Below are 54,020 nucleotides of genomic sequence, written 5' to 3'. Positions count from 1 at the left end.
CGTGGCCCGCGCCAAAGCCTCCCTCGACCAACTCGACATCGCCGAAGGCCTGGCCGAGCTCGAAGGCTCCGCCGCCCGCGTTGCGGTCGACGAAAAACGCATGATCAACTGCCGCGCCGACCTCAACCAGCTCGTACCCTTCAAGTACGACTGGGCCTGGCAGAAGTACCTGGACGGCTGCGCCAACCACTGGATGCCGCAAGAAGTAAACATGAACGCGGACATCGCGTTGTGGAAAACCCCGGACGGCCTGACCGACGACGAGCGCCGCATCGTCAAGCGCAACCTCGGCTTCTTCTCCACTGCCGACAGCCTGGTCGCCAACAACCTGGCCCTGGCCGTGTACCGCCTGATCACCAACCCGGAGTGCCGCCAGTACATCCTGCGCCAGACCTTCGAAGAGGCGATCCACACCCACGCCTACCAGTACTGCATCGAATCCCTGGGCATGGATGAAGGCGAGATCTTCAACATGTACCACGAGATCCCGAGCGTCGCGAAAAAAGCCAGCTGGGGCCTCAAGTACACCCGCTCGATCTCCGACCCGACCTTCAACACCGGCACGGTCGAGACCGACAAAGAACTGCTGCGCAACCTGATCGCCTACTACTGCGTACTGGAAGGCGTGTTCTTCTACTGCGGCTTCACCCAGATCCTCTCCATGGGCCGCCGCAACAAGATGACCGGCGTGGCCGAGCAGTTCCAGTACATCCTGCGTGACGAGTCCATGCACCTGAACTTCGGCATCGACGTGATCAACCAGATCAAGATCGAAAACCCACACCTGTGGGATGCCAGCATGAAAGAAGAAGCCACCCAGATGATCCTCCAGGGCACCCAACTGGAAATCGAATACGCCCGCGACACCATGCCCCGCGGCGTACTGGGCATGAACGCGGCGATGATGGAGGACTACCTCAAATTTATCGCCAACCGTCGTTTGACGCAGATTGGCCTGAAAGAGGAATATCCGGGTACGTCGAACCCCTTCCCATGGATGTCGGAAATCATGGACCTGAAGAAGGAGAAGAACTTCTTCGAGACGCGGGTTATTGAGTATCAGACTGGTGGGGCGTTGAGCTGGGATTGATTCCCAGCTTACTCACTGAAGAGTTAAGAGCGCTTTACCTGAAATGGATGTTTGGGGTGGCGAGTTAAATTAAAAGCCCCGCCTAGTGCGGGGCTTTTAATTGAGAGGAAACATGAGACAAATTTTTCTTTCTCTTAGCACGACTGGCACGCCTGTCACTGACGGCCACCGCATTATTGAAATAGGTGCAGTGGAAATAAACAACAGGACATTAACAGGGAAATTTTTCCACTGCTATCTAAACCCAGATAGAGATATAGACGAGCCTGAAATAGCTCTGCATGGAATAACCAACGAATTCCTAAACAGCAAACCAAGATTTAGCGCCATACTCAACGAATTAGACATATTTCTTTCGGATGCAGAAATACTATGCACCTCAAGAAACGACATTCCCTTTATAAGAAACGAGCAAGCTCTACATAGATTCACCTCTTCAAATCCTCAATTAAAAGAAGAAACCATCACCCCAACGATAGAGGAAATCCTTACAGTCAGCGCAAAAGAAATATTCAACTCTGCAAAAAAAGTATTCAGAGAAGAAGCAAAAGACCTATATGGAGCCCTACTAGAGGCAGAAATATCAGCCGACGCTTACTTATCCGCAACAAAAAACGAAAAAATAATTAAAAGCATCAACGAATTTCTAGAAGAAGTTAGTAATACCAATCCAAACGATCTATTCCGCGGCGTACCCAATAGGAACTATAGATTACTTCCCTCTCTATTCAGGCACCCATCAGAGGGGCACCAGACCAGAGAGGACAAGATGATGTGGGTTTTCAAGGCTCACTCACGCCCTCATTTGGAAAAATACCCAGAGAACGATATTCAATGGCTAACCCTCGCTCAGCATCATGGGCTACCAACCAGGCTTCTTGATTGGAGTTTTAGCCCTTTGGTAGCCTGTTTTTTCTGCGTCAAAGAAAACCTCGACAAAGATGGTGCCGTTTATCTATACAAGGCAAGAGATTACAAAAGAGAGGAAAAAATAAACATAAAGACACTAAAAAAACCAGCAGCCTTCCTTCCATCTCATGGATCTAGAAGAATTACTGCCCAGTCAGGTGCTTTTACAGTCCACCCTGACTGTTGTTATGAAATTGATGAGCCAGAAATTAAAAAATACATAATACCGAAAAAATTAAAACCTTCATTTCTAAAGGCCTTATCAAAGTACGGAATAAACAACTCAACTATATTCCCCGACCTAGACGGGCTGTGTTCCCACATAAAAACCCAACAGGGTTATTGATCCATAATTAACCGCCGCACATTTATCGCACTCACTATTTATTTCGCCCCTCGGCTAGTTACTTTCTCTTTGCTCGTGTGCAAAAGAGAAGGTAACCAAAGAGCGAGTAGCACGAACAACCGCAGTAACGGTGGATGAAAAAAGCGTCATCCACCCTACTGATATGAGCAGCCGGTTCATGTAGCCGTTAACCCTTCTCAGGGGCAATCGGCTGGCTCAGCAAGTAGCCCGGACAACCACCGCAACGGTGGATGGATAAAGCGTCATCCACCCTACGGTTCACCGACATAGTGGGTGTAGGGTGGACAACGCGAAGCTTGTCCACCGGGATGTTCAAAACATCCATTACAACCATCGCCATCACATGCTTTGGTTTATCAATCCGCAATCTCACAGACGACGCCAAACGCCCGTCAGAAGGCCGAGTGAAATCGTTGCGTAAGGGGCCGGGCGGGCAGCCATGAGCAGCATGGATGCCGCGAGAGCCGCGATGGACCAGGGATGTCCCTTCGTGGGGGGCCGCCTAGGCCGGGCCCCTGGCGCAATGATGGAACGAGGGAACCCGACGAAGTCGGGCCGGATGCAAGGGCAAGACCTCTTGGTTACTTTTGGCGGGGCCGGCCATCCGGGCGTTTGCCAGAAGTGACCCGCCGTAAGGGCGGATCCGTTATCGAGAACGACACATCAGAGGCGGGTTCACCCAAGCGTCCAACCTGGAAGCGGTTGGCCATCTGCGATCTGTAGGCAACGCAGAGCGTCGCAGGCTGGCTACCACGCCGGAGCCTGGGAGCTATCGATACCCTGTGCTTGACCACCTCCCCCATGCGCCCTACCCTTGCCAACGGCGCCTAAGAAACGCCTTACCAGAGCGGTTCACCGCACCCGACAGCTTTTGCGGCTTTTTTGTGTTCGCGGCTTTGCCACGTCCGCAAGAAAGAACCCGTGCTGTCGGGAGTGGGCTAATACAAGACCCGAAAGGGGAATACGTCCGGCCCGTCTCTGGTGGGTTTCTTAGCTCCCGACTCCAATCAAGCCCTAAGAAAGCTTCCAGAGGTAATGGATATGCCTATTCACCATGACCACCCCAGCAGCTCACCTGTAATTGCGGACTTATCCGGCGAAATCCTGATTCCGCAGACCTTCACCCGCCATAAACGCCAATTGCGCGCGTTGCTGATCGAGCAACAGTGCTGGTTTTGTGCCCGTGATTTCGGCCGCATGATCGCCCAGCCGCACCTTGAGGAGCGGGCAGCCCGCACCCTCGATGCGGACCAATTGCTCGACGCCGTGGTGCTCAGCGGCCACGGCCACCCGGAGCGAGCACGGCTGATCAGCGAGTCGGGCATTTATGCCCTGCTGATCCACTACTACCACCCGGAGAACCGCTGCATACGCCGCTGGATCACCGGCGACCTGGTGCCCACCTTGCGCAGTGCCCCGCCCGACGACCATCGCCGCCCGCGCCGCGAGAACCGCCAGGGCTTGTCGTTATTACATTGGCAAGGGGACACCTGGATACCTTATCGCCCGATGTAGGTGACCTGCAGTTGCTGCTGGTCGTACCTGCGCTAGCGCGATGTAGCCAGCGTTCGGCAGCGGGATGATGCTCGTTCCCACGCTCCGCGTGGGAATGCAGCCCCGGACGCTCCAGCGTCCACCCTGCAAGCGGTTGGCCATCTGCAGTCTGCTGGCGACGCAGAGCGTCGCAGGCTGGCTACCACGCCGGAGCGTGGGATCTATCAGCAACCTGAAAATGCATGCGGCCGCCTCATGAAGGAAGTAGTTACGCCGATATAGCAGCGACTGCAGGTAGCCGTTATCTGCTGTAACGAAGGGTTATCATCGGATGAAAACAGTAGCGGGCAAGTTTGCAAGATATCTAATCCCAATGTCTGCAATGCCGCTATGTATGGCATTGCTTCTAGGCGGACTGACATTTTCCGTACCTCACGACGCTTACGCAAAAGGCTGCGGACCAGCAGGAGCGTCGTTGCAGCAAGGCCCAAAGGGTGGCTGCTATTACATCAATCGCAACGGCAACAAAACCTATGTGGACAGAGGCTGTTGCCGTTAGCCAATAGCCACACGGCAAGCACGTGGCCCGACGGTGGATGAAAAAAGCGTCATCCACCCTACGAGATGGCTGGTCTGCGGCCTCGTAGGGTGGACAACGCGAAGCTTGTCCACCATGGTTAAAACACCACACCGCTCAAGGATGAGCCGCTATGTCCAACTACCGCCGCGCCCGCGTACCGGGGGCTACTTACTTCTTTACCGTTAATTTGCGTGATCGCAGCAGCGATTTGCTGATTCGTGAAATCGCCTTACTGCGCGAGACAGTGCGCGCCACGCGAGCGCGGCATCCCTTTCATATCGATGCGTGGGTGGTGCTGCCCGAACACATGCACTGCTTGTGGACGCTGCCACCGGGTGATGCGGACTTTTCGCTGCGCTGGAAGGTGATCAAATCTGCGTTCGCCAAACGCCTGCCGCCCATCGAATCGCGTACCGCCACCCAACACAAGCGCGGTGAGCGCGGCATCTGGCAAAGGCGTTATTGGGAACACCTGATCCGCGATGAGCAGGACTACCAGCGCCACTTCGACTACATCCACTACAACCCACTGAAACATGGGCATGTCGAACGGCTGGGTGACTGGCCTTATTCGAGTTTTCACCGGGCGGTGGCAATGGGGGTTTATACCGAAGACTGGTGCGCCGAGCCGGAGCAGGCCGACAGCGCGTATGGCGAGTGAGCCTGTAACCCGCCCAACCTCGCAACAATGGATGAAAAGCATCAGCCACCCTACGTGATGGCTGCTCCGCGGTCCTGTAGGGTGGACAACGCGAAGCTTGTCCACCGTGGGTTTAGCAGGCAACTCGAATAACCCACACAGCACAAACGGTGGATGAAAAAGCGCCATCCACCCTACTGATCTGAGCAGCCGGTTTATGCAGCCGTTAACCCTTCTCAGGGGCAATCGGCTGGCTCAGCCTCGTATGCCTTGTGCAGCAACTCGATAAATGGCCGAGCCTCGTCAATGGTATGAGAGGCAATGGCGGTGACTGCAATGCCCGGCGTCCATGAGTTCATCACTGCCGCGCCGCAGAACGTTCTAAGGCGCTCAAGGGGGATCGGCTCATGGCGCTGTGGCACCTCAAGGCGCGCAAGTTGACGCTGAACCATACCCATCATGGTGCCTTGCAACATCTCGGCCTTGGGCCAGATCACGGCCTCACCATCCCAGAAGACCAGGTTCCAGATCGTGGCCTCGCTCAGATGCCCGCGCTCATTCACGAATGCTGCATCGTCAAAGCCCTTCCGGATGGCTTGGTGAAGGTAGTAGGTCTTGCCGACTTCACCGACATGCTTGATTGCGGCCAAAGGCCTCTGATGCTCAATGGCACTCAAGCGTAACGGGCCTTTCGGACCCTCGGATGGCGCTGCTGTACGGACCAGCACAGCAGGCTCTACCGCCATGCTATCGGCCGTGAACTCGCCATGGGGTGAGAAGACGGTAACCGTCAACGATTGATCACTCGCGCCCTTTTCAATCGCCATCCGAATGTATGAGCGCAATAGCTCATCGGTCGGCGCCCGGCCAAAAAACGCCAGTGAGGCATTGCGTAGGCGGTCGAGGTGAAGATCCAGTCCCTTGACCCTGGAGCACCTTACTTGCATCGCCGTGAAGTGCGCAAAACCCGCAAAGGCCAGAGGGTTCAATTGCGAAGCGGTGGCAGGATGTCCATTGATGTAGGACGGGGACGCGTGCGGATGGGTAGCCATGGAATCGCTCCTGATGGTGCTCAGTTGATTGAGCACCTATCATCGACCCTGACAGCACTGTCAGGGTCAAGGCGAAACACGCGATGAAAATTGGTGAGCTATCGAAGCGTTCTGGCGTGAGCATAAGAATGCTCCGTTATTACGAAGCCGAAGGGCTGCTGAAACCGAGGCGTACCGAAAGTGGCTATCGAGATTACGCACCGGAGGAGTTGCGCACCGTCGAACGCATCAAGCTGCTCGGCGCAGCCGGGATGACCCTTGCGACCATCCTGCAGTTCTTGCCATGCGTAAGAGGTGAAGGCCTTGCTTTCGAGCCGTGCGAGGAGCTGCGTGACACCTTGCATGAGCAAATCCGCATTGCCGATCAGAAAACAGCAGAACTGGCCCAAAGCCGGAGGATTTTAGAAAGCTTCCTGCTCGAAGTTGAACGAGGCTGAAAGTGCTGGTTCACTCCCGAGTTTGCGGCCAGAGTGACCACTGCGCCTGCAACCGCAGTTTCTCTAACGCGAACAAGGAAGTCCCATGCGTGTCGTCTCCATCCTTATCCTGCTCCTATGCCAGACAGTCCAGGCCGTCGAGACCGTCAACGACGTCAGCGGCATGAACCCTATCGAGGTGGCGCAAGTGCTGACGCCTACCGAACTGGAGCAGATCGTCGAAGCCGTTCGCGGGCATGCCGGCCCTATCGCCATTGGCGGCGGACGCTACAGCATGGGTGGGCAGACCGCCACCGAGCAGGCCCTGCAACTGGACATGCGCCGCTTCAATCAGGTGCTGGAGTTTTCCGCAGAGCGCCGGGAAATCCGCGTGCAAGCCGGCATCACCTGGCGTGCAGTGCTGGAGTACATCGACCCACATGGGCTGTCGCCGCAGATCATGCAGTCCTACGCCAATTTCACTGTCGGCGGCGCACTCAGCATCAACGCCCATGGCCGTTACGCCGGCCAGGGACCGCTGGTTCTCGGCGTTCGCTCGTTGCGTCTGGTGTTGGCCGACGGCCAAGTGGTGGAAGCCAGCCCCACGCACAACCGCGAACTGTTCTATGGCGCCATAGGCGGTTATGGCGGGCTCGGCGTCATCGTTGAAGCGACCCTGCCGCTGGCGGAGAACAGCAAGCTGGTGCGTCAGACGCAACTCATGCCGCTCAGTGAATATGCGCAATTCTTCGCCAGCCAGGTCGTCGACAACCCAGACATGGTGATGCACAACGGCATTCTCTATACCGACGATTACGACAGCGTTCGTGCCGTGTCCTACCTTCGCACAGATGCTCCGCTGACAGTCACGGAGCGCCTGGTACCACTGGACCGCGACTACAAAGCCATGCGCGCCGCGCTAGCAGTTGCCAGCAGCAATGGCGGCGCAAAAATGCGCGAAAACCTCGTCGACCCGCTGCTGCTCAAGCGCCCGCAAGTGCAGTGGCGCAACCATGAGGCCAGCCTGGATGTGCGCGAGCTACAGCCTATTTCCGGCCCCGACTACAGCTACGTGCTGCAGGAGTACTTCGTCCCCGAAGCCCAGCTGGAGCGTTTTGTCGCTGGGATGAAAGATGTGCTCAAAGCACACAAGGTCAAGGTCGCCAATATCTCCATCCGCCATGCCAAAGCCGACCCAGGTACGCTGCTTGCCTGGGCCCGCGAAGACACCTTCGCGCTGGTGATCTACTACCGACAGGGCGTCTCGCCCAGCGAGCGCGACGCCGTGGCCGACTGGACACGACAGCTGATCGACCTCGCCATCGCCCATCAGGGCAGCTACTACCTGCCGTATCAAATCCACGCCAGCCGTGACCAGTTCCTCGCCGCCTATCCCCGCGCCGAGGCGTTCTTCGCGTTGAAAAAGCGTATCGACCCGACCAACAAATTTCGCAACAAGCTGTGGGATGCCTATTACCTTCCGCCCACTAGCCGAATGGCCGCTGCCTCAGGCGACTGATTGAGAATCGCGGTCCAACGCCCGCTGGACTTCACCTTGAAATAACGGATGCCATTGCATGTATTACCCACGAGAAGAAAAAAGAGACTTCCTCACCACGCTTTCCACCCTGTCGTTGATAGCGATCGTGCCCCTCGCCATTCTCGCGCTCTTGAGCAACCACGGCGCGACCTCGCTCTTCATGCTGCTCGGCAATCAGCAGGCACAAGCCAGCATTACCGAGATACACAACACGCCCAACTCCGATCTGAACATAATCACCTACCGCTATGACGCTGACGGCATATCGTTCACGGATACCTACACCCAGAACCGGCAGCACGACCCCGCTGCATATGCCATCAACGACACAATCCCCCTGATCCACTCCACGTGGGCACCGTCGGTCAAAATGACACAAGCCGCTTACGATGCCAGCGGTACAGATGCCAAAATCTTCCTAGGCTGCACAACAGCGATCCTCCTGTTGCTGGGCCTGTCTTTCTTTGCCTTGGTGCGACAGAGAAAGCATGCAGCAGAAGACTTTTATTATTAAAAACTCAGGAGCTCTGATGCTCGGCATCACATGTGTCGCTGACACCTTTCAGGCGTTTCTGGGCGACCTGCAAGTTAATTGCGCACCTGCCCTGCCCCAGCTATCCAAACTACGTAATGGCTTCGAGGGCTGGCTCAAGATCGGGCTTTATCTCTGGCTGACTGAGCAAGTAGCCCTGGTGGATGAAAAGAGCGTCATCCACCCTACGAGACTACCCATTAGCCCTTGCCTTTCTTCTTGGCAATCGCCTTCATCCGCGCAGCAGCCTTCTGCACGGTGGCCATTTTCTCGGGCCGTTTCATACCGCGCCATTTGCGGATTTCTTCGCGCGTGCGTCCGCAACTGACGCACAGCTCGCTGTTGAGCTGGCACAGCGATACGCAGGGGTTCTCAATGTCCTTGGCCACGTTTGCCCCTCTGCGGCTGCTCGACCGCAAACGCCACGTGCTCGGCGATGCAGGACACGTGGATGCCCACTTCCTCGAACGCCGCCTGCGTCAGTTCAAGCATGCTGGCCTTGTCCGGGCTGGCCAGAGCCCGCGCCTTGGTGGCCTCGCTATCGAACATCCAGGTGACAATCAAACTCTGCGGAAACTGCGCGTAGTCCACCTCATGGGTGAGCCACTGGAAGCCAACGATTTCGCTTTTTGCCGTTTCGCAGGCGCCGGTCAGGGTGCGGATCAACTCACGCTCGATGCCTGAGAATTTTCGTTTCGACGACATTCATAAGCCCATAGAAGCTGAACGGCTAAAGCATACGACTTTACCCGAAAACCCTTTCTGCAAACCCATTCTCGGGATACGGGATTAAGCTGGCCGGTTGCGTATTCGCGTCAGCGATTGCAACGCGCCAGGAGATAGGGCAGCATCCAGCCGCTTCATGGCCATATGCCACAACCAATACCAGTGAAGGGACTCATGAAAAAACCAAAAGCCGATTTCGATTACATCTGCGAGTTATTGGAGGCGTTCTTCAAACAACGCGCCTTGCGCAAGTCATTCCGGATCATCTTCGAGCAAGAAATCACAGGCTGGGAAGTCTGGTTTCAGGTCGAGTTCGCTCGCTTCCTGGCAGAACACCCAGGCACGCCGGAATGGAGAAGAGAACTCACCTTCCAGTTTGATTACCGACGAGAAAGCGTTCGCTCGTCCCTCAAGCCCGACTTCATAATCCGCAAGAAAGGTTGGGCAACCGACCGATATGTTGCCTTAGAAATAAAGCAGCACGTTAACTTGGGAAACTGCGTGTCGAACATGATCGAAGATCTGGAGAAGGTTGCCAAAATACGCAAATCCCAGATAGATCTGCGCTCCTATTGGGCGCTTGGGATCTTCCAGACAGATCCTGATCAGAGTGTCGAAGCCATCGTTGCAGAAAAGCTGCAGAACAGTGGTCTCGAGTATCATGCGAGCGTCTCGTCAGTGACCAAGATACCTCGAACGCCTTTCAGCTACGTCCTGTTCTAATGCCACTGGCTTCATTGCACATTACGGCGGTGGGTATCAGTTTGTAGCGCTGCTGAGCGCCGGTAACACGCGTTACAAAGGCGCCCGCCGTTTTATCAAGAGCCCGTCTTTCGAGGCTCACCCTTACCCACTCGCTGCGCCGCCACCCGAGTCCCTCAAAGCCCCAAGTGCTGCAGATGGTGGTGCTTTACTTCAGCGATATCGGCCCGCTGTGAGCGACAGATCATTTTCCTTTCGACCCAGCTTCTGCTGCCGCTGGGTCTGGCGTATATCTATTGCAGGAATAAAAGGCATTCCCAGCGATTCCTGGCAAGCGGCCAGCTTCTCTAGCGCTCTGCACGCGGCGGCCTGCGAGAGAGCAGAGAGGCAAAAGCCTAGGGCTAACTCGCCAACCTGCGAGCAGCCAGTAGCGAGGGCTCAGCGCCCATCAGCTCACTTCTTTTTCTTATCGTCCTTGCCTACTTCGTGACCAATCACCCCGCCGACTGCCGCACCTAAACCGGTGCAGAGCACTCCGCCGCAGAGCAGGTTCCCGGCAACCCCGCCCACCACAGCACCACCAGCGGTGGTCTTGTCTTGGTGCGACATGTTCGAGCAACCGCTCAAACCAACGGTGGCAAACACAAGACCGGCGAACAGCAATTTGGACATACCCATGAGCGTGACTCCAATGCACCGCCTTATGAAATGCTCCGGCTAAGTTGCCCGATTCCATAGACGGCAGATGGCCATTGTGGGCTGATTGTGGGCCGGCGTCTGATAAATCATTCGGCAGGCTAAAACCGAACCTGACAGCCATAGCACTGCGCCATGTCGTGGGAATGCCTCCTAATGGGAAGGGACTTTACGACCGCCCACAAAAATAATCGTTCACAACGACTATTGTCGTGAACTACTATATTGCCTCAAGCCCTAGCTTCCGGGTGTTGCCGGCGCAGTACCTGACGGAAGGAGAGCTCGCGACGCGCGACCACTCAGGCCCACGCGTCTCCAAACTTACATTGAGGAAAATGCCATGCCAAAATCACTCCACTCCAACGCTCTCGACAGCTCGGGGGCACCTGAAACCACTGCCTTTCATCCCTCCATCCGTACCCTGCATTGGGCCATGGCAATCGGCTTCGTACTGATGTGGTTGACGGGGGTGCTGGTGACTAATATCGAAGGAGTGCCTTATTTCGTCGACGGGGATCGCCAGGGGCTCATACGTGACCTGCATAAATCCATTGGCTTCACGCTGCTCGCGCTGCTGTGTCTCCGGCTGGGGTTGAGGCTTTGGCACAAGACTCCGGCATTGCCGACCACGATCTCACCAAGCGGTCGGAAGGCCGCAAAGGCTGGGCATATTGCTCTCTATGCTGCTGTGGTTCTCGCGTGCGTAACCGGGTTTGCCATCGCCGATCTGCATGAGTACGGCAACGCTTACTTTGGGATTGAACTTCCGCAGATTTTCCCCACTCGTGAACATGTAGCGGGATGGGCTGTGACTCCATGGTCTTACATAGCGCATGCTGTCCTGGCATACGGGCTTCTGGCTTTGGTCGTTGGTCATGTAGCCGCCGTGTGGCTGCACGCCCGCTCTCATAAGGTCGATTTACTGCCCCGTGTGCTGTCACGTGCAGGCAAGAACCCTCGACCTGTGCTGACCCGAATTGTGCTCATCGCTCTGTGTATCTCGGTGGTTGTCACCGCGCTTGCTGTTCGTGGCTTCGTCACGCTCGGTCAACTGGAGGAGCCGCGTGATTACAAACAGACGACGCCATTCTCCAAATCTGCGGAGGTGATGCCCTAAGGGCGACGGGTATGACTGACGATCATTCGCCAGATTCCGGGGTGTACCGAGGGTGAGTTTGCCCCCGCCTCCAGCGCGACTCTTTGGTGGATGGCCTGGCGAGAGCGCTGTAGCATCTGACCGACGCAGAGAATCGTCGGTAGAAGAAAGCCAAGAGAGTTATCAATGAACGAGTTCCAAACCCCTAGCCTGGTAGCAACCGAGACGGGCAAGCTACTTGAGCAAGAGGTCTACCTCAATTTGGTGCGAACGACTGAGGAGGTCAGGCTTCCACTAACGGACCTGTTGGCGGGGTTCGGTTTGTCAGGGAAGCAATACAACGCACTTCGTGCCATACGCCGCAGCGGTTCCGAGGGGGAAACGCCGAGCGGGATCGGGACCCAGATGGCGGAACCGCGCGCAGATGTAACGCGGTTACTGGATCGTCTGGAGCGAGAGTCGCTCATAGAACGTCGACACGACCAAAAGGATAGACGCGTCGTTCGGGTTCTCCTGAGCGAGCGCGGCCAAAGGGTGCTGGCCGATATAGACGAACCGCTGCTGCAACTTCACCGCAACCAATTCGCACACATGCGACGGGAGGACCTGGAGGCTCTATCGCGCCTCCTTGTCCTTGCCCGGACCTCTTCTGAGCCTTGACACACCACTGCGCAGGAAATGGATACGAGACAGCACCAGTGTTCGCTGCCCGCCTTTACCGACCTAGCACGGCCTTCAGGGGCCAGCAGTGCTTGCCCCTTCCAGAGACAGCTCAGGGCTGACACTCCATAGATAACCGGGGCTACCCCCGGCGCAGATAAGGTATGCCGAAGGCGGGGCGTAGAGCAGTTATGCCCTCAACGCTTCACACAGACAAACAACGCATTGCCGGCCTCGGCATCCCAGGGCGTGAGCTTTTCATAGTCGTGGGCCAGCATGTGCACCTCAAAGTCGGGCGCCAGTAGCGCCTGCAGTTCGGCAAAGCTCACCGCGACCATGGGGTGTTCGTCGTGCCAGACCTGGGTGTGCGCATCCACTGTGCGTTCGATGCGCAACCGGAGCGATTGCTGCTCGCCCTCGCCGGCGTAGTGCCAACCCGAACGGAAGCTGAACAGGCCGTCGGCGTGTTGGGCGGTGTGTGCGGCGAAGGAGGCGTTGTCGATGCGGCCTTTGTCGACGGCGTTGAAGCAGAACACGCCACTGGCGGCCAATGCGGTGTGCACGCTGGCAATGCAGGCCTTGAGCCGCTCGATGCCCGCGCTGTAGTGCAGGGAATAGAGAAAGCAGGTGATCAAGTCGACCGGCTCGGCCACGCTAAAGGCGCACATATCCTGCCGGGAGAATTGCGCCTCAGGGCAGCGCAAGGCGGCGCGGTCCAGCATTGGTTGGTTGATGTCGAGGCCAGCGCTTTGGTAGCCGGCATCGGTGAAGTGGCGAACATGCGGCCCGGTCCCGCAGGCCAAGTCCAGGTGGCGTTTGCCGGCATTGCCAAACAGCTGCTGCAGCCGATGCACGCAGTGGCTTTGCGCCTGGTAGTCGATATCGGCACACATGAGGTCGTAGTAACCCGACAGGTCGGTATAGAGGGCGTTGCCGGGCATAGTGACCTGGTTTTTAACGGCGGGATAAGGGCGCGCATCATAGCCCAAGCCGGCACTGGAAGCCTTGGCAGTGGCGCCAGCACCAAGGTCTGGGACAGTACGCTCTACAGCGTTGAGCAAGTGGCTATTCTCCGTTACACCCCAAAGTCATCGTACGACATAACTCGCTAGCGGAAGTCATACACGCAGCGTTTAAGCCCAACTTGTAAGGCCAAATCCCATTAGAGCGAATGCCCTGCGCCATAGCAAAGCGGCACTATTCCCAAAGTTGTCATACATCGTATAAGTTATTTGCACCGCATCCTGCGGTCCAACAAGAACAATAAGGACACTCACGATGAACGACGAACAACGCCCTGCCGGCTCACGCCGGCAATTTCTCAAGCACTCCCTGGCCTTTTCGGCGGCGGCAGCCGGCATTGGCTCGCTGCTGCCGCAACTGGCGCGCGCCACAGAGCCGCTGAATCTGCGCTACCCCGACCCGTCGGTGGAGATTCTGGATGACAGCTTTCTCGACCTGCGCCTGTTCAACGCCAGCGTAGAAAAGCTGGCCAGCGGGCTACGCTGGGCCGAAGGTCCGGTATGGGTGGGCGATGGCCGCTACTTGCTGCTCAGCGACATCCCCAATAACCGCATCATGCGCTGGGACGAGATCAGCCAGTCGCTGGGCGTGTACCGTGAGTCTTCGAACTTTTCCAACGGCCTGACGCGCGACAACCAAGGGCGCCTGATCGCCTGCGAGGGCTCGACCAACGAGGGCCTGGGTCGGCGCATCACCCGTACCGAGCCCGACGGCAGCATCACGGTGCTGGCCGACAATTACGAGGGGAAACGCTTCAACTCACCCAACGATATTGTGGTCAAACGCGACGGTTCGATCTGGTTCACCGACCCACCCTTCCAGGCCGGCAACGAGTACGAAGGCCATAAGATCCAGATCGAGCTGCCCCATGGCGTGTACCGCATCGACGGCCAGAGCCTGAAGGTCAGCCGCGTCATCGATAACCTCGCCGGCCCCAATGGTCTGTGCTTCTCGCCAGACGAACAAAGCCTCTATGTGGTGGAAGGTCGGGCCAAGCCCAACCGTCTGGTGTGGGCCTACCCCGTCAACACTGATGGCACGCTGGGCGAGCGACGCACGCATATCGACGCCGGCGCAACGGGCGCGGTCGACGGCATCAAGTGCGACGAGGCCGGCAACCTCTGGTGTGGCTGGGGCAGCAACGGCTCCCCCCAGGGCAAACCGGAAGAGCTGGATGGCGTAAGGGTGTTCAACACCCAGGGCAAAGCCATCGGCCACATTCGCCTGCCGGAACGCTGCGCCAACCTGTGCTTTGGCGGGTTACAGGGCAATCGACTGTTTATGGCCAGCAGCCACTCGATCTATTCGGTCTACGTGAATACGCGTGGGGCGACCTTTATCAAGTGATGCGCCCGGCACACCGGCTGTCGGTGCCACAAGCCTCGCGCTAAGGCGAGGCGCCGATGCTTTGGGTTGGAGCCGCGCCCCCGCGGCGAATGCCATGGGCAACACCGAAGTCACTGCATGGCTGCAATCGATTCGCCCCGAGGCGGGGCTCCTACCCTGCATGCGATGTCCAGTCCGGACATCGCCACCAAAAACGTGCCGCTCAAAAGCTCGGCACGAAGCGACAGCCAATCCGCGCTGGCAGCGGCGCTGATAAGACGCGGGCGTTACAATGGCGCCCTCGTCCATTGCCCTGCCTGGGTACGCCTGGAGCCAACGTTTCGATGTTCACCCTTGCCCATTTGAATACCCCGCCGCCCGAGTCCCTGAAAAGTCAGGTGCTACAGATGGTGGTGGATTACCTAGGCGACATCAGCCCGGTGTCGCTGACGCCCAGCAACCCGCTCTATCAGCTGTACCAATATGTGATTGGCTACGAAGTGCACCTGTATCTGCAGGCCATGGACGCGGCGCTGAATACCACCGCACAGCTGATCCTGGCGCTGGATGATCAGGACCCGTCTCAGGTACTCGGCTTCGCCCTGTACCTGCCAAGTGAGGATGACCCCGAGGCCTGCACCCTGGCTTACATGGCCGTGCAGGCCAGCCACCGCCGGCGCGGCATCGCCCGGGCCATGCTGCAGCAGATGGTCAGCCGTCGCCCCCATGCCGAACTGGCCTGCGTGGCAAGCAAGGTGCCGACCTTCGAGGCCATGGGCTTTCAGGTACTGGCGGCGCAAGGGCCACAGGTGTTGATGAACACCCGCCGCCAGCGCTCGGACGGCCTGGTGGCGGTGCAGGACCTGGCACCGATCTACCAGTCTCAGGAGGTGCGGCAGATCCACGCCTACCTGCTGCAGCAGCACGGCAAGAAGGCCATGAGCGAGGCAGAGAAACAGCGCGACCGGCGTCTCGACCAGCTGACCCTGCAGGCCCAGGCACTGGTCAAAGAGCGCTTCCCGACGATCCACTGAGCCCGGTCAGCCTGCGCGCATTCGCGCGCAGGCGTCAGCTCACGGCATGCAGCACTGCTTGTGTTTCTTGCCGCTGCCGCAGGGGCACGGGTCGTTGCGCCCGACCTTCGGCGCCTCGCGGCGGATCGGCTCCAGCGGCTCACGGCGCGCCAGCCAGTAGGCGTGCAGCTCGATGGCGGACGCTTCGACCAGCGCCAGCGCGGCTTCGCGCTCTTCGTCGCTAAAGCCGTCGATCACGGCTTGGCCTTCTTCGGAGCAATGCAGCGCAATCACCGCCAGCAGTTCGGTCAGCTCGTCATCCTGCTCGTCGTCGACCCAGCCGCCCAACTCGGCACCGCGCATGTAGCCGAAGCACCAGGCCTCAACGATGACCTGCTCGTCCTCGTCGATCAGAAACAGCGCCTCATAGTCCTCGGGCGCGTGGCTCAGGGTTTGCGCAGCATGGTTCATCAGGTCGATGGCCAGCTGCATAAAGCGCTCAGCCTCTTTCTGGCTCTGCCAGCTCGGCTCGTGCCCCTCGCCCCAGATCGCCGAGTACCAGACGCTCGGCGCAATCATCTTGGGGCCGGAGACAATCGCGGTGAGAAAGCCATCCAGCTCGCTGGCCGTGGCAATGGACTCCTCGCTGCCGTACTGGCTTAACCACTTATCGATCTGCTCAAGCTCTTGCTCCACGTCTTACATCCTCCAGGTCAAGGACACAGGCGCCAAACCAGCCCCTGCAAAAGGCACCAAGCCTACACGATTACAGTCGCCATTCCGTAGCAGCGCCGAACGGCTGAACGGTGTTACGCGAATGAACATCCCGATGTCGAATCCAGACCGCTGCCCCGCCAACCGCTGCTCTATGGTGACGATCCTTTAAGTCTTTCAGCGGAGCACCCCTATGGCCAACCCACCGATCACTGTCCTGCGCGACACTCAGCCAATGCCTGTTGTTGATGCCTGCAAGTGGGAGCGCATTGGGGGGGATCCGCACACCGTCAACCTCAATGCCTACACCTCCGATGACGGCAGCAAGATCATGGGCACCTGGATCTGCACCCCAGGCAAATGGCGCGTCGAGTACGTGAAGTGGGAGTACTGCCACTTTCAGGAAGGCTACTGCATCATCACCCCGGATGGCATGGCGCCAATCCACCTCAAGGCCGGCGATATTTTCGTGGTCGAGCCCGGCATGAAGGGCACCTGGGAAGTCGTCGAAACCGTGCGCAAGTATTTCGTGTTCGCCTGATAGGTCGCCGCGCCTGCCAGGCAGGCCCACGGCCCGACCCTGGCGGCCAACGCCTAGTGCCGCGACACGAAGCCAATGTTGGTCAATCCCAGGCTGCGTGGGAGGGGTCGGGCGGCGCTCCGCTGGGCGGCATCCCGCTTTAGCCGCGAACTCTTCGCGGCTAAAGCGGAGCGCCGCCCGGCCCGTCCCACAACAGCGAGCCTCACGCGCATCCAGTTTGCTGCGCGACAGCGCGACGTCTGGACGACGGGGCATCTCCTACAGCCAGGCTCAGCCTGCAATCGCGCCCTGACACGCCGCCACTGATCCGGCAGGGTGCCGCCTTGCCTTCAGGCGGCTACAATGCACGCCTTGCCCGTGCCGCCTGATAAAAGAAACCGCCATGTCCCTGCCCAAACACCACCTGGAACTGCTCAGCCCCGCCCGCGATGTGGCGATTGCCCGCGAGGCCATCCTGCATGGCGCCGATGCCATTTATATCGGCGGCCCGAGCTTCGGCGCGCGGCACAACGCCGCGAACGAGGTGAGCGAGATCGCCGGGCTGGTGGAGTTCGCCCGCCGCTACCACGCGCGGGTGTTCACCACGATCAACACCATCCTGCATGACGATGAGCTGGAGCCGGCGCGCAAGCTGATCCACCAGCTCTACGACGCGGGCGTGGATGCGCTGATCGTGCAGGATATGGGGGTAATGGAGCTGGATATTCCGCCGATCGAGCTGCATGCCAGTACCCAGACCGATATCCGCACCCTGGCGCGGGCCAAGTTTCTCGACCAGGCCGGCTTCTCCCAACTGGTCCTGGCGCGCGAGCTGAACCTGCAGGAAATCCGTGCGATTGCCGACGAGACCGACGCGGCCATCGAGTTCTTTATTCACGGCGCGCTCTGCGTGGCCTTCTCCGGCCAGTGCAACATCTCCCACGCGCAGACCGGGCGCAGCGCCAACCGTGGTGACTGCTCCCAGGCCTGCCGTCTGCCCTACACCCTCAAGGATGAAAAAGGCGGGGTGATCGCCTTTGAGAAACACCTGTTGTCGATGAAGGACAACAACCAGAGCGCCAACATCCGCGCCCTGGTCGAAGCCGGCGTGCGCTCGTTCAAGATCGAGGGCCGCTACAAGGACATGGGCTACGTGAAGAACATCACCGCCTATTACCGCCAGCGCCTCGACCAGGTGCTCGAAGACCGCCCCGACCTGGCCCGCGCCTCCAGTGGCCGCACCGCGCATTTCTTTGTGCCCGACCCGGACAAGACCTTCCACCGCGGCAGCACGGATTACTTTGTCAGCGAGCGCAAGATCGATATCGGCGCCTTCGACTCGCCGACCTTTACCGGGCTGTCAGTGGGCCATGTGGAGAAGGTCGGCAAGCGCGACCTGATCGCCGTCACCGATACCCCGCTGTCCAACGGCGACGGCCTCAACGTGCTGGTCAAGCGCGAGGTCGTAGGCTTTCGCGCCAATATCGCCGAGCTGAAAGCCGAGTTTGAAGAGGACGGCGCGCCGCGCTACCGCTACCGCGTCGAACCCAATGAGATGCCCGCTGGCCTCAGCCGCCTGCGGCCGAATCATCCGCTGAGCCGCAACCTCGACCACAACTGGCAGCAGGCCCTGCAAAAAACCAGCGCCGAGCGCCGCATTGGCGTGAGCTGGCAGGTCGAACTGCGCGAAACCGCGCTGCAACTGACCGCCACCAGCGAAGAAGGCATCAGCGTCCAGGTCGCCCTGCCCGGCCCGTTCGGCCCGGCCAATAAGCCGGAACAGGCACTCGACGGCCTGCGCGACCTACTGACCCAGCTTGGCACCACCATGTATCACGCTCAGGGCGTCACCCTGGACGCACCGCAGGCGTTCTTCGTGCCCAACTCGCAGCTCAAGGCGCTGCGCCGCGAGGCCATCGACCAACTGACGGCTGCGCGTGTGGCGGCTCACCCCCGTGGCGGACGCAAGGCAGAGACCGACCCGGCGCCGGTGTACCCGGAGGCGCATCTGTCGTTTCTGGCCAACGTCTACAACCACAAGGCCCGCGCGTTCTACCATCGCCACGGGGTGCAGCTAATCGACGCGGCCTACGAGGCCCACGAAGAGGCCGGCGAAGTGCCGGTGATGATCACCAAGCACTGCCTGCGCTTCTCCTTCAACCTGTGCCCCAAGCAGGCCAAGGGCGTGACCGGCGTGAAAACCCGCGTCGAGCCGATGCAATTGGTGCATGGCGACGAGGTGCTGACCCTCAAGTTCGACTGCAAACCCTGCGAGATGCACGTCATCGGCAAGATGAAGGGCCACATCCTCGGCCTGCCGCACCCCGGCAGCGCCGCGACCCAGGTGGTCGGCCATATCAGCCCGGCCGATCTGCTTAAAACGGCGCGGCAGAAGCCGGGTTACAGCCACTGAGCACACGCCATGCACGGCGCCTAAGCCAGCCTAGTGTCGCGACACTAATCATCTTTCGCTTTTTGTAGGAGCGAATTTATTCGCGATAAATCGTTAAGGCACTGCAGGCGTCGCGGTTAAAGCGAAGCGCCGCCTGGCCCCTCCACGCAGCTTGGCATTGACCGATATTTGATGCGAGATGCCACCCTAGAATGCGGCCAGCAGCATAGCGGCCAGGTATAGTCCAGCGCCGAACAGCAGGTGGGTAACCAGCGCGCGTAGCCGGACCTGGCGCGGGTTCGCCGTGCGTGCGGCGGCGATGCCCATGCCGAATGCCGGCTGCATCACCAGCAGCGGTGCCGCCACCGTGAGTGCGCCGAACAACAGAGCCGGCCAGAGTGTCGGCCGCTGCAGCCAAGGCGCCCCGACCAGCAGCAGAAACAGCCCAGCGAACGCCAACCCGATCAGGTAGTGAAACGCCCAGCCCAACGCCCGCTCGCCTGCCACCGCTGGCGCCTTGCCAATGGCTCCATGACGAAAACGGCCGTGGCGCATATGCCCGAGCCAACGCCCGACCAGGGCGTAATCCAGCGACGGCACGCCCAGCAGCCTGCGCCGCAGCAGCGCCCAGACATCTATGCCAAGCGTGGCGCCAGCCCCCAGAATAATCACCTGCATGATGTTCTCGACTGTCATAGCGATCTCCCTCTAACCTGTCTGATAAGCCTTCTTCAGCAGGCTACGGGTTCAAGTCGACTTGAGGTCAAGCATGAAAACGCTGGATATCGGGCAGGTCGCGCGCTGGTCCGGTTTGCCGGCCTCGACGCTGCGTTATTACGAGGAAAAGGGGCTGATCCGCTCCATCGGCCGCAGTGGCCTGAAGCGGGTCTTTGCCGAGACAGTATTGCAACGCCTGGCGCTGATTGCGCTGGGACGCACGGCCGGGTTTGCCCTGGAGGACATCGGCGCGATGCTCAGCGCCGAAGGCGGCCCGGCCATCGACCGGCAACAACTGAGCAGCAAAGCCGATCAACTGGACCAGACCATCAAGCGCCTGTCCGCCATCCGCGACGGTCTGCGCCATGCTGCCGCCTGCCCCGCCGACAACCACCTGCACTGCGCCACCTTTCAGCGCCTGATGGCGGCTGCCAGCAAGCAGATGGCCAATGGCAAACCAGGCCCCACACCACCAAACAAAGACTGAGGGCTTGAGAAGCGTCACGGCCGGGGCTATTTCATGGCTATGGCACCGTTATGTACTGCATGCTGTCGATGCTTCCCGCCCCGGGGCGAATCGACTGCAGCCATTCAGCGGTATAACAGGCAGCACACACGTCGCGCCGGGGCGGCGCTCCACAGACGTTGCGTCATGGCGTGCGTGCGGCTGCAACAAGCAACGGCGACATCGCCTATTTCAACTGGTTGGCGAAGCGCTCCACCGCCGACAAGACCTGCTTGGCACCCTGGCGTATTTCGACGATCACGGCACCGGCCTGGTTGGCCAGTGCCAGCCCGGCCTCGGCCTGCTCGCGACTGCTGGCCATGTCATTGACCGTCTTGTCGACGAGTTTCTGGTTCTGCTGCACCACACCGACAATTTCTTCGGTCGCCTGACTGGTGCGACTTGCCAGCTGCCTGACCTCGTCGGCCACCACCGCAAAACCACGGCCCTGCTCACCTGCACGGGCCGCCTCGATGGCCGCGTTAAGTGCCAGCAGGTTGGTCTGCTGGGCGATACCGCCAATGGTCTGGACCATGGTGTTGATCAGCAGCGACTGCTTGCCGAGCGCCTCGATACCGGCCGAAGCCGAGCCCATTTCTTCGGCAATGCGCTGCATGGTCTGCACCGTATCGGTGACCACCTGCGCACCCTGCTGAGCGCTCATGTCGGTCTTTTGCGAGATCTCGTAGGCGATGCTCGCCGCATCGTTGACCTCCTGCTCACGGCTAACCTGATCGGTGACGGCAGTGGCGAACTTGACCACCTTGTAGAGCTTGTTCTGCGTGTCGTACACCGGGTTATAAGTGGCCTCCAGCCAGATCTCGCGGCCATGGCTGTCGACCCGCCGGAAACGACCGGCAACGAACTCACCACGGTTGAGCCGCTCCCAGAACTGCACATACTCGGGCGTGTTGCTCTCACTGGGGTAGCAAAACAGGCTGTGGTGTTTGCCTTTGATGCGCTCGAAGCTGTAGCCCATGGCATCGAAGAACTGCTGGTTGGCCTTGAGCACATGGCCTTTCAAATCGAATTCAATCACCGCCGTGGAGCGCAGCAGAGCTTTGATGAAATCCTCGTTCTCCCGCGCCTTGTCCACAGCCGGAGTGATCTCGCTACCCAGACACTGAATCTTCTCCAGGCGCCCAGACGCATCCAACATCGGCTGCCAGCACGCCTGCAGCCAGACCATAGGGCCGTCAGCATGAATAAATCGGTAGTGATCATGTACCGACTTGCCGGCCTTCACCGCCGCCCGAAGGTTATGAAAACAGGGCAAGTCCTTCACATAACTTGGTACCAGCTCACTCATCGGCCGACCGATCAACTGCTGGCGCGTATAGCCAATGAAGGCGACAAAGTTGTCATTGCACTCAACAATCCGGTAGTCCGAATCGACGGACAACATAATCATTTCCGCGTCTATGCCGGACAGCATCTGCCGCAGCATTGATAATTCGGCATCCTTGGCCTGTATCTCTTTCTTCAACCGGTTACCGAACATCGTCTATCCCCACACTACTGATATATAGCTATCGGCTATTAAGGCCTTTCTTGCAGTCTGTCTTCGCAAAAAACCTAAAAAATCGGCCCAATGGCACTCACACGACAGCTAGCTTACTAGAGCCCGCGAACCTGCCGTTGGCTAACAGACAACGAACGCTGCGCAGCCACTGTTGAGCACCTGTAGCCTGGATGGAGCGCAGCGATACCCGGGAGATGGCACCTGCCCCGAGGGCCGCTAACTACCCGGCAGGTAGGCCTCGATAGCACCGAACGCCCGTTCGATGTACTCGAGTTTCTCACCCACGGGCGCGACGTAATGCAGTGCCTCGGTGGCGGCTTCGCGCCCGACCAGGCGCGTGATCGTCCAGGCGGCGAGATAGATCGATGCCAGGCAGCCGCCCGCCGTGGCCAGGTTGCCGCGGGCGAAGAAGGGTTGCTCAAGTACCTCGACACCGGCTTCCTGCACCCAGGGTTTACTGGTGAGGTCGGTGCAGCCAGGAACCCCCTCGAGCAAGCCCAGCTTGGCCAGCAGCAAGGTGCCGGAGCATTGCGCGCCGAGCAGTTGGCGTTGCGGGTCGAGTCGCCCCAGGGTCTGCATGATGACGGCGTCCTGGGCGATTTCGCGGGTTTTGATACCACTGCCGACCAGCACGGCATCGAAGGTTTCGATGCCATCTAGCGACACCTGACGTTGCAACTGAACCCCATTCATCGAGGTGACCGTAGCACTCGGCGACGCCAGCGACACGCGCCAGCCCGGCTGTTTGATGCGGTTGAGAATGCCGAAGGCAATCAGCGAGTCCAGTTCGTTGAAACCGTCGAAAGTAAGGATGGCGATGTGCATGGCAAGCTCGGCTGTAGGGTCTGCCTGCATTCTCGGTGCGGCGCGATGTCGCGAATAGACACAGTCACGCCCCGCGATAGCCATACAGACACCTGACAACGCTCGTTACGGCCCCGAACGAACCGTCAAGCGCACCAGCATCATGACCACCGGCCGCACGAACAGCACACAGCAAAACGCGACCGGCATGGCCAACTGATAGGCCTTGAGCACGCGCAGCAGGTAGCCCTCGGTAAAACCGGTGTTGGCGGCGGTGATTACCAAGCACATCAGCAACGCCATGATGCCCGACATGAAGAACGCGAACGCCACGGGGGTGAAGTGGGCGGGCAGCTTCCAGCGGCCAGATGTGGGTGGTGTCGACTCGGGCATAACGGCTCCTGCGGGGCGAAAATCAGGCGCGGACTTTAACGGCCAGGAAAAGGCGGCGGTAGAGGCTGGCCGATTTTAAATCGCGAGACTTGGGGCCTGACACAACTAATACGTCGCTCTCTGTAGAACGGCGGCACCCAACCTTTATTCAGGCTAATCCCTGAAAGCGCTAAAGCGCAATGCCGCCCGGCCCCTGCCACGCAGCCTGGCATTGACCGACATTTGATGCATTACGCGACACTATGCCAGCTCCGCTTCAGCCGCGCGCTCAACACAAGGCCCGCAGAAGCGGGCCTTGGGGTTAACGACGGTAATAATGATGGCTGCGACCAGGCCGTTGAGGGTATGCCTGCACGGGCACCGCCACATACTGCACCGGTCTGTAATGCCGCGGCGCGGGCGCATAATGCACCACCCGTTTCGGCGCCTTGTAGGCCGGCCGCTGATACCGATGGCGATCATCACGATCCTGGCTGAACGCCACACCAAGCAAGGCGCCCACCGCAACACCGGCGATCACCGGCACCACTACATTGCGATCCGCCGCCGAAGCGGCGCTGGCAGCCACCAGGCAGGCGGCCAACACAGCGACCTGAGTCATTCGTCTGAACATGGATGTCTCCTCCTACCCGGGAACTACTCCCCGGTACAGATAAGACACCCTGGCTCAGTCAAACGGTGTCAGTGCTGCGTAAACACTGGGTAAAGCCCGGGAACGCGTCAGAGCGCATTGGGCTCGAAAATCAGCTCACCGGTGTCGCTGACTTCCATCACCTTGGTCAGCGCCGCTTCGGCGATGGCATCGGCCTCGGAGGCGAAGTGATAGTGTTTACCGGTGCTGATGGCATGGATACGCGCCTTGTCGTCGGTGCCACGGCGCTTGATGGCGATCACCGGTTCAAAGGCATTCTCGACCGGAACGGCCGATGAGATCGCTTCATAACGGGCAAAGTGCTTACGGGCCATGATGGTCTCCATCTCAAAGGGTGTAAGAGGTGGACAACGTCATCGAGCAAATGCTCACTGATGACTGCGACCTGCTGCCAAACGGTTGCGCCGCAAAACAACTGGAACTGTACTGCCCCCTGTTCGCTCTACCACCCACCCGCTTGTGAGACCTGCCATGCACCCGTTCTTCAGTGCCCTTGAACAGCGCGTTGCCGACCCTGATCGGCGTATCCGCAGCCCCAGCCAGAAGGCGGTGAGCCAGTGCACCTGCGGCCAGGCGATCTTCTTTCGCAACAGCCAGTGCCTGGCCTGCGAGGCAGCGCTGGGCTATGCGCCCGAACGCGGCGCCGTGCTGACGCTGAGCACGACCGATGGCGAGGCCTGGCGCATCGCTGACGAAGTAGACGGGCCGCTGTATCGGCGCTGCGCCAACCTGCACAGCGCAGCCGGCTGCAACTGGCTGCTGCCGGCTGGCGATGCCGACCCGCTGTGCCTGGCCTGCCGCCTCAACCGCACCATTCCCGACCTGTCGGTGCCGGGCAACGATCGCCGCTGGGCGCGTTTCGAGGCGGCCAAGCGGCGCCTGGTGGCACAACTGCTGACCCTGCAACTGCCGGTGGTCAACCGTGACGAAGACCCGCAGCACGGCCTGGCCTTCGACTTTCTGGGCACCGATATCGACGGCAGCACACCGCTGACCGGCCACGATCATGGCCTGATTACCCTGAACATCGCCGAGGCCGACGACGCCCACCGCGAACAGGTGCGCGTGCAGATGCGCGAGCCCTACCGCACCCTGCTCGGTCACTTTCGTCATGAAGTTGGCCACTACTACTGGGACCGGCTGATCGCCGACAGCCCCTGGCTGGACGCCTGCCGCGCGCTGTTCGGCGATGAACGTGCCGACTACGGCGAGGCCCTGCAGCACCACTATGAAACAGGTGCGCCCGCCGACTGGCAGGCGCACTTCGTCAGCGCCTACGCCAGCATGCACCCCTGGGAAGACTGGGCGGAAACCTGGGCCCATTACCTGCACATGATGGATACCCTGGACACCGCCCTGAGCCTGGGCATGCGCGCCGGCGACATCGAACTGGACTTTCAGCCCTATACCCACGAAGCCCTGTCCGAACCGGGCGACGCCCAGGCCGACGCCTTTCTGCTGCTGGTCAACGCCTGGATCGAATTGGCGGCGATGCTCAACGAACTGGCGCGCAGCATGGGTCAGCCTGACCTTTACCCCTTCGTGTTGCCGCCCGCGGTAATTGCCAAGCTGCATTTCGTTCATCGGGTGATCTGTGCGACGGGCGATACCCGCTCATCGGCAACCTGAGACGAGCGAAAACAGCAGGCGACGCCGCGCAGGGCCACGCCTATACTGCGCGGCCCTTTCTCGGCGCCACGAGCACCCCGCATGAATACGCCCCCGCAGACCGACGCCACACCCACCGAGCCGCAGACCACCGCGAACGAGCCAACCACGACAGGCTTTGCCGCGCTGTTCGGCGCCGCCGCCCGCGCAGCCAAACGCAGCGATCAGCCCTTTCACACCAAAGGCTTGAAAAGCGGCCACGAGAAGAAGATCGGTCCAGCGCCGAGCGGTACTCGCCGTTCGATGGGTAAGCGCTGAGCAGCGGTCAAACCGCGAGCGGTCGCCAGCGTCGATACAGCCAACCGCCCGCCACGTTGACCAGCAGACCGAGCATCACCAGCGCGGCGCCCAGCCATTGCAGCGGCGCCAGGCGTTCGCCGAGCAGCAGCGCTGCCGAGCTGAGACCCACCACCGGCACCAGCAGCGAGAATGGCGCCACCTGGCTGGCCGGGTAGCGCGACAGCAGGCGGCTCCACAGCCCGTAGCCGAGCAGCGTGGCGCCGAACGCCAGGTAAGCGAGCACCAGAAAGGCGTTGAGGTCGAAACGCGCCAGGCTCTCGCCGATCAACTGCGGCCCCTCCAGCCACAGCGACAGGGCGAGAAACGGCAGCGGCGGCACCAAACTGCCCCAGACCACCAGCCCGACCAGGTTCACCTTGCCCAGGCGCCGGGTGACGATATTGCCCATGGCCCACATCGCTGCGGCGCAGAGCGTCAGCACAAAACCTGCGAGCGTCAGCACGCCTTCGCCCTCCAAGCCAATCAGCAGCAAACCGCCCGCCGCCACCAGCAAGCCGATCAGGTTCAGCGCGCGCAGCCGCTCACCGAGCAGCGCGGCGGCGAAAAACAGGGTGAAAAACGCCTGGGATTGCAGCACCAGGGAGGCCAGCCCGGCCGGCATGCCGACCTTCATCGCCGAAAACAGAAAGGCGAACTGCCCCAGGGAAATCGTCAGGCCGTAAATCAACAACCAGCGCACAGGGATGGCCGGGCGGCGCACGAAGAAGATCGCCGGCACCGCCGCCAGGAGAAAGCGCAGCGCACCCAGGAGCATCGGCGGCATGGCGTCCAGACCCAGGCGGATAACCACGAAGTTCAGGCCCCAGACGATGATCACGACCAGGGCCAACAGTAGATCCTTGGGCGACATGACGGTGGTTCCTAACAGGCGGTCTGCCATTAGAGCAAACCAACAGCACCCGCCGCCCATACAACAGAGCAACAAAACGCCGTAACAGTCAGGCGTCCAGGGACGGACCTATCAGTTCGGCCAACTGCTCATAGACGCCTGGGCAAGCCGCCAGGAAGGGATTACCTTCCAGCAGTCCATCATTACGGAAGAAGTCATTGATGCGCCCACCCGTCTCGGCCAACAGCACCACGCCGGCCAGACAATCCCAGCTCTTGAGATGCGTCTCGTAATAGCCGATCAGCCGGCCAGCTGCGACATAGGCAGTCATCAGCGCGCCCGAACCGTTGCGAAAGAACATGCCGCCCTCATCCAGCAGCCCCTGCACAAACGGTAGAAAGTTCTCCTTGCCTGGGCGATGGGTGGTGCCCGCGCCCACCACGCCTTCGCGCACATGCTGGGCCGGGTGCACCTGCAGCGGTGTGTCGTTGACGAAGGCGCCATGACCGATGCGGCCACGGAACAGCTCCTGGTGATTGGGGTCGGCAATCGCCCCCAAATAGGGTTTGCCGTCGACCATCAGGCCGATGGATACGCACCAGTTGTGCAGGCCGTTGACGAAACAGCGGGTGCCGTCAATCGGATCAATCACCCATACGCAGCGCGCCTCCAGATTGGCGTGACCGCCCTCCTCACCGACAAAACCGTCTTCAGGGAAGCGCGTCAGCAGCTCGGCGCGGATAAAGTCTTCGAGCGCCTTGTCGGCGATGCTGACCACATCCTGCATATCACCGCCCTTGTGCATCACCGTTAGCTCGTTGCGCGAACGGTAATAGGTCATGCCGCGTTCAGCGGCTGCCTGGGCCAACTCGCAGGCGGCGGCATAGCGGGCATCGAGGTCCAGGCCGAGTGGTTCGGCGGGATGGGACATGGGCACTCCTTGGATCGCTGGGGTTCGAGGGCGCCAGTGTGCCGACAAGTCGCCGCAGACGACAATGCCGCATCGCCAATGAGGTGCTAGTCTGCGCGCTTTTAGCGGGGCGCTTGAGCTGATGAGCTTGTCCGATTTACTGCTGTTCGCCTTGCCGGCGATCTTTCTCACCGGGCTGTCCAAAGGTGGTTTCGGCGGCGCCCTGGGCGGCATTGCCGTGCCGCTGCTGGCCCTGGCTACGTCGCCCAAGCAGGCCGTGGCGATCATGCTGCCGATTCTCTGCCTGGCTGATGTGGTCGGCCTCAAGGCCTACTGGCGGCGCTGGGACCTGGCCAACCTGAAGGTCATGATGCCCGGCGCGCTGATCGGCATCGCCATTGGCTCGCTGACCTTCGAGCTGCTCAACGAACGCATGATTGGCCTGATGATGGGGCTGATCGCGGTGTCCTTCGTCGCCCTTGGCGTATTGATGCGTCACGACACACCGCGCCCGCTGCACAAGGGTCGGGGCCTGGCGCTGTCGTCCGTGGCCGGTTTCACCAGCTTCGTCGCCCATGCCGGCGGGCCACCGGTGATGATGCACCTGCTGCCACAGCAGTTGGACAAGGTGCGCTACGTGGCGACCATCAACCTGTTCTTCCTGCTGACCAACGCGATCAAGCTGATCCCCTACACCGCCCTCGGCCAGTTCACCCAGGAGAACCTGCTGATGAGCCTGATGCTCGCGCCCATCGTGCCGTTCGGCGTATGGACGGGCCTGTGGCTGCAGTCGCGGGTCAACCACACCTGGTTCTACCGCATCGCCCGCCTGGGCATGCTGCTGGCGGGCGTGCAGTTGATCTGGCAGAACATCTGACCCCCACTCGTTCAGAGCGCCGACAAGGCGCGGTACTCATCCTGGGCATGCTGGTCGGTCATGCCGCTGATCATGTCCTGCAGCAGCCGGCAGCGGTGGTAGAAGGCCCACAGGTCGGCGTCCTCGGCGGGGCCGGCGTAATGGCGCAGCGCCTCGTGGTAGGCCTTGACCAGTTGGCTGGGCAGGCGCCGGGCGAGCATTTGCAGGTGCGGCTCGCTGCGGCAACGCCCTTCGGTCAGGGCCAGAAAGGTGTCCGGGTGGGTGCGCAGCAGCGGCGCGTAGAAATCCAGCAGGCCCTGCAAAATGCGGTAGCCCTGCAGCTGCAGGGTTTCCACCTCGCGGTCGCAGAACACCCACTCCATGGCCACGTCCTTGAAGGTCTGCACGATGGCGTGGGGCACGCTCTGGTCTTCCATCAGCGCGCGGTCGAGGGTGCCGTCGTACACCGCCTGCAGGTTGTCGATAAACTGTTGGGCGGCGTGCTGCACCAGCGGGTGGATCATGTTCACCCTTAGCCAGATAAAGAACTCGCTGACCTTATTGATCGGCTCGTCGCTGGAGCGCTTGTAGGCATAGTCAACCAGCTCGCGGAACGACTTGCCCTTGCCCGGCACCACCAGGTCGGGTGACTGGTGGCGGGCAAAGGTCTTGACCAGCAAGCCGGCCAGTTGCTCGATACTGAGGATGCCCTTCTCCACCGAGTCTTCGATGTCGGCCAAGCAATAGGCGATGTCGTCGGCTGCCTCCATGATGTAGGCCACCGGGTGACGGGTACCGTCGGCCAACTCCAGCGCCGCGCGCAGCTCGCGAACAAAGCCTTCCTCGGACAGGTAGAAGCCTGGCTTCTTGTTCAAATAGGCGCCGGGCGTGCCCTTCGCGGGCTTGGGCAGGTAGGCCGGGCGCACGTACTTGAGCAGGCCGGCGGTCTGGGTGTAGGTCAGGTTCATGCGCTGCAGGTTGACCACCAGGCGCAAGGCCTGGGCGTTGCCCTCGAAGGCCTTGAGGTCGATCAGCATGCGTGCGCGCAATTGCGCATCGCCTTGCCCGGCAGGGATCGCCGCGGCGAACAGCCCATCGAGTTCGCGCTCGAACCACTCGCCGATGGCGTATTCGCCGAAGTGGCCAAACGGTGGATTGCCGATGTCGTGCATCAGGCAGGTCATTTCCACCAGGCTTTCCAGCGCGCCGTCGAGGCCATCCAGGCCAACTTCAGTCGCTCGTGCCCCGAGCTGCTTGTACAGCGTGCGCACGATAAAACGCCCGGCCTGCTGCACTTCCAGGGAATGGGTCAGGCGGCTGCGCACCGCCGCATTGCGCTCCAGCGGGAAGACCTGGGTCTTCTGCTGCAGGCGCCGCACCGCGGCGCTGTGGACAATGCGTCCGCGGTCGCTTTCGAGTTGGTCGATCACCGCTGCGAGATCGTCCTCACGAGCGTTGCGGGGTGTCTGGGCACGGCTGTGGGGCCGCAGGCGGGAAACTTTGGTCTGAAAATCCATGGGCAGGCATCCGTTGCGTCGTGCAGCGAGCCTAACCCGCACTCCTTGCGTTTACCAGGCAGCGCCAGCCTGCGACACTAAAGCGTTGATTCAGTTGGAAAGATGCCCATGTCACGGACTGAGTTCCACCAGGCCCATGCCGAACGCGCGCAGGCTGAGGCCCAACGCCTGCTCGCCCAACGCGACACCTTAGGCCCGCGCTGGCTGGCCTGGGTTGCCAGCGAGCTTTATGGCCTCACCCCGCCGCCCTATGCAGCCATGGTGCGGCGCGAGCTTGAACGTTTGAACAGCAGTGGCTAGGCCGGTTTGCTTTCGTGCAAGCGCACATTGAGCTCATCGACGATCAATGCCCATTCGGCATCTTCCAGCAGTTCCTCTTTCAGAAAGGCGCCTTGAGATGCATTCCAGAAGGGTGCTTCCGAAACCTTGATATGGTCCGGCAATGGATAGTGTCGCGCGATAAATGCGTCGATACTGGCGGGGTCGCCAGGCAGACCGAGTTGCTCGAACAGGGTACCGAGGTCTTTGTTGGGCAGTTCCATGGTGCACTCCGCATAAAGTGGATGAGGCCTGGCGGCGCCGAAACGGCCGCCGAGCATTCGTGCAGTAGAACGGTGGCAGCCAGCGACAGTTCAACCCTAAGCGTGGTGCAGCGAACCTGCCGCGATCACGCAGGTCGATAGATCAGGTTCGCCACGAGAGAGACCCCATGCCACTGCTGCGCCCCACCGCTCTTACCGCCTTTGTGCTGCTGTCCGGCTGCGCCTCGACACCCTGCGACGACCCGCTCAGCGACGCCTGCCGCGATGCCCAGTTGCTGCAGCAGAACGACATGCTCCAGGCTCGGTTGCTGGTCGCCTCAGGTGAACTCGATCAACACCAGTTGGCCAGCGCCCTGCTCACCCGGGCAGCCGAGCAGGACAGGCGTGGCGAGGCTGCGTTTTATCAGGCGATTCTCAAAGTTCGCGAGGGGCCGCAGGTGGACGACGTACTCAAGCTGCTGGAGCAATCGGCCGAGCACCATCATCCTTACGCCGTGGCCATGCTCTACAAGATCTACAGCGAGCCGTACTTGGTTGAGGAAGCCGACCCGGTGCGGGCCGAGACCTACCGCGCCGCCTATGCCGAGCTGGATGTAGCCAAGAGTGGCTATCCATCATTGACCCAGGCCTTGCAGGTAGTCGATGGCCTGCTGAGCGTGCCGGTGCAATAACCCTTGCGGCAGCGCCACGCGCTTCACGCAATCGCGGCTATCGATGGATTTGCCTGATGCCAGCAGCGCTCAGAGCGACTAAAATCCGCCCCCTTACGCTACCGATCCGCGCGCCAGCGGCCATTCTCGGCCAGGCGGCGCACCGGTCTTCCCCCATCGCACACAGCAGAGAACCGATATGGGCGCACAATGGAAAGCCAAACCCAAAGAAGCCGCAGCCAACGCCAGGGGTAAGATCTTTGGCCGTCTGGTCAAGGAAATCATGATCGCCGCGCGCAACGGCGCCGACCCGGACATGAACCCCAAGCTGCGTCTCGCGGTGCACGCGGCCAAGAAAGCCTCCATGCCCAAGGACACCCTCGAGCGCGCGATCAAGAAAGGGGCCGGGCTGCTCGGCGAACATGTCAACTTCGAGCGCGCCACCTACGAAGGCTTCGCCCCGCATCAGGTGCCGGTGATCGTCGAGTGCCTGACCGACAACATCAACCGTACCGTGGCGGAAATCCGCGTGCTGTTCCGCAAGGGCCAGATGGGCGCCTCCGGCTCGGTCACCTGGGACTTCAACCACGTGGGCATGATCGAAGCGTCCTCGGACAGCAATGCCGACCCGGAACTGGCGGCCATCGAAGCCGGTGCCCAGGACTTCGAGCCGTCCGATGAAGGCAACACCCTGTTCGTCACCGAGCCGACCGACCTTGACGCCGTCTGCCGGGCACTGCCTGAGCAAGGCTTTACGGTCAACGGCGCCAAGCTGGGCTATATGCCGAAAAACCCGGTTAGCGGCCTCAGCGATGCCCAACTCGAAGAAGTCGAAGCCTTCCTCGAAGCCCTTGACGGCCACGACGACGTGCAGAACGTCTACGTCGGCCTGGCAGGCTGAACGCCCGCACGGGTGGCCTGGGCTGTACGCCCAGGCAACGCTTGCGCGACGCCCATCACAGCGTTGCGGACAATTCCCTGTATAATGCCCGGCTGCCCAGCGCAACCCGCTCGCGGCCAACATGGACGTAGCCCTACAGGAGTTTTCCCGTGTACAAATTTTTCACCCTGGCCACCTGCCTGCTGCTGGCCGCCTGTGCCAGTCAACCGCATTCTGCCAGTGCCCCGCGCACGACCCTGGAAGCGGTGCATGACACCACCCTGATTCCGCTGCCGGTCAATACCAGTCTGCTCACCGTCAAGGCCGAAGCGGCCCGCAACAGCCTTGGCAATTCGCTGTCCAGCTACCGCGTCTACGCCCTGCCGCTGAAAAAGGGTGAGCCCTACCGCCTGAATATCGCCTCGCTGTGCGATGCCCCTTGCAGCGCTCTGGAAGCACCTAGCCTGAAGCCCACGGTACTGCTGCTTGATGCCAATGGCGCGGTGATCGCCAGCAAACAGTCGCGCCCCGGCGCACTGGGCCAGGTCAGCATCGGCTGGGAAGGCGAAGCCCTGGAAGATGCCACCTATTACCTGCTGGTGGCCGCTAACAGCAGCGCCAGCGGCCCGGCGCTGGTAATCGATGACATCTGGGTCAATAACTCGCCGCTGATGGCCGTCAAAGTTGGCCGTTAGCCAGACCCTGTGCATTGCCGCGATCTGCCTGCATGACGCTGACGGACGCCTGCTGCTGGTGCGCAAACGTGGCACTCAGGCGCTGATCCTCCCTGGCGGCAAGATCGAAGCCGGTGAAAGCGCGCAAGCGGCGCTGCTACGTGAACTCGATGAAGAACTGGGTCTGCACCTGCCCCTCAGCGCACTGCAGCCCCTTGGCCGATTCCGCGCACCGGCGGCCAATGAGCCCGATACTTGGATCGACGCCCAGGTATTCCAGGCTCGCCTTGAGCCTATGGCCGAAGTCGCGCCCGCCGCCGAACTCGACGCCTTGCACTGGCTGGTCGTCGGTGCACCGCTACCGGCAGAAACCGCGCCCCTGCTGCGCGATCAGGTCCTGCCTGCACTTGGATTCTATAGTCACTATTGAAGTGATCGATTTCAGCGGCGCGATGCCGCTGGCTACTGTAGGCGCATTGCCCACTCCGATCCTTCAGGTGCCCCATGTCACGTCTCGCCGCCCTTGCTCTCGTCCTGCTGATCAGCGGTTGCAGCACCGCGCAACAACCCGTCGAACGCCCTTACACCGACGCCGAAATCAAGCAGTTCGCCCTCGAAGTACTCAGCCGTAGCAGCTTGTCTTACGAGGATTACGAAAAAATCCGGCGTGCCCTCAGCGAACCTTCGCACCGCATGTCCACCAGCATTGAGGATGTACCTGCCACGGCGAGCGAACCTCGCGGTTGAACACCGAGTGGGCTGTTGCCTTTCGTTTGCATCCACGACCAAACGAAAACAGGCCCTTGGCATTGACCTGAGACAAGGTCATGTCATCCGCTCGCGCTAGCCTGGCATGCCAGCCCACCGCTACCTGCGAGGTCCCATGAGCATCACATCATCCCGTATCTGCGCTGCCGCTGATCGCCTGCAAGGCTTCGTCGGCTTCAACCGCAAGACCCAGACTTACCTGGTGCGTTTCAGCGAGGACTCATTCGGCCTGGATGTGACCGAGGCGAGCATTACCCCAACCTGCGAGTTCGTCTGGCAAGCCGAGGACGCGACGCGCATGACCCTAAAGCGTGCCCGTATCGCCTTTTTGATGGAGCAGAATATTGATGATCGCCTGGGTATCGAAGAGGCTCTGCGCGCCTATGTACGGCGCGATGACCTGCCGGAGATCTGCGCCGAACGCCGCCTGCTCAAACCTGAAGACGCTCAATTGACGGCGCAAAGGGCGTAGACTGCAGATTCGCACCCGACGCTGCCGTGACAGCATGACCCGCGACACGAGCATGATCCTTTCATCGACGTGACACGCAGAGGTAAACGCACATGAGCAAAGGCATGGATTCAAAGAAACAGGCCAAGAAAAAACCGCTGATGACCGCCCAGGAAAAGCGCACCGCCAAAAAGGGCAAACAGACCGAAAAAGGCCTGCTAGGCAGCCACAGCGCCTGACCACCCGCCGCGCACAACCTCGTTGTGCGCCCTACCGAAGCCAATGCACGACCTCACCCTACGCCCTCTTCCTACGCTTCTTCGCCCGCTGGCCAACAAGTTCTATCGCAGCCACCGCTCGCCCATGCGTGCGCAAGCTGATGATGTCGTGTGGGTGGCGCAGCAAGGCGAGCTGCTCGCGGCGCTGTGCCTGCGCCAACTGGATGAAGGTTACTGGCTGACGCGCCTGTTCGTCGCCCCAGCTCAGAGGCGCCAGGGCCTGGCGGCCCGCTTGCTGAATGCCGCCTGCGAGAGCTGCCAGGCGCCGGTGTGGCTGCTGTGCCACCCAGACCTAAGCGATTTCTACGCGGCTCACGGTTTTGTACCCTGCAGCGCACCGCCGCTCTTTCTTGCCGAACGCCTGATGCGCTACCAGCGCCACAAGCTCTTAATTGCCATGGTCCGTCGTCAGGCAGCAGCCGACCAATGGCTAGACGGTACGTATCGCTGAGCGTGCAGCGTCCTTGCCGGCATGAACAAAGCCCTGCATTCTAGGTCTATCCTTGGATAAATATTTACAGTGCGAACGTGCACAGAACGAATAACACTAAAACGTTCACGCGCCAGCCATACGACGTAGATCGAACCGGACGGCCTGCATGCCGCTGCAACCCTAATAAGAAGTAGCCATGGCCAAACGACTCCCTGCATTTCTGCGCCGTCTGCATAGCGACTTCCAGCTATCAATCATCACCTTGATGAGCCTGTTTGGCATTCTGGCCATCACGCCCTATGCCATTTATCGCCTGCTAGAAGGCAACTACCTGGTCGGCCTTGCCGACGCAACCATCGTGACGTCGACGATAATCGCGGTGCTCTATGCCTGGCGAACAGGTGATACCGTCAAACCCGGCATCTACCTGGCGAGCATCTTTTCAACTGCCGCGGTTCTGATCACCATCAACCTGGGCGTTAACGGGTTGTTCTGGATCTACCCGCTTATTCTCTTCAACTTCTTCATGATCTCACCAGGCAAAGCCTTGAGCGCGACCGTGCTGGTGCTGAGCCTGCTCGTCGCTTATGCCCTGAGCTACCCCGGTCGGGTATTCGAAAGCCATTACCAGATGGTGTCCTTTCTGGTCACCGGCATGATGGCCAGCATGCTGACCTTCATCTTCGCCTACCGCACCCGCAGCCAACGCGACCAACTGCAGGTCCTGGCCAGCCACGACGCGCTGACCGGTGCGCTCAACCGCAGGGCAATGAACGAAGAGCTGAAAATAGCCACCGCCGTATTTCGCCGGCATGGCGGCCACTCTGCGTTGCTATTAATGGATCTGGACCACTTCAAACAGATCAATGATCGCTTTGGCCATCAGGCAGGTGACCAGGTTCTGATTCAGTTCGCCGAAATCATTCGTAGCAGCTCGCGCCAGGAAGATCGCCTGTTTCGCTTTGGCGGCGAAGAGTTCCTGCTGCTACTGCCCAATACCACCGAGGCGGGCCTATTGGCCGCAGCCGAGCACTTGCAGCAACAAATAGCAGTGCGTTTACGCGGCCCGGGTGGCGCGGTGACCGCCTCGATGGGTGGGGCCCGCCTGCGTGCTGGAGAGCACTGGGAAAGTTGGTTACAGCGCGCTGACCAACGCCTTTACCTGGCAAAATCCCAGGGCCGCAATCGCATCGTACTCAACAACGAGCCTTCAATACCCTCCACGCACCAGGCGTGACAAACGGCGTTACCGAAATCTGCCGCACTGCTGTAATGATTGGCAGACTGCCGTGTCTATCGTCGGCACTTCATAGAGAGAGCCAGCCATGAAACGACGCACCCTTCTGCAGGGCCTCGCCCTGTTGCCCACCCTGCCCTTGCTCGGCGGCTACGCCCCCTCCAGCCTGGCTCAGGCCGTTGCCATCACACCGCTGGAAAAGCCCCATGAGCAATGGCGTGGCCTGGTGTCCGACGAAGCCTATGCCGTGCTGTTCGATGAAGACACCGAGCGTGCCGGCAGCAGCCCGCTAAATCGGGAAAAGCGCGACGGGACTTATATTTGCGCCGCCTGCTACCTACCCTTGTTTGAAAGTGCGCACAAATACGAAAGCGGCACCGGCTGGCCCAGTTTTACCCAGCCGATTGACGGCCACATGGGCACCAAACGCGACTTCAAACTTATCCTTCCGCGCACCGAATATCACTGCGCACGCTGTGGCGGCCATCAGGGACATGTTTTCAATGACGGCCCCAAACCCCGCGGTGAGCGCTGGTGCAATAACGGGCTGGCGTTGCGTTTCATTCCCCAAGGCGAGACCTTGCCCGAGTTGAGGAGCTGATCATGTCGGTATTTTCCCTGAGACGCGCCGCGCCTGTATTTATCGCTTCGCTGCTGACGGCCATAACCTTGTCCGCCTGCAAACCTGGCGCCGCCGACGCGACTCAATCAACACCAACGACCAGCAGCCTCGTTCCAGGTGAACAGGCAGTGGCGGTATTCGCCGGCGGCTGTTTCTGGTGCACCGAGTCGGACTTCGACAAGATGCCGGGGGTCCTTTCCACCACCTCCGGCTATACCGGCGGCAACGTGGAAAACCCCACCTATGAGCAGGTCTCGGCTGGCACAACAGGGCATATCGAGGCGGTGCTGGTGAGCTATGACCCGACGATCACCAGCTATGCCAAGCTGGTCGAGGCATTCTGGCCGACTATCGATCCACTGACGGCCAATGCTCAGTTCTGCGACCAGGGCGAGCAGTACCGCAGCGCCATCTTCTACAGCACACCTGAAGAAAAGGCCGTGGCGGAGGCTTCCCGCGATGCGCTGCAGGCTTCTGGACGGTTTGACCAGCCCATCGTTACGGAGATTTTGCCGGGCGCGGTCTTCTATCCGGCCGAGGAATACCATCAGGACTACTACATGAAGAATCCGCTGCGCTACGCCTACTACCGCAACGGGTGCGGGCGTGATGATCGCCTGGAGCAGCTGTGGGGCAAGAAGGGCTAGAGAGTGTTTGCAAGAGTGCTTGCAGCGTCAGCGTGACTGACGCTGTTCAGTGCTGCTGCCTGGACTGAACTCTATACGCTGGCCGTTCGGGTACTCGATGCTCTGGCGCAAGCCGCCACGCGTCTCGATGCGCTGACTCCCCGAATAACTGTCCTCACGGCGTACTGCATTGGGCAGGCGCTGCCCATTGTAAAGATTGTACTGTTGAGACTGCTGCGAGCTATCGATACTGCCGCTGGCACCAGGACTCACGTATGTCTTGGGGATGACTCGCAGAGTCGGCGGCGCAACCGAAGATTCCGGCTGTGCCAGCGTGACAGGAGAGAGCACTGCCACGCTGAAGCTCATCGCATACAGCGCCACGCGCATGATCGAAAACATGAGACAACCTCCAAATAAGGCATACGGGCATTAGGCACCGCAGCCCCTTATAGATTCAATGGAGGCTGTCAGGCTTTCAGGCCGCTGTGCGAGCTGCTTGAGTAAGCTTGCGACGCGCGACCAGGGTCTTGGCGACGGTCTGAGTCACAGGCTGGCCGGTGAAAGTCGGCAAGTCGCCGCGCAGCCATTGACGACTATCCTCGGCCCAGGCCACGTCACCCGAAGCCAGCTTGAGATCGCGCAGTACATCACCCACCAGGCAGCGTACTTGAGTCTGGCAGCAGACCGTTGCCCGGTCGATAACCTTGCGCAACGTCACCTCGTCAGCCTGACGCAAGGTCAGCAGCAAACGGCCATCCGGACGCGGCTCAATGGCAACATCATAGGAGGGAAACGCTTCAAACAATTCCTTCACGGCGATCAGCATGGGAGGCTCCTTATTGTAGTGACCTACTGGTGTGCTTAGGTAATTGCACGGCCCATGCCAGCCTTGCAAAAAACTCAAACACCTATAAACCGTGGCCTACAGCCCTCCTGATGGCGGATTGCCTGCTGCATTTTGCATGATCGTGCGATTTAGGCAGTGCAGGCTGCACGCCTGAGATTCCTCTATAGATAAGAACGAGCAGCACCGGCTTCGCACTGCAGCATTGAGGAACGCTACCGGCTAAGTGCAGTCAAAGCCCTAGCGACGCAATCCTGCAAACCGGCCCGGTGCCCATCTAGCCTTTTTCCCTGCTTGAGGTAGGATAGCGACCGCAAATGATAGCCAATTGCCAGGACGCAACATCAAAATGGAAGATCGGAAATTCTCCACGGACGAATTGCACGCAAAAGGCAAAAAACCTGCGTGGGACAATTTCAGTCTTGGCATAAAAGTGCAAAGCGCTTCATCCGCGGGTCCAACCGCAGAACTAACGGACGATAACTCCGCTAAAACGGTAACGCCGCCCTCCAGTGTCCAGCGTCAGACTCAAGACATACTTGAAGCCCGAGACGATATTCGCCAAAGCGAACTCTGGCCCGTCTATGGGGTATTTCTCTTCGCCTTCGCCATGCTCGGCTACACCTTCTACCAGCTAGGCAGTTGAACGGTGCTGCAGAAACGAAAAAGGGCTAGCCGAAGCTAACCCTTTGATGTGTATGGTGCCGGCAAGAGGAGTCGAACCCCCGACCTTCGCATTACGAATGCGCTGCTCTACCTACTGAGCTATGCCGGCCTGGCCCGGTATTGGCCGGGCGCGACATTATTTACAGGAGCTGGGTCAGCATTCAAGTGCCGGCCGTGGGTCAGTGCTTGGCCAGCTCGATATGGTCTTCGTGAATCACGATCTGGCCCTGCTTGTAGAGGCCGCCGATGGCTTTCTTGAAGTTGCCCTTGCTCACACGAAACAACGCGCTGATCGCTTCCGGTGAACTTTTGTCATTGAGCGGCAGCGTCCCGCCCTGCTCGCGCAGCTTGGCGAGGATCTGTTCGCCCAGACTGCCGGCCGCGTCCTGGCCGACGGCTTGCAGGCTGAGGCTGATCTTGCCGTCATCGCGCAATTGCTTGATAAATCCCTGCTCACGCATGCCACTGCGCACGAACTTGAACAGCTCGTTCTTGTGGATCAGCCCCCAGTGCTTGCCATTGATGATGGCTTTGAAGCCCATATCAGTGGCGTCGGCTATCAGCAGGTCAACTTCCTGACCCACTTTATAAGTGGCGGGCACTTGATCCAGGTAGCGATCCAGGCGAGCCGTGGCAGTGATGCGCTTGCTGCGTTTGTCGAGGAATACATGCACCACGCAGTAATCGCCGACTTGCAGCGGGCGCTTTTCTTCGGAATGTGGCAACAAGAGGTCCTTGGGCAGGCCCCAGTCGAGAAATAACCCGACGCGGTTGATGTCGACCACCTTGAGGCTGGCGAAACCACCCACCTGGACCTTGGGGGTTTCGGTGGTGGCGATCAGTTTGTCGTCGCTATCTAGGTAGATAAAGACGTTCAGCCAGTCTTCGACCTCACTCGGTATATCCTTGGGGATGTAGCGCTTGGGCAGCAGAATTTCGCCATCCGCGCCACCGTCCAGATACAGACCGAAATCGGTATGTTTTACGACCTGCAAACTGTTCATGCGTCCGATTACAGCCATGGTGCCTTACCTTGAGAGCCAGGCCGGCATTCTAGCGCAGTTGCACCGGGGCGTCCGGGGCGAAACACGCGTAGCGGCCTGTACAGGGGAGCCCCGAATGCCTCTAGCGCAGCCACCACAACTCCGGGCGTTATTTTTCAAGCCTTTGTCAAGCTTTTGCAGTACAATGACCGGCCACCTTAATTTTTTTGATAGGTTAAAATGGCCCTCATGCGCGTCAAAGCATCCACCAGCAAATCCAAGCCCGCTCCGGCGGTCGAAACCAGTGCCTCGATCGACGCGCAAATAGCAGCGTTCTTGAAGTCCGGTGGTGAAATCCAGCAGATCGCCAAAGGCGTCAGCGGCCAGGTCTACGGCACCAGCAAGCAGATCACCATCGGCAAGAAGTAACGTCTCAAGCGCCTTGCCGACTCGTCAGGGCGTCGCTCCACCCTCCTCGAAGCATCCTCTCGCATATTCCCGCCTGAATCCCGTTACGGGCGCTAGCCCTTAGCACGCATTTGTTTCAGAATCGTGACACCGCATTGCGCGGCTGGTCCGGCATAGCCGTTGATGAAAAATGGCAACTGCCTGAGGAGTTTGCGTGCGTTCTGTTGGCCGCTGGCTGCATACCCCCGCCACTGCCCTGGTGCTTTTGTGCACCCTGTTTCTATTGTTGCCCCTGGTCGCTCGATACCAGTTGGGCTGGTCGCACCCCTACGGTTACCTGTCGGATCTTGCCATCGGCGGCCTGCTCGTCCTGGCCGTCCACCAGCGCCGCTTGCTGCTCGGCATCGTACTCAGCCTGACGTGGTGCCTTTTCACGCTCGGTACGGCCGAACTGGTCGCGGCGGTCGGGCGCATGCCAGAGCCCGGCGACCTGCAGTACCTCGCCGACCCACAGTTCGTCAGCCATTCGACTCAGGAAGGTGGCCTCAGCCAACCCTGGCTGGCCGTGGCCATGGTCGCGCTGCTGGGCCTCTATCTGACCGTACGCAGGGTTCAGCAGAGCCTGCCAAAACGCCCCCTGGCCTGGACCTGGATGCTGGCGCCCGGAGCGCTGCTGGGTGCCCATGCGCTGTACCAGTACCAGAGCCCAAGCGCCGCTGAGCAATGGCAGCAATTCAACCTGCCACACAAGTTGCTGGCCGAGAGCCTCAGCAGTGGCCAGATGCAGCTGCGCGACTGGCTGGCCGGCGATAACCCGAACAGCGCGCCGGATATCAGTGCGTTTACCACCCTGGACCTGAATGGTTCGCCACTGCTGGCCAACCCTGGGCAAGCGCGCAACCTGCTGATCATTACCCTGGAAGGCGTCACCGGCGCCTATATCGAAGCGGCGCAAGCGGCCATTGGCAGCCCCCCTGATGATACGAGTATGCCGCGCCTGAGCCAGTGGGCCGAGCGCGGCATGCTCACCGCGGATTACGTCTTGCACGGCCACCAGACGATCCGTGGGCTGTACGCGATGCTCTGTGGTGATTACAACAAGCTCGACTCAGGCACGCCAAAGGGGCTGGAGCTGCTCAACAACCCGCTGCGCGCAGCACAGTGCTTGCCTGCACAGCTGCGCGAAAACGGCTTCAGCACGCACTTCCTGCAGGGCGCTGGGCTGCGTTTCATGGCCAAAGATCAGATCATGCCGCGCATGGGCTTCGAGCACACTCGGGGCCGCGAGTGGTTCCGCAATACGCCCTATGTGGATTTTTCCTGGGGTATGGATGACAAAGCGTTTTTTGAGGGCGCGCTGAAGTATGTCGGTCAGCTACGTGAGCAAAAGGCCCCCTGGATGCTCACGCTACTGACCGTTGGCACCCACCAGCCCTATTCGGCACCGGCCGATTACCTGGATCGCTATCCCAGCGCCAAGCAGGCGGCAGTCGCGTATCTGGACGATGCCCTGGGCGATTTTCTCGATGCTCTCGCGCAGCAGGGCGTGCTGGATGACACCCTGGTACTGGTCACCTCCGACGAATCCCACGGCCTGGATGACGTACGCCTGGCCTCGGCCTGGGGCTTCAATCTACTGCTGGCCCCGGAGCAGGCGCAGTTACCTGCACTCAAGGACGGGGTTTATGGCCACATCGACCTGACCGCCTCGGTACTCGACTACTTTGCCCTGCCCCTACCCGACGCCATTGCCGGACGCTCATTGCTGCGCAACTACGCCAGCGGGCGCGCGATGATGTCCTACACCAACGGTTTGCTGCGTCAGCACGATGGCCACGGCACATTTACCGAATGTGATTTCCAGCGTGTTTGCCGACGCTACGCCAGCGACGGTTTCATCGCACCGAGCGCACGTTATCTGGAACGCGTCACCGGGCGTGAGGCGCGCCTGGTCAGCCAGCGCGCGGGTCTGCTCGATCAATCCTTGCAGGACAACCTGGCTGGCCAGCATTTTCAGTTCGCCAGCAATGAACGCATCCTGCTGCAGAGCCATCAGGCCGATGACTGGGCTGATAATCTGGTCGGCGCGCAATATCTGGAGCTACCCAAGGGCACCCGCACCCGCGTGACCTTGCAGGTGCGCGCCCTGCAACTGGGTGCACAAGGCGCCCGACTGGAACTCAAGACCAAGGAATACGACCGCGAGGTGCGGCTGCCAATCCCCACCTTGCCGGACCTGGCCGAAGGCGAAACGCTGACCATCAGCTTCGACTTCGACAATATCGATACGCGCAAGGCGTTCTCTTTCCACTTGCTCGGCCAGGGCAGCGGGATTATCGAGATCAGCGACTTCAGTGTCAGCAGCTCACCCCTGGACACGGAAATGGTTGCCGCACAGCACGACCCGCTTGAGCCGGCCGTGCAGTAAGGCGAACAGCGCTCAGTTCAACGCGTCTGCAGGCCGATGCGCAACAACTGGCCATTGGATGCATCGGTGAGTACATACAGGTAACCGTCTGGCCCCTGGCGTACGTCGCGCACGCGCACATCAAGGTCTTCCAGCAAGCGCTCCTCATGCACCACCTTGTCGCCCTCAAGCTGCAGGCGAATCAGCGACTGCCCAGCCAGCGCGCCAATAAATAGGTTGTGCTGCCAGACCGGATAGCGCTCGGCATTGTAGAAGGCCATGCCGCTGATCGCCGGGGATTTGGCCCAGACATGGTGGGGCGGCTCGGTGCCTTCCACGGTTTCCCCCAGCGCCTCAGGGATCGCCATCATCGAGTAGTTGATGCCGTGGGTCGCCAGGGGCCAGCCGTAATTCTTGCCCGCCTGCGGGATATTGATTTCATCGCCGCCGCGCGGGCCGTGTTCGTGGGTCCACAACTGACCGGTCCAGGGGTTGAGCGCCGCACCCTGCTGGTTGCGGTGGCCGTAGGACCAGATCTCCGGACGTGCGCTGGCCTGATCGACAAAGGGGTTGTCCTCGGGAATGCGACCGTCGGGATGCAGGCGCACCACCTTGCCCTGCAGTTTGTCGAGATCCTGAGACGTGGAGCGCTGGTTGTTCTCACCCAGGGCGATAAACAGGTAACCCTCACGGTCGAATACCAGGCGCGAGCCAAAGTGCGCGCCCGTGGACAACTTGGGCTGCTGGCGGAAAATCACCTCGAAGTTTTCCAGACTGCTCAGGTCGGCTGACAACCTACCCCGGCCAACAGCCGTACCGGCACGCGCCTGCTCCCCGGCCTCGGCGTAAGAGAGATAGACCAGACGATCAGTGGCGAAATCCGGCGACAACACCACATCGAGCAAGCCACCCTGGCTATTGGCGTAAACCTCGGGCACGCCAGCCAGAGGATCGGAAAGACGACCATCCAGGCGTGCAACGCGCAACTGCCCGGTTCGCTCGGTCAGCAACAGCCCCTGATCATCCGGCAGAAAGGCCATCCCCCAGGGATTCTGCAAACCATCGATCAGCGCAGTGACTTGCAAGGTGCCCTGCTCGCTTGGGTACTCAACGGTTTCGGCATGGGCCCAGGGGGCTGTCAATACAGCCGCGACGGCCAGGGTGGGGGCTATGCGCATTGGCATGGGAAGATCTCCTCGCTGTAAACAGGTACCGCACGGCCATGCGCGCGGCATCCGAGCAGTGTGCTACAGCCTGGAGCGGGCTACAGCCCTTTGACCATTACCTGAAATGTCAGAGGGACCCAGCGCAACGGCGTTGCAGAGAACGAAATATCAACAGGTTCCTAATAGAGCGCATAACGCTGTTCAATGGCCGCGTATTCACCATTGGCGCGAATCTGCGCAAGCCCTTGATCGAAGCGGTCACGCTGCTCACGCGAGCGAAAGCCCACCTGATAGTGGGTCGGTTCAAATAAGGGATACCAAGTCAGCGGCTGGCTGACATCAACCTGCTCATACACTTCGTGGTTGAAGTAGCGCAGGATGCGCCTGTCACCAATCACGACATCGATGCGACCACTGTAAAGCAGGCGATTGCGGGCGATCTGCTGAGCCTCCTCACGGTAGGCGGGGTTACTCTCCGCCATGGTTTGGAACGCCGGACCAAGCAGGTAGCGAGCACGCTGGAAGGCGCTTACCGAGTACTGTCCAAGATCGGCAATGCTGTCAATCTTCAACCCACGGCTGGCCAATGCGACTGCTTCATTCTGGTAGGTCAGGTGGGGGACCGAGTAATACGCGGGGACACCACTGAGCGTGTTGGTCGGCGCAATTGCATCGATCTCACCTCGGCGCAACAGCAAGTGCAAACGCTCCATCGGCAGATAATGCACCTGCACCTGAAATCCCGCAGCGGCTGCGGCCGCAACGACGATGTCGTACTCCAGACCGCGTGCCTGACCCTCGAATATATAAGGCGGTTTATGGGTACCAAACCCCAAACGCAGGGGTTCGGCAAGCGCCCCCAGGCTGAAACATGCTACGACCGCTACCCACACTGCTCTCATGCCACCCCCACCGTTGATCGACACGCAGCATAGTCGGTGGGCGATATGGCTGCACCTCAGGGTCTGTTGAGAATTCGTCGTGAAGCGCGTTGCCGCGAACGAAATGGCAATAGACCACAGGCCTCAGGTCACATTGGCCGTGCGCGCGATTTCATCAAACACCTCAGGCTGCAGCGCGCTATCGCCCTTGGCATTGAGCAGTTCACGCGGGTGTGACTCGCCGGGGATGGCGCTGTCGATCATGCTCAGCAATTGCAGACCACGGGCGGTGAGTACGAAGTTCTCACCATTGCCGCCTTCTTCCTCAGGACGTGGCGCAATAAAACCATCGTGCAGCAGCTGCGCTTCATAGTGCGCGGCAAGGGCCTTGAGCGCGTCCAGGCTGCCCACGGCGTCACCGGCTTGCTGCTGCTCATGGGCCAGCTCTTCGGCATGAATGCGGGGAGCGAAGGGCTTGCCTGCACCGTTTTGTACTTCATGCAACAGGCGTTCGATCAAATCCCAGTTGTAAGTCGTCATGCTGTTCTCCTGTGATCGGTTCAGTCGGCTTGCCGGCTTGGCGGCGCTCAATAGCGCAACCCTGTACTCTGTCGGACTGCCCCCGGACGGCTAAGGTTCGGCTTCATTTCCAAGCCTGAACCCCGCACCTGACGCTGAGTCTGAGCAGACCTGCATCTCCATTTTCAAGAGGTAGTTCCATGCGTGCTGCGCCCCTGTTTGCCCCGGTTCTGCTCGGTTTGTCCCTGTGGGCCAATGCCGCCGAGCCTCTGCGCGTTGCCCACCTGGCACGCTGCGGCGACCTGCTGGCACCGGATGCGCAGCAGTTCTGCCTGAACCTGCGCGGCCTGACTGACGCTCCCGTCGAGGTGCTGCTCAATGGCAAACCGCTACCTGCCAGCGCTGTGCGCCGAGATGGTCAGCGTCTGCAGGTCGAGGTATCGCGCAAGGCCCAACGCAGTGGCCCGCTGTGGCTGGAGCAGAACGGTGCGCCGAGCAACCCGGTGTGGCTGTCACTCGCGGGCAGCCACGTGTTGGCAGCCGGCCCGGCAGAGGTGGCAAAGAACATGGACGGGCTGACCACTTATGTGGATCTGGTCAGCCTGATCATCGAGGAGGACAGCGAGGGCGCGGTCGTCGCCCAGCAGCTGGCGGACAAATACGGCGCCAAGGTGGTCGGCGCCATCGCCCCGCTCAACACCTATCAACTGCGCTTACCGGCGCACAACCTGATGGAGCGTGACGCGCTGGTGCTGCGCCTGGGCAGCGAGGTCGGCGTCGATGCAGTGGTCATCGAGGAATCCTCGGCAGAAGAAAATGAAGTTTCCTCCACTGATCAACGTCTGCGCCCCAATGCCGATGAATGGGCGGCCAACCGCTTTCTCGATGCGGTCAATTACTACCAGCGGCGCATCCCGGCCAAGAACGCACCGATCCCCACGACCGCTGTGCGCATTGGCGTGATTGAGCGCGATCTGGACTTCGATGCGGCTGACTTTCAGCAGTACCTGGGCACGGCCAAGACCCGCAATGGCAAACCCCACACCCGCGTCTATGGCCGCGACGCCACGCGCCCTGACGGCCATGGCAGCACCGTTACCGGTGTGCTTGCGGCGGCCTGGGACAAAGGCGGCAACACCGGCTTTCTCAGCGGCCTGGACGGTGCAGGACCGGGCTTCGAGGTGATTGTGGAGCGCAACTCGGACGCGGGCATCACCGCCAATATCGCCGCCTCGGTCAACCTGGTCGAAGATGGCGTGCGCATCCTCAACTGGAGCTGGGGCATCCACCGCGTCGGCGCGCGCAAGGTCGATGGCGAGGAAGTCGATTCCCTCGTGCGCTCCGGCCTGGCCATGAGCGGCTACGAGGAACTGCTCGAAGAATTCTTCCTCTGGCTGCGCCGCGAGCACCCTGACGTGCTGGTGGTCAACTCGGCCGGCAATGGCTCCTCGTTCTCCGGCGCCGACGAATACCGCCTGCCCTCCTCGTTCGTCACCGATCAGTTGTTCGTGGTCGGCAGCCACCAGCGCAGCGAGCGCGACGATGTGGCCATCGATGACCCCGCGTACGTGGTCAAACGCAGCTCATCCAACAGCGACACCCGTGTCGATATCAGCGCGGCGGCCTGTGTGCACGCCTCCACCCTGAAACCCGACGAGCAGGTCGAGACCCACTGCGGCACCTCCTACGCCACCCCGCTGGTGGCCGGGGTAATGGCGGCGATCCTGTCGATCAACCCTGAATTGCGCCCCGACCAGTTGCGCATGCTGCTGCGCCGCAGCGCCATGACCATCGGTGAAGAGTACGACTTCGAACCCACCGACGCCGAAGACCTCACCGCACCGATCCTGCCGTCAGAACGCAACTTCGAGCTGAACAACCCCGACGTCGGTCATTCCGCCCGGCTGGATATGCAGAAGGCCTTGGACCTGGCGGTGAAAAGCCGTAGCCGCGTGCGCTGAGCGCAAAACCCTGAACTTTGCCGCGACCAGGGCAATCAACCGGTGACATCCGCTTGACTGGAGAGCCGACCATGAAACTGCCCGTCGCCCTGACCTTTACCGCCCTGCTTTTAGCCCAGGGGCACGCCTTTGCCTCCTGTACGCCCGAGGAAGCCACCGCCAAAGCGCAAGAGCTGGCCGAAAAAATCGACGCCATTACCCAGGATGACCCCGAGCGCGCCGCCCAGCTACGCCAGGAGCTGATCGAACAGGACCCCAAAAGCGCGTCCGACACCCTGACCGACAGCTGCAAGGCCTATGACCAACGCCTGCGTGAGCTGGACGCCGCCGAAGAAGATGTAGACGCCTAAGGGTAAAATCACCGAGATCGATAATGCAGGATTCGACGCGTTGCGGCGCTCAGGGGCTAGACTGCCACCCCATTGCAGTCCCGAACCGCCCTCTTTCTCTGGAGAACCCCGATGCTCAAGGCCCAATACCAAACCCGTGGCCCGGTCCCGCAGGACGTGATCGAAGCCGTTGACCTGCACCTGCCAGAACCTGCCGCCGGTGAGGTGCGCGTCAAGGTGCTGGCTGCCGCGATCAACCCTTCCGATGTGCTCACCCTGACCGGCGAATACGGCATGCTGCCGCCGCTGCCTGCAGTCGGTGGTAACGAAGGTGTGGGCCGCGTCGAAGCGCTCGGCGCTGATGTCGGCAACCTGAAAGTCGGCCAGATGGTTTTGCTGCCAGTTGGCTGCGGTACCTGGGTCACCCACCTCAACGCCCAGGCCAAGCAACTGATCCCGCTGCCGGAGGCCGACCCGCAGCAACTGGCGATGATGACCGTCAACCCGCCAACCGCCTCGCTGCTGCTCAGCGAATTCGTCGACCTCAAACCAGGCGACTGGGTCATTCAGAACGCCGCCAACTCGGGTGTGGGCAGCTATCTGATTCAACTGGCCAAGCTGCGTGGCTTCAAGACCCTCAACGTGGTACGCCGTGAGTCGGCCGTGGCCGGCGTGCAGGCTGAAGGCGGCGACGTGGTGCTGGTTGACGGCCCGGATTTGGCCAAGCGCGTACGCGCGGCGACCGACGGTGCGCCGGTGCGTCTGGGCATCGACGCCGTCGGCGGCGAAGCCACCGACCACCTGGCCGCGGCCCTGTGCGACGGCGGCATCCTGGTCAACTACGGCATGATGAGCCGCCAGCCCTGCCAGGTTTCACCCTCCTCGTTCGTTTTTCGCGACGTCACCCTGCGTGGCTTCTGGCTGGCCAAATGGTTCCGCAATGCCAGCCCGGCCGAGCAGATGAAGGTGTTCGGTGAGCTGACCCAGCTGATCGCCAGCGGCAAGTTGAAGACGCGCATCGCCGCCACCTACGACGTCAGCCAGATCAAGGAAGCCGTCGCCGCAGCCGCCGCCGGCGAGCGCGAAGGCAAGATCCTGATCGTGCCGCGCTGAGCAAAAAGGCAGCCTCAAATCTACTTGTGTAAGCGCCTCCTTCGCGTCTACACAAACTGAGGTTGCAACACGGTTTTGGGACAGAGCCAACAAAAAGCCATGTCCCAAAATCGTGTCGCTCCCCGGACAAGCCATCACGCAGGACCTAGGTGAACCGCCGACACGCGCAGGAGCCCCGCCTCGGGGCGAATCGATTGCAGCCATCCAGTGACTTCGGCGTTACCTATGGCATTCGCCGCGGGGCGCGGCTCCCACAAAAGCAGCGTCGGGACAGCGCCAAACAAAAAGGGGCCACGCATCACGCGTGGCCCCTTTTTTTGCTATCAGCCTGAGCGCCTTGGCGCTTACTCAGCAGCCGGCGTGCGGCGCTTGAGCGGCGCCAGGCCGTCCTGGCTGACTAGCACAGGCGCGTCGGGCTTGGGTTTATTCTGTGTGTTGCGCTTGCTCGGGGCTTTAGCCGCCGGCTTTTTCACCAGCTTCTTGCCGGTCTTGGGATCGACCTTTTTCTTCTTCGGCCCAGCTGCTTTGCCGGAGGCCTTGAGATTTTTCGGCCCCTGATAGAGGCCTTTGAGGTCCTTGATATTGCGGCGCTCGAAACGCTGCTTGAGGTAGCGCTCGATGCTCGACATCAGCGCCCAGTCGGTGTGGCAAATCAGCGAGATCGCCAGACCTTCGGCCCCGGCCCGACCGGTGCGACCGATACGGTGCACGTACTCGTCGCCCGAACGCGGCATGTCGAAGTTGATCACCAGATCGAGGCCGTCAACATCCAGGCCGCGTGCCGCCACATCGGTGGCTACCAGAATCTTCACCGCGCCCTGCTTGAGGCGGTCGATGGCCAGCTTGCGATCCTTCTGATCCTTCTCGCCGTGCAGCACGAAGGTCTTGAAGTTCTGCGCCACCAGCTTGCCGTACAAGCGGTCGGCCTGGACGCGGGTGTTGGTGAAGATGATCGCCTTGTCGTAGGTCTCGTTCTTCAACAGCCACTCGACCAGACGCTCTTTGTGGTGGTTGTGGTCAGCGGTGATGATCTGCTGACGGGTGCCTTCGTTGAGCTGGCTGACGCGGTTGAGCTGCAGGTACTCGGGGTCCTTGAGTACCTTGGTGACCATTTCGCGCAGGCCTGCACCGCCACTGGTGGCGGAAAACAGCAGGGTCTGGCGCGTGTCATTGCACAGCTCGGAAAGACGCTGCACGTCTTCGGCAAAGCCCATGTCGAGCATGCGGTCGGCTTCGTCGAGCACCAGCACTTCCACTTCATCGAGCAGCAGGTTGCCGGCGTTGGCGTGTTCGATCAGACGCCCTGGGGTGCCGATCAGGATATCAACCCGGCGCAGCATAGCGGCCTGGACCTTGAAGTCTTCGCCACCGGTGATCAGGCCGGCCTTGAGGAAGGTGAACTGGGCGAAGCGCTCGACTTCCTTGAGGGTCTGCTGAGCCAGCTCGCGGGTGGGCAGCATGATCATCGCGCGCACGCTCATACGCGGCGAGGATGCGCCATCGCCAAGCAGGCGGTTGAGCATCGGCAGGACAAAGGCGGCAGTTTTGCCGCTACCGGTTTGTGCGATAACCCGCAGGTCCTTGCCTTGCAGCGCCAGCGGAATAGCCGCCACCTGCACCGGCGTGGGCACGGTAAAGTTCAACTCGGCCACGGCTTTGAGCAGGCGTTCGTGCAGGGCAAATTCGGAAAACACGCGGGTAACCTCGACAAGAAACAGAAATCAGCTGCATAGCGTAACGGTTTCCCGCGCAATGACCGAATTTCTTTACGTGCAATCTACACAGCGTTGTCAGCGTGAGGCGCCGACAGCTCTGGAATGCAGGGCCTGACGCCGCTGTTTGAGCAGCAGGCGAGTGCTGTCCCAGCCCACCAGAAATACCGCCAGCCAGATCGGCAGATACGTCAGCCACTGCCTCGGGTCGAACTGCTCGCCGAGAAACAACAGCGCCACTGCGAACAGCAACACCGGCTCAACGTAGCTGAGAATCCCGAACAAGCCCATCGGCAGCAGGCGGCTGGAGGCCATCATCGCGGCGAAAGCCAGGGCCCCCAACAGGCCCAGCCCCGGCAACCAGAGCAACAGCGCTGGCGCCTGGCTGAACAGGGCTGGTGGGCCGTAAGCCAGAATCAGCCAGATCGCCAACGGCGTCAGCATCAACATTTCCAGAGCGAAACCGGACAAGGCGTCCAGGCGCATCCAACGGCGCAGCATGAAATACGGTGGGTAGCCAAGCGCCGTGACCAGGGTGATCCACGAGAACGCCTGGGTTTGCCACAGTTCGTGCACCACACCCAGCAGCGCACACGCCACGGCAATCGCTTGCAAGGGGCGCAGACGCTCGCCGTAGAACACGCGCCCAGCCAACACCATGGCCAAGGGCAGAAGAAAATAGCCCAGCGACACATCCAGCATGTAACCGGCCAGCGGCGCCCAGACAAATATGCCCCACTGGATGCCAATCAACACGGCAGCCACTGGCAGCGCGGCCAGCAGCAGTGGCTCGCGGCGCAGGCGTTGCAACACGCCAGCCAGCACGCTCCACTGCCGCCCGAGCAGCACCAGCAGGGCCACCGCCGGCAGCGACCAGAGCACCCGCTGGGCAAACACCTGCACACCGTCGAGCGGCGCCAGTTGCTGGACATAGCCTGGCATCAGCGCAAACAGCACCGAAGCGCCCACTGAAAGCGCGACACCCCGCCCGGATAATCCTGGATTCACCCAACCACCTTCGGCGCCCGGCCCAGGCGCGTAATAGCCAATGAGGCGATGATCACGCTGCCGCCCAGCGCCAGGCGCAACAGGTCGGCATCACGGTTCCACAACAGCAGGTTGACCAGCAGCCCCGCCGGGACCAGTGCATTATTCATCACCGCCAGGGTGCCGCCATCAACCAGGCTGGCGCCCTTGTTCCACCAGTAAAGACCCAGACCAGAGGCCGCGATGCCCAACCACACCAGCACACCCCACTGGGTGACGGTTTCCGGCATGCGCGCGGCGTTGCCGAACACCAGGAAGGCCGGCAGCGCCACCAGCAAGGCACCGAGGTAGAAATAGCCAAAGCGCTGATAATCGGCCAAGGGCGACGGGTGACGGGCCAGCAGGTGCTTGTAGAACACCTGGCCTGCGGCGAACGTGGCGTTGGCCACCTGCAACAGTAAAAAGCCAAGCAGGAAGTTGGCGCTCACCTGGTCGTAGCGAATGATCACCGCACCGGCCACCGCCACCAGAGCGGCAAGCAAGGCCCAGGGGTTGAAACGCCGATTGATGGTGTCCTCGATCAGCGTGACGTGCAGCGGCGTGAGGACGGTGAACAGCAGCACCTCCGGCACGCTCAGCAGGCTGAAACTCAGGTACAGGCACACATAGGTCACGCCGAACTGCAGCGCGCCAATCACCAGCATGCCGCGGATAAACCTCGGTTCCACACCGCGCCAGCGCGTGAGAGGCAGAAACAGCAGGCCGGCGATGATGATCCGCGTCAGCACCGCGAAATAGCTGTCCACCTGGCCGGCCAGGTATTCACCGATCAGGCTGAAGGAAAACGCCCAGAGCAGGGTCACAAAAAGCAGATAGCGCATGGTCACCTCGTTGCGAGGCGGCGACATTAGCCTGTTGCTGGCATTTCAACAATCTAGGGACTGACGCCAAAAAGGTTCTTTGCATTCCTGTGGCGATGTTGGGATTGGTACCGGACTGGCAAGTTTGTGTGCGTATCGACCGAAGGCTTGGCATGGCCCATTAACGCGTGTGCTGAACGTTTGGGTTGCGCCCCTCACGGGCGCCACACCTTTCTTGCTTGCCCAAGAAAGGTGTGCCAAAGAAGGGCACCCCGACATCCGGCCCTGGCTTCGCCAGGGTTCCCTCGCTCTGGTGCTGCTCCGGGGGCCGGCTTACAAGGGCCATCCATGGCCCTTTAAGCCTCTCGCCGCATCCATGCGGCTCGTCCCCCTACGCAACACCTACGCTCGGCCTCCTGACGGGACCCAGTCGCGCGCTTGCAAGATTTCTACAAGATCAAGTACAGCGGCGTCTGGCTTTTTGCTTTTGCCCTTGAATCGCGATCGTGCAGACGACGCCCAAGTCCCCTTCAGGAGGCCGAGTGGAATCGCCGCGTAAGGGGTTGAGCGGCATGGATGCCGCGAGAGCCGCGATGGGCCATGGATGGCCCTTGGCGGCGTGCCCGTGAAGCGGGGATGGAAGGAGGGAACCCCGGCGCAGCCGGGGCCGGATGATGGGGTGCCCTTCTCTTTGGTTACTTTCTCTTGGGCAAACAAGAGAAAGTGACTCGCCCGTAAGGGGCGAAACCCGCCAGACCAGACAGCGCGGTAATGGATAGAGCCACGTCATCGGCAACGCACACTTATTTGCCAGTCCGGTATGAACCAGCACTCTCACAAACTTACGAGAAAAGCAAAAAACCGGCCGCGCACAGAGCAACGGCCGGAACAGTGCACCCAGGAGCACGGGTGCCAGGAGGAGACTTAGGGTCGATCAGACCAGTTCAGTGAGCTGCGCCTTGGCACCGGCCACACCACGCTCAAGAAACTCGGCTCCCAGGTTCAGGCCTTCGGCATGCACGAAGCGCACATCATGGATACCAATAAACGCCAGTGCCTGGCGCAGATAGGGTTCCTGATGATCCATGCTGCCGCCGGCGTAGATGCCGCCACGGGCAGTGAGGACGATGGCGCGCTTACCGCTGAGCAGGCCCTGGGGGCCGGTTTCGCTGTATTTGAAGGTCACCCCGGCGCGCAGCACATGGTCGAGCCAGGCCTTGAGCGTGCTGGGGATACCGAAGTTGTACATGGGGGCAGCCAGCACCAGCACATCGGCAGCCAGCAACTCATCGGTCAACAGGTTGGAGCGCGCCAATGCAGCTTGCTCGGCCTCGCTTTGCTGGTCGGCCGGGGTCATCCAGCCGCCGAGCAGGGTGGCATCCAGATGCGGCACCGGGTCACGGGCCAGGTCGCGCACCGTCACCGTATCGGCCGGATGCGCAGCCTGCCAGTGGCTGATGAATTCGCCGGTCAGTTGACGGGAAACCGAACCCTGGGTGCGTGCGCTGCTTTCTATAACCAGAACCTGAGACATGCCCGTTACTCCATCGATAAGGTGTGTAAGAACGATGGGCACAGCGTATGTCTGGCCAGGCCGATTAAAAAGCGTAAAAAACCACTGCTATTTATCGACTGTATTGATTTGTTAGAAACGACACACTAGTCTCGACGGTCAGATCCCGCACGTCAGCTCGACACGCAGACGAATGATGCTGCGGGCGAATTTCATCGTCAGGTTACTGCTGGCACCCGGCTCCAGGGTCACCTTACGGGTGCGTGGCGCTTCGGGGCCGTTGCGAAACACTGCCGAGCATTGCGCCTGACTCTGGCCGTAGTTGTAGAGCACCACGGCACCGATG

At 60.6% G+C, this 54,020-nt stretch carries 62 protein-coding genes and 1 tRNA gene (2 of these 63 only partly in view); 35 read left to right on the top strand and 28 right to left on the bottom strand.

Annotated features, from left to right (window positions below):
* From BMW49_RS00585 to BMW49_RS00570, 4 genes are all read left to right on the top strand, one after another.
* Positions 1-1,090: the 3' portion of a ribonucleotide-diphosphate reductase subunit beta gene (locus BMW49_RS00585; protein ID WP_069517048.1), read on the top strand. The gene continues 161 nt to the left of window position 1, outside the view; the window shows 1,090 of its 1,251 coding nt (coding positions 162-1,251); its start codon lies off the left edge, out of view; the stop codon is at positions 1,088-1,090.
* Positions 1,091-1,202: 112 nt separating this feature from the next.
* Positions 1,203-2,345: an FRG domain-containing protein gene (locus tag BMW49_RS00580; RefSeq protein WP_083251677.1), complete on the top strand. Its 1,143-nt coding sequence runs from the start codon at positions 1,203-1,205 to the stop codon at positions 2,343-2,345.
* A 1,062-nt stretch (positions 2,346-3,407) separates the two neighbouring features.
* Entirely contained in the window at positions 3,408-3,881 is a 474-nt protein-coding gene (locus BMW49_RS00575; RefSeq protein WP_090390829.1) for a BRO-N domain-containing protein, read from the top strand.
* 689 nt (positions 3,882-4,570) lie between these two features.
* Positions 4,571-5,101: an REP-associated tyrosine transposase gene (locus BMW49_RS00570; protein ID WP_069517050.1), complete on the top strand. Its 531-nt coding sequence runs from the start codon at positions 4,571-4,573 to the stop codon at positions 5,099-5,101.
* A gap of 215 nt (positions 5,102-5,316) precedes the next feature.
* Here BMW49_RS00570 and BMW49_RS00565 read toward each other — a convergent pair whose 3' ends face one another.
* The gene (locus tag BMW49_RS00565) at positions 5,317-6,132 is read right to left on the bottom strand and encodes an aminotransferase class IV family protein (protein WP_069517051.1); all 816 of its coding nucleotides are present in this window, start codon (positions 6,130-6,132) and stop codon (positions 5,317-5,319) included.
* Between the two features lie 128 nt (positions 6,133-6,260).
* Between BMW49_RS00565 and BMW49_RS00560 the strand changes: the two genes are divergently transcribed.
* The 3 genes from BMW49_RS00560 to BMW49_RS00550 all read left to right on the top strand — a co-directional run bounded on the left by BMW49_RS00560 (position 6,261) and on the right by BMW49_RS00550 (position 8,602).
* Positions 6,261-6,569, top strand: a complete 309-nt coding sequence (locus BMW49_RS00560) for a MerR family transcriptional regulator (RefSeq protein ID WP_244168291.1) — start codon at positions 6,261-6,263, stop codon at positions 6,567-6,569.
* Positions 6,570-6,654: 85 nt separating this feature from the next.
* Positions 6,655-8,067 (top strand): FAD-binding oxidoreductase, encoded by a 1,413-nt coding sequence (locus tag BMW49_RS00555; protein WP_069517053.1) that lies wholly within the window; start codon positions 6,655-6,657, stop codon positions 8,065-8,067.
* Positions 8,068-8,125: 58 nt separating this feature from the next.
* Positions 8,126-8,602 carry a hypothetical protein gene (locus BMW49_RS00550; RefSeq protein WP_069517054.1) on the top strand — a complete coding sequence of 159 codons (477 nt, stop codon included), beginning with the start codon at positions 8,126-8,128 and terminating at the stop codon, positions 8,600-8,602.
* A gap of 218 nt (positions 8,603-8,820) precedes the next feature.
* On the opposite strand, the gene BMW49_RS00545 is transcribed toward BMW49_RS00550, so the two are convergent.
* Positions 8,821-9,009: a DUF1289 domain-containing protein gene (locus BMW49_RS00545; protein ID WP_069517055.1), complete on the bottom strand. Its 189-nt coding sequence runs from the start codon at positions 9,007-9,009 to the stop codon at positions 8,821-8,823.
* On the bottom strand, positions 8,993-9,325 hold the full coding sequence (locus BMW49_RS00540; protein WP_069517056.1) for a hypothetical protein: 333 nt from the start codon (positions 9,323-9,325) through the stop codon (positions 8,993-8,995). The genes BMW49_RS00545 and BMW49_RS00540 overlap by 17 nt, the downstream gene beginning before the upstream one ends.
* Before the next feature lie 195 nt (positions 9,326-9,520).
* Between BMW49_RS00540 and BMW49_RS00535 the strand changes: the two genes are divergently transcribed.
* Positions 9,521-10,069: a hypothetical protein gene (locus BMW49_RS00535; RefSeq protein ID WP_069517150.1), complete on the top strand. Its 549-nt coding sequence runs from the start codon at positions 9,521-9,523 to the stop codon at positions 10,067-10,069.
* A gap of 432 nt (positions 10,070-10,501) precedes the next feature.
* Here the strand turns inward: BMW49_RS00535 and BMW49_RS00530 are convergent, their stop codons facing one another.
* Positions 10,502-10,726, bottom strand: a complete 225-nt coding sequence (locus BMW49_RS00530) for a glycine zipper 2TM domain-containing protein (RefSeq protein WP_069517057.1) — start codon at positions 10,724-10,726, stop codon at positions 10,502-10,504.
* Between the two features lie 358 nt (positions 10,727-11,084).
* Here BMW49_RS00530 and BMW49_RS00525 point away from each other — a divergent pair, with 358 nt between their 5' ends.
* A complete protein-coding gene (locus tag BMW49_RS00525; protein ID WP_069517058.1) occupies positions 11,085-11,861 on the top strand; it encodes a cytochrome b in 777 nt (258 codons plus the stop codon).
* Positions 11,862-12,026: 165 nt separating this feature from the next.
* Positions 12,027-12,500, top strand: coding sequence for a MarR family winged helix-turn-helix transcriptional regulator (locus BMW49_RS25410; RefSeq protein ID WP_069517059.1), 474 nt, complete (start codon positions 12,027-12,029; stop codon positions 12,498-12,500).
* A gap of 197 nt (positions 12,501-12,697) precedes the next feature.
* Here the strand turns inward: BMW49_RS25410 and BMW49_RS00515 are convergent, their stop codons facing one another.
* On the bottom strand, positions 12,698-13,441 hold the full coding sequence (locus BMW49_RS00515; RefSeq protein WP_069517151.1) for a class I SAM-dependent DNA methyltransferase: 744 nt from the start codon (positions 13,439-13,441) through the stop codon (positions 12,698-12,700).
* 337 nt (positions 13,442-13,778) lie between these two features.
* Here BMW49_RS00515 and BMW49_RS00510 point away from each other — a divergent pair, with 337 nt between their 5' ends.
* Both BMW49_RS00510 and BMW49_RS00505 read left to right on the top strand, forming a co-directional pair.
* Complete coding sequence (locus tag BMW49_RS00510; protein ID WP_069517060.1) at positions 13,779-14,870, top strand: SMP-30/gluconolactonase/LRE family protein; 1,092 nt, start codon at positions 13,779-13,781, stop codon at positions 14,868-14,870.
* A 323-nt stretch (positions 14,871-15,193) separates the two neighbouring features.
* Positions 15,194-15,883 carry a GNAT family N-acetyltransferase gene (locus BMW49_RS00505; protein WP_069517061.1) on the top strand — a complete coding sequence of 230 codons (690 nt, stop codon included), beginning with the start codon at positions 15,194-15,196 and terminating at the stop codon, positions 15,881-15,883.
* 39 nt (positions 15,884-15,922) lie between these two features.
* Here the strand turns inward: BMW49_RS00505 and BMW49_RS00500 are convergent, their stop codons facing one another.
* A complete protein-coding gene (locus BMW49_RS00500) occupies positions 15,923-16,558 on the bottom strand; it encodes a UPF0149 family protein (protein WP_069517062.1) in 636 nt (211 codons plus the stop codon).
* A gap of 211 nt (positions 16,559-16,769) precedes the next feature.
* Between BMW49_RS00500 and BMW49_RS00495 the strand changes: the two genes are divergently transcribed.
* Both BMW49_RS00495 and BMW49_RS00490 read left to right on the top strand, forming a co-directional pair.
* A complete protein-coding gene (locus tag BMW49_RS00495) occupies positions 16,770-17,117 on the top strand; it encodes a cupin domain-containing protein (protein ID WP_069517063.1) in 348 nt (115 codons plus the stop codon).
* Positions 17,118-17,499: 382 nt separating this feature from the next.
* Entirely contained in the window at positions 17,500-19,509 is a 2,010-nt protein-coding gene (locus BMW49_RS00490) for a peptidase U32 family protein (protein WP_069517064.1), read from the top strand.
* Positions 19,510-19,695: 186 nt separating this feature from the next.
* Here BMW49_RS00490 and BMW49_RS00485 read toward each other — a convergent pair whose 3' ends face one another.
* Positions 19,696-20,184 (bottom strand): DUF2938 family protein, encoded by a 489-nt coding sequence (locus tag BMW49_RS00485; protein ID WP_069517065.1) that lies wholly within the window; start codon positions 20,182-20,184, stop codon positions 19,696-19,698.
* A 73-nt stretch (positions 20,185-20,257) separates the two neighbouring features.
* Here BMW49_RS00485 and BMW49_RS00480 point away from each other — a divergent pair, with 73 nt between their 5' ends.
* Positions 20,258-20,692 carry a helix-turn-helix domain-containing protein gene (locus BMW49_RS00480; protein WP_069517066.1) on the top strand — a complete coding sequence of 145 codons (435 nt, stop codon included), beginning with the start codon at positions 20,258-20,260 and terminating at the stop codon, positions 20,690-20,692.
* Between the two features lie 205 nt (positions 20,693-20,897).
* On the opposite strand, the gene BMW49_RS00475 is transcribed toward BMW49_RS00480, so the two are convergent.
* The 5 genes from BMW49_RS00475 to BMW49_RS00455 all read right to left on the bottom strand — a co-directional run bounded on the left by BMW49_RS00475 (position 20,898) and on the right by BMW49_RS00455 (position 24,395).
* The gene (locus BMW49_RS00475; RefSeq protein WP_069517067.1) at positions 20,898-22,211 is read right to left on the bottom strand and encodes a methyl-accepting chemotaxis protein; all 1,314 of its coding nucleotides are present in this window, start codon (positions 22,209-22,211) and stop codon (positions 20,898-20,900) included.
* 237 nt (positions 22,212-22,448) lie between these two features.
* Complete coding sequence (locus tag BMW49_RS00470) at positions 22,449-23,057, bottom strand: DJ-1/PfpI family protein (protein WP_069517068.1); 609 nt, start codon at positions 23,055-23,057, stop codon at positions 22,449-22,451.
* Between the two features lie 105 nt (positions 23,058-23,162).
* Positions 23,163-23,429, bottom strand: a complete 267-nt coding sequence (locus BMW49_RS00465; protein WP_069517069.1) for a DUF2798 domain-containing protein — start codon at positions 23,427-23,429, stop codon at positions 23,163-23,165.
* 301 nt (positions 23,430-23,730) lie between these two features.
* Positions 23,731-24,042 (bottom strand): hypothetical protein, encoded by a 312-nt coding sequence (locus BMW49_RS00460; protein ID WP_139133798.1) that lies wholly within the window; start codon positions 24,040-24,042, stop codon positions 23,731-23,733.
* Between the two features lie 107 nt (positions 24,043-24,149).
* Positions 24,150-24,395: a hypothetical protein gene (locus BMW49_RS00455; protein WP_069517071.1), complete on the bottom strand. Its 246-nt coding sequence runs from the start codon at positions 24,393-24,395 to the stop codon at positions 24,150-24,152.
* Between the two features lie 157 nt (positions 24,396-24,552).
* Here BMW49_RS00455 and BMW49_RS00450 point away from each other — a divergent pair, with 157 nt between their 5' ends.
* Together BMW49_RS00450 and BMW49_RS00445 are read left to right on the top strand one after the other, a co-directional pair.
* The gene (locus BMW49_RS00450) at positions 24,553-25,710 is read left to right on the top strand and encodes a zinc-binding metallopeptidase family protein (protein WP_069517072.1); all 1,158 of its coding nucleotides are present in this window, start codon (positions 24,553-24,555) and stop codon (positions 25,708-25,710) included.
* A gap of 81 nt (positions 25,711-25,791) precedes the next feature.
* Positions 25,792-26,007 (top strand): hypothetical protein, encoded by a 216-nt coding sequence (locus BMW49_RS00445; RefSeq protein ID WP_069517073.1) that lies wholly within the window; start codon positions 25,792-25,794, stop codon positions 26,005-26,007.
* A 7-nt stretch (positions 26,008-26,014) separates the two neighbouring features.
* Here BMW49_RS00445 and BMW49_RS00440 read toward each other — a convergent pair whose 3' ends face one another.
* Together BMW49_RS00440 and BMW49_RS00435 are read right to left on the bottom strand one after the other, a co-directional pair.
* Entirely contained in the window at positions 26,015-26,899 is an 885-nt protein-coding gene (locus BMW49_RS00440) for an EamA family transporter (protein ID WP_069517074.1), read from the bottom strand.
* Positions 26,900-26,987: 88 nt separating this feature from the next.
* Positions 26,988-27,809 carry an inositol monophosphatase family protein gene (locus BMW49_RS00435; protein WP_069517075.1) on the bottom strand — a complete coding sequence of 274 codons (822 nt, stop codon included), beginning with the start codon at positions 27,807-27,809 and terminating at the stop codon, positions 26,988-26,990.
* A 121-nt stretch (positions 27,810-27,930) separates the two neighbouring features.
* Between BMW49_RS00435 and BMW49_RS00430 the strand changes: the two genes are divergently transcribed.
* Positions 27,931-28,665 carry a sulfite exporter TauE/SafE family protein gene (locus BMW49_RS00430; RefSeq protein WP_069517076.1) on the top strand — a complete coding sequence of 245 codons (735 nt, stop codon included), beginning with the start codon at positions 27,931-27,933 and terminating at the stop codon, positions 28,663-28,665.
* Between the two features lie 11 nt (positions 28,666-28,676).
* On the opposite strand, the gene dgt is transcribed toward BMW49_RS00430, so the two are convergent.
* Positions 28,677-30,161, bottom strand: a complete 1,485-nt coding sequence (gene dgt, locus BMW49_RS00425; protein WP_090390810.1) for a dGTPase — start codon at positions 30,159-30,161, stop codon at positions 28,677-28,679.
* A 108-nt stretch (positions 30,162-30,269) separates the two neighbouring features.
* Here dgt and BMW49_RS00420 point away from each other — a divergent pair, with 108 nt between their 5' ends.
* A complete protein-coding gene (locus tag BMW49_RS00420) occupies positions 30,270-30,461 on the top strand; it encodes a hypothetical protein (protein WP_069517077.1) in 192 nt (63 codons plus the stop codon).
* Here BMW49_RS00420 and BMW49_RS00415 read toward each other — a convergent pair.
* Positions 30,458-30,703 carry a DUF2789 domain-containing protein gene (locus BMW49_RS00415; RefSeq protein ID WP_069517078.1) on the bottom strand — a complete coding sequence of 82 codons (246 nt, stop codon included), beginning with the start codon at positions 30,701-30,703 and terminating at the stop codon, positions 30,458-30,460. The two genes, BMW49_RS00420 and BMW49_RS00415, sit on opposite strands and share 4 nt — an antisense overlap.
* A 176-nt stretch (positions 30,704-30,879) precedes the next feature.
* Between BMW49_RS00415 and BMW49_RS00410 the strand changes: the two genes are divergently transcribed.
* The 10 genes from BMW49_RS00410 (at position 30,880) to msrA (ending at position 37,343) form a co-directional block, all read left to right on the top strand.
* Positions 30,880-31,374, top strand: a complete 495-nt coding sequence (locus tag BMW49_RS00410) for a hypothetical protein (RefSeq protein WP_371850860.1) — start codon at positions 30,880-30,882, stop codon at positions 31,372-31,374.
* Between the two features lie 178 nt (positions 31,375-31,552).
* On the top strand, positions 31,553-32,254 hold the full coding sequence (locus tag BMW49_RS00405) for a YebC/PmpR family DNA-binding transcriptional regulator (RefSeq protein WP_069517080.1): 702 nt from the start codon (positions 31,553-31,555) through the stop codon (positions 32,252-32,254).
* 149 nt (positions 32,255-32,403) lie between these two features.
* Positions 32,404-32,928: a T9SS type B sorting domain-containing protein gene (locus tag BMW49_RS00400; RefSeq protein ID WP_069517081.1), complete on the top strand. Its 525-nt coding sequence runs from the start codon at positions 32,404-32,406 to the stop codon at positions 32,926-32,928.
* The gene (locus tag BMW49_RS00395) at positions 32,918-33,337 is read left to right on the top strand and encodes an NUDIX hydrolase (RefSeq protein ID WP_069517082.1); all 420 of its coding nucleotides are present in this window, start codon (positions 32,918-32,920) and stop codon (positions 33,335-33,337) included. The genes BMW49_RS00400 and BMW49_RS00395 overlap by 11 nt, the downstream gene beginning before the upstream one ends.
* A gap of 74 nt (positions 33,338-33,411) precedes the next feature.
* Positions 33,412-33,654 (top strand): hypothetical protein, encoded by a 243-nt coding sequence (locus BMW49_RS00390; protein ID WP_069517083.1) that lies wholly within the window; start codon positions 33,412-33,414, stop codon positions 33,652-33,654.
* A 136-nt stretch (positions 33,655-33,790) separates the two neighbouring features.
* Positions 33,791-34,147: a DUF2025 family protein gene (locus tag BMW49_RS00385; protein ID WP_069517084.1), complete on the top strand. Its 357-nt coding sequence runs from the start codon at positions 33,791-33,793 to the stop codon at positions 34,145-34,147.
* Between the two features lie 342 nt (positions 34,148-34,489).
* Complete coding sequence (locus BMW49_RS00380; RefSeq protein WP_341864812.1) at positions 34,490-34,855, top strand: GNAT family N-acetyltransferase; 366 nt, start codon at positions 34,490-34,492, stop codon at positions 34,853-34,855.
* A 178-nt stretch (positions 34,856-35,033) separates the two neighbouring features.
* A complete protein-coding gene (locus BMW49_RS00375) occupies positions 35,034-36,074 on the top strand; it encodes a GGDEF domain-containing protein (RefSeq protein WP_069517086.1) in 1,041 nt (346 codons plus the stop codon).
* Between the two features lie 88 nt (positions 36,075-36,162).
* Positions 36,163-36,675, top strand: coding sequence for a peptide-methionine (R)-S-oxide reductase MsrB (gene msrB / locus BMW49_RS00370; protein WP_069517087.1), 513 nt, complete (start codon positions 36,163-36,165; stop codon positions 36,673-36,675).
* A 2-nt stretch (positions 36,676-36,677) separates the two neighbouring features.
* Positions 36,678-37,343, top strand: a complete 666-nt coding sequence (gene msrA, locus BMW49_RS00365) for a peptide-methionine (S)-S-oxide reductase MsrA (RefSeq protein WP_069517088.1) — start codon at positions 36,678-36,680, stop codon at positions 37,341-37,343.
* A 27-nt stretch (positions 37,344-37,370) separates the two neighbouring features.
* On the opposite strand, the gene BMW49_RS00360 is transcribed toward msrA, so the two are convergent.
* Both BMW49_RS00360 and BMW49_RS00355 read right to left on the bottom strand, forming a co-directional pair.
* Positions 37,371-37,724, bottom strand: a complete 354-nt coding sequence (locus BMW49_RS00360) for a hypothetical protein (protein ID WP_090390807.1) — start codon at positions 37,722-37,724, stop codon at positions 37,371-37,373.
* Positions 37,725-37,800: 76 nt separating this feature from the next.
* A complete protein-coding gene (locus BMW49_RS00355) occupies positions 37,801-38,151 on the bottom strand; it encodes a DUF3509 domain-containing protein (RefSeq protein WP_069517089.1) in 351 nt (116 codons plus the stop codon).
* A gap of 367 nt (positions 38,152-38,518) precedes the next feature.
* On the opposite strand from BMW49_RS00355, the gene BMW49_RS00350 reads away from it, so the two are divergent.
* Positions 38,519-38,815, top strand: a complete 297-nt coding sequence (locus BMW49_RS00350; RefSeq protein WP_069517090.1) for a hypothetical protein — start codon at positions 38,519-38,521, stop codon at positions 38,813-38,815.
* Between the two features lie 53 nt (positions 38,816-38,868).
* Here BMW49_RS00350 and BMW49_RS00345 read toward each other — a convergent pair.
* Together BMW49_RS00345 and BMW49_RS00340 are read right to left on the bottom strand one after the other, a co-directional pair.
* Positions 38,869-38,944: transfer RNA gene (locus BMW49_RS00345), tRNA-Thr, on the bottom strand.
* 70 nt (positions 38,945-39,014) lie between these two features.
* Positions 39,015-39,857: a CvfB family protein gene (locus BMW49_RS00340; RefSeq protein ID WP_069517091.1), complete on the bottom strand. Its 843-nt coding sequence runs from the start codon at positions 39,855-39,857 to the stop codon at positions 39,015-39,017.
* Positions 39,858-40,058: 201 nt separating this feature from the next.
* On the opposite strand from BMW49_RS00340, the gene BMW49_RS00335 reads away from it, so the two are divergent.
* A complete protein-coding gene (locus BMW49_RS00335) occupies positions 40,059-40,247 on the top strand; it encodes a hypothetical protein (protein ID WP_170829033.1) in 189 nt (62 codons plus the stop codon).
* A 193-nt stretch (positions 40,248-40,440) separates the two neighbouring features.
* A complete protein-coding gene (locus tag BMW49_RS00330) occupies positions 40,441-42,654 on the top strand; it encodes an LTA synthase family protein (RefSeq protein ID WP_069517092.1) in 2,214 nt (737 codons plus the stop codon).
* Positions 42,655-42,671: 17 nt separating this feature from the next.
* Here BMW49_RS00330 and BMW49_RS00325 read toward each other — a convergent pair whose 3' ends face one another.
* The 3 genes from BMW49_RS00325 to BMW49_RS00315 form a co-directional block, all read right to left on the bottom strand.
* Positions 42,672-43,817, bottom strand: coding sequence for a PQQ-dependent sugar dehydrogenase (locus BMW49_RS00325; RefSeq protein ID WP_069517093.1), 1,146 nt, complete (start codon positions 43,815-43,817; stop codon positions 42,672-42,674).
* A 161-nt stretch (positions 43,818-43,978) separates the two neighbouring features.
* Entirely contained in the window at positions 43,979-44,725 is a 747-nt protein-coding gene (locus tag BMW49_RS00320; protein ID WP_244168290.1) for a substrate-binding periplasmic protein, read from the bottom strand.
* Positions 44,726-44,824: 99 nt separating this feature from the next.
* Positions 44,825-45,220, bottom strand: coding sequence for a transcriptional regulator (locus tag BMW49_RS00315; RefSeq protein WP_069517095.1), 396 nt, complete (start codon positions 45,218-45,220; stop codon positions 44,825-44,827).
* Positions 45,221-45,399: 179 nt separating this feature from the next.
* Here BMW49_RS00315 and BMW49_RS00310 point away from each other — a divergent pair, with 179 nt between their 5' ends.
* The 3 genes from BMW49_RS00310 to BMW49_RS00300 all read left to right on the top strand — a co-directional run bounded on the left by BMW49_RS00310 (position 45,400) and on the right by BMW49_RS00300 (position 48,602).
* Complete coding sequence (locus BMW49_RS00310) at positions 45,400-47,160, top strand: S8/S53 family peptidase (protein ID WP_069517096.1); 1,761 nt, start codon at positions 45,400-45,402, stop codon at positions 47,158-47,160.
* A 71-nt stretch (positions 47,161-47,231) separates the two neighbouring features.
* A complete protein-coding gene (locus tag BMW49_RS00305) occupies positions 47,232-47,510 on the top strand; it encodes a hypothetical protein (protein ID WP_069517097.1) in 279 nt (92 codons plus the stop codon).
* A 111-nt stretch (positions 47,511-47,621) separates the two neighbouring features.
* Positions 47,622-48,602, top strand: coding sequence for a zinc-dependent alcohol dehydrogenase family protein (locus tag BMW49_RS00300; protein WP_069517098.1), 981 nt, complete (start codon positions 47,622-47,624; stop codon positions 48,600-48,602).
* Between the two features lie 344 nt (positions 48,603-48,946).
* On the opposite strand, the gene BMW49_RS00295 is transcribed toward BMW49_RS00300, so the two are convergent.
* The 5 genes from BMW49_RS00295 to BMW49_RS00275 all read right to left on the bottom strand — a co-directional run.
* A complete protein-coding gene (locus BMW49_RS00295) occupies positions 48,947-50,296 on the bottom strand; it encodes a DEAD/DEAH box helicase (protein WP_069517099.1) in 1,350 nt (449 codons plus the stop codon).
* Between the two features lie 96 nt (positions 50,297-50,392).
* Entirely contained in the window at positions 50,393-51,322 is a 930-nt protein-coding gene (rarD, locus tag BMW49_RS00290; RefSeq protein WP_256539656.1) for an EamA family transporter RarD, read from the bottom strand.
* The gene (locus BMW49_RS00285; protein WP_069517155.1) at positions 51,319-52,182 is read right to left on the bottom strand and encodes a carboxylate/amino acid/amine transporter; all 864 of its coding nucleotides are present in this window, start codon (positions 52,180-52,182) and stop codon (positions 51,319-51,321) included. The genes rarD and BMW49_RS00285 overlap by 4 nt, the downstream gene beginning before the upstream one ends.
* Before the next feature lie 913 nt (positions 52,183-53,095).
* Positions 53,096-53,695, bottom strand: coding sequence for an FMN-dependent NADH-azoreductase (locus BMW49_RS00280; protein ID WP_069517100.1), 600 nt, complete (start codon positions 53,693-53,695; stop codon positions 53,096-53,098).
* Between the two features lie 138 nt (positions 53,696-53,833).
* Positions 53,834-54,020, bottom strand: partial view of a 3-phosphoglycerate kinase gene (locus BMW49_RS00275; protein ID WP_069517101.1) — the 3' portion only. It continues 125 nt past the right edge of the window; only the last 187 of its 312 coding nucleotides appear in the window; its start codon lies beyond the right edge, outside the window; its stop codon occupies positions 53,834-53,836.

The organism is Pseudomonas cuatrocienegasensis (assembly GCF_900110925.1).
Classification (GTDB): domain Bacteria; phylum Pseudomonadota; class Gammaproteobacteria; order Pseudomonadales; family Pseudomonadaceae; genus Aquipseudomonas; species Aquipseudomonas cuatrocienegasensis.
The sequence above is the reverse complement of the archived record's forward strand: the minus strand, read 5'-3'. Positions and strand labels throughout refer to the sequence as shown.

What these genes read in the sequence shown, in the direction of transcription:
- BMW49_RS00580 (WP_083251677.1), top strand. Translation starts at nt 1,203, where the DNA reads ATGAGACAAATTTTTCTTTCTCTTAGCACGACTGGCACGCCTGTCACT.
- BMW49_RS00575 (WP_090390829.1), top strand. Translation starts at nt 3,408, where the DNA reads ATGCCTATTCACCATGACCACCCCAGCAGCTCACCTGTAATTGCGGAC.
- BMW49_RS00570 (WP_069517050.1), top strand. Translation starts at nt 4,571, where the DNA reads ATGTCCAACTACCGCCGCGCCCGCGTACCGGGGGCTACTTACTTCTTT.
- BMW49_RS00565 (WP_069517051.1), bottom strand. Translation starts at nt 6,132, where the DNA reads ATGGCTACCCATCCGCACGCGTCCCCGTCCTACATCAATGGACATCCT.
- BMW49_RS00560 (WP_244168291.1), top strand. Translation starts at nt 6,261, where the DNA reads ATGCTCCGTTATTACGAAGCCGAAGGGCTGCTGAAACCGAGGCGTACC.
- BMW49_RS00555 (WP_069517053.1), top strand. Translation starts at nt 6,655, where the DNA reads ATGCGTGTCGTCTCCATCCTTATCCTGCTCCTATGCCAGACAGTCCAG.
- BMW49_RS00550 (WP_069517054.1), top strand. Translation starts at nt 8,126, where the DNA reads ATGTATTACCCACGAGAAGAAAAAAGAGACTTCCTCACCACGCTTTCC.
- BMW49_RS00540 (WP_069517056.1), bottom strand. Translation starts at nt 9,325, where the DNA reads ATGTCGTCGAAACGAAAATTCTCAGGCATCGAGCGTGAGTTGATCCGC.
- BMW49_RS00535 (WP_069517150.1), top strand. Translation starts at nt 9,521, where the DNA reads ATGAAAAAACCAAAAGCCGATTTCGATTACATCTGCGAGTTATTGGAG.
- BMW49_RS00530 (WP_069517057.1), bottom strand. Translation starts at nt 10,726, where the DNA reads ATGGGTATGTCCAAATTGCTGTTCGCCGGTCTTGTGTTTGCCACCGTT.
- BMW49_RS00525 (WP_069517058.1), top strand. Translation starts at nt 11,085, where the DNA reads ATGCCAAAATCACTCCACTCCAACGCTCTCGACAGCTCGGGGGCACCT.
- BMW49_RS25410 (WP_069517059.1), top strand. Translation starts at nt 12,027, where the DNA reads ATGAACGAGTTCCAAACCCCTAGCCTGGTAGCAACCGAGACGGGCAAG.
- BMW49_RS00515 (WP_069517151.1), bottom strand. Translation starts at nt 13,441, where the DNA reads ATGCCCGGCAACGCCCTCTATACCGACCTGTCGGGTTACTACGACCTC.
- BMW49_RS00510 (WP_069517060.1), top strand. Translation starts at nt 13,779, where the DNA reads ATGAACGACGAACAACGCCCTGCCGGCTCACGCCGGCAATTTCTCAAG.
- BMW49_RS00505 (WP_069517061.1), top strand. Translation starts at nt 15,194, where the DNA reads ATGTTCACCCTTGCCCATTTGAATACCCCGCCGCCCGAGTCCCTGAAA.
- BMW49_RS00495 (WP_069517063.1), top strand. Translation starts at nt 16,770, where the DNA reads ATGGCCAACCCACCGATCACTGTCCTGCGCGACACTCAGCCAATGCCT.
- BMW49_RS00490 (WP_069517064.1), top strand. Translation starts at nt 17,500, where the DNA reads ATGTCCCTGCCCAAACACCACCTGGAACTGCTCAGCCCCGCCCGCGAT.
- BMW49_RS00485 (WP_069517065.1), bottom strand. Translation starts at nt 20,184, where the DNA reads ATGACAGTCGAGAACATCATGCAGGTGATTATTCTGGGGGCTGGCGCC.
- BMW49_RS00480 (WP_069517066.1), top strand. Translation starts at nt 20,258, where the DNA reads ATGAAAACGCTGGATATCGGGCAGGTCGCGCGCTGGTCCGGTTTGCCG.
- BMW49_RS00475 (WP_069517067.1), bottom strand. Translation starts at nt 22,211, where the DNA reads ATGTTCGGTAACCGGTTGAAGAAAGAGATACAGGCCAAGGATGCCGAA.
- BMW49_RS00470 (WP_069517068.1), bottom strand. Translation starts at nt 23,057, where the DNA reads ATGCACATCGCCATCCTTACTTTCGACGGTTTCAACGAACTGGACTCG.
- BMW49_RS00465 (WP_069517069.1), bottom strand. Translation starts at nt 23,429, where the DNA reads ATGCCCGAGTCGACACCACCCACATCTGGCCGCTGGAAGCTGCCCGCC.
- BMW49_RS00460 (WP_139133798.1), bottom strand. Translation starts at nt 24,042, where the DNA reads ATGTTCAGACGAATGACTCAGGTCGCTGTGTTGGCCGCCTGCCTGGTG.
- BMW49_RS00455 (WP_069517071.1), bottom strand. Translation starts at nt 24,395, where the DNA reads ATGGCCCGTAAGCACTTTGCCCGTTATGAAGCGATCTCATCGGCCGTT.
- BMW49_RS00450 (WP_069517072.1), top strand. Translation starts at nt 24,553, where the DNA reads ATGCACCCGTTCTTCAGTGCCCTTGAACAGCGCGTTGCCGACCCTGAT.
- BMW49_RS00445 (WP_069517073.1), top strand. Translation starts at nt 25,792, where the DNA reads ATGAATACGCCCCCGCAGACCGACGCCACACCCACCGAGCCGCAGACC.
- BMW49_RS00440 (WP_069517074.1), bottom strand. Translation starts at nt 26,899, where the DNA reads ATGTCGCCCAAGGATCTACTGTTGGCCCTGGTCGTGATCATCGTCTGG.
- BMW49_RS00435 (WP_069517075.1), bottom strand. Translation starts at nt 27,809, where the DNA reads ATGTCCCATCCCGCCGAACCACTCGGCCTGGACCTCGATGCCCGCTAT.
- BMW49_RS00430 (WP_069517076.1), top strand. Translation starts at nt 27,931, where the DNA reads ATGAGCTTGTCCGATTTACTGCTGTTCGCCTTGCCGGCGATCTTTCTC.
- dgt (WP_090390810.1), bottom strand. Translation starts at nt 30,161, where the DNA reads ATGGATTTTCAGACCAAAGTTTCCCGCCTGCGGCCCCACAGCCGTGCC.
- BMW49_RS00420 (WP_069517077.1), top strand. Translation starts at nt 30,270, where the DNA reads ATGTCACGGACTGAGTTCCACCAGGCCCATGCCGAACGCGCGCAGGCT.
- BMW49_RS00415 (WP_069517078.1), bottom strand. Translation starts at nt 30,703, where the DNA reads ATGGAACTGCCCAACAAAGACCTCGGTACCCTGTTCGAGCAACTCGGT.
- BMW49_RS00405 (WP_069517080.1), top strand. Translation starts at nt 31,553, where the DNA reads ATGGGCGCACAATGGAAAGCCAAACCCAAAGAAGCCGCAGCCAACGCC.
- BMW49_RS00390 (WP_069517083.1), top strand. Translation starts at nt 33,412, where the DNA reads ATGTCACGTCTCGCCGCCCTTGCTCTCGTCCTGCTGATCAGCGGTTGC.
- BMW49_RS00385 (WP_069517084.1), top strand. Translation starts at nt 33,791, where the DNA reads ATGAGCATCACATCATCCCGTATCTGCGCTGCCGCTGATCGCCTGCAA.
- BMW49_RS00380 (WP_341864812.1), top strand. Translation starts at nt 34,490, where the DNA reads ATGCGTGCGCAAGCTGATGATGTCGTGTGGGTGGCGCAGCAAGGCGAG.
- BMW49_RS00375 (WP_069517086.1), top strand. Translation starts at nt 35,034, where the DNA reads ATGGCCAAACGACTCCCTGCATTTCTGCGCCGTCTGCATAGCGACTTC.
- msrB (WP_069517087.1), top strand. Translation starts at nt 36,163, where the DNA reads ATGAAACGACGCACCCTTCTGCAGGGCCTCGCCCTGTTGCCCACCCTG.
- msrA (WP_069517088.1), top strand. Translation starts at nt 36,678, where the DNA reads ATGTCGGTATTTTCCCTGAGACGCGCCGCGCCTGTATTTATCGCTTCG.
- BMW49_RS00360 (WP_090390807.1), bottom strand. Translation starts at nt 37,724, where the DNA reads ATGTTTTCGATCATGCGCGTGGCGCTGTATGCGATGAGCTTCAGCGTG.
- BMW49_RS00355 (WP_069517089.1), bottom strand. Translation starts at nt 38,151, where the DNA reads ATGCTGATCGCCGTGAAGGAATTGTTTGAAGCGTTTCCCTCCTATGAT.
- BMW49_RS00350 (WP_069517090.1), top strand. Translation starts at nt 38,519, where the DNA reads ATGGAAGATCGGAAATTCTCCACGGACGAATTGCACGCAAAAGGCAAA.
- BMW49_RS00340 (WP_069517091.1), bottom strand. Translation starts at nt 39,857, where the DNA reads ATGGCTGTAATCGGACGCATGAACAGTTTGCAGGTCGTAAAACATACC.
- BMW49_RS00335 (WP_170829033.1), top strand. Translation starts at nt 40,059, where the DNA reads ATGGCCCTCATGCGCGTCAAAGCATCCACCAGCAAATCCAAGCCCGCT.
- BMW49_RS00325 (WP_069517093.1), bottom strand. Translation starts at nt 43,817, where the DNA reads ATGCCAATGCGCATAGCCCCCACCCTGGCCGTCGCGGCTGTATTGACA.
- BMW49_RS00315 (WP_069517095.1), bottom strand. Translation starts at nt 45,220, where the DNA reads ATGACGACTTACAACTGGGATTTGATCGAACGCCTGTTGCATGAAGTA.
- BMW49_RS00310 (WP_069517096.1), top strand. Translation starts at nt 45,400, where the DNA reads ATGCGTGCTGCGCCCCTGTTTGCCCCGGTTCTGCTCGGTTTGTCCCTG.
- BMW49_RS00305 (WP_069517097.1), top strand. Translation starts at nt 47,232, where the DNA reads ATGAAACTGCCCGTCGCCCTGACCTTTACCGCCCTGCTTTTAGCCCAG.
- BMW49_RS00300 (WP_069517098.1), top strand. Translation starts at nt 47,622, where the DNA reads ATGCTCAAGGCCCAATACCAAACCCGTGGCCCGGTCCCGCAGGACGTG.
- BMW49_RS00285 (WP_069517155.1), bottom strand. Translation starts at nt 52,182, where the DNA reads ATGCGCTATCTGCTTTTTGTGACCCTGCTCTGGGCGTTTTCCTTCAGC.
- BMW49_RS00280 (WP_069517100.1), bottom strand. Translation starts at nt 53,695, where the DNA reads ATGTCTCAGGTTCTGGTTATAGAAAGCAGCGCACGCACCCAGGGTTCG.